We start from the raw sequence: 54636 nt of genomic DNA on the forward strand, positions 1-54636 counted from the left end.
GCCAGGAAATCCATCGGGTCAGAGGCGGATATGCCTTGTGGAAGCCTTCCACGCCCGGTGATTCATCCCGTTTCTTCCCATGATGCTGCGATCTACGTTGCGGACGTATAGACGTCCATCTCGCTCTCAATAGATCAGAGCATCCCTAACAACTCGTTCAAGGCGGACGGCTTCGCCGCCGCTTAACTCCAGCGTTATGCCTCCCTCAGCCAACACTCCGATCCCAGCTTTTGCTGGGATGACGGCTTGGCCGTTGCGGCGACGAAGGCCATGCGTTGCGCCGCCGCATGGATGCGGCGTGCGCTTTTCGGTATGTTGGCGCCTTCCCAACGTCAAGGCGCGCCGCATGACCGCATCGCTGGAACACCCGGATCACCTGAGGCGCAGCCTTTCCAATCGGCACCTGCAGCTGATCGCCATCGGCGGCGCGATCGGCACCGGCCTGTTCATGGGCTCGGGCAAGACGATCAGCCTGGCCGGACCGTCGATCCTGCTGGTCTACCTGATCATCGGCGTGATGCTGTTCTTCGTGATGCGGGCGATGGGCGAGCTGCTGCTGTCCAACCTCGAGTACAAATCCTTCATCGACTTCTCCACCGACCTGCTCGGGCCATGGGCCGGGTTCTTCTGCGGCTGGACCTACTGGTTCTGCTGGGTCATCACCGCGATCGCCGACGTGATCGCGATCGCCGCCTACGCGCAGTTCTGGTTTCCCGGGCTGGCGCCGTGGATTCCCGCAGTGCTGTGCGTGCTGCTGCTGCTCGGCCTGAACCTGGTCACGGTGAAGCTGTTCGGTGAGCTGGAGTTCTGGTTCGCGCTGATCAAGATCGTGGCGATCGTCGCGCTGATCGCGACCGGCTTCGCGCTGGTCGCCTGGGGCTTCACCTCGCCGAGCGGGCACAAGGCTTCGCTGGCCAACCTGTGGAGTGACGGCGGGTTCTTCCCGAAGGGCATCAGCGGTTTCTTCGCCGGCTTCCAGATCGCGGTGTTCGCCTTCGTCGGCATCGAGCTGGTCGGCACCACCGCCGCCGAGACGGCCGACCCGAAGCGCAACCTGCCGAAGGCGATCAACTCGATCCCGGTGCGCATCATCATCTTCTACGTGCTGGCCCTGGTCGCGATCATGATGGTGACGCCGTGGCGCCTGGTGGAAGCGGGCAAGAGCCCGTTCGTGGAGCTGTTCGTGCTGGCCGGCATCCCGGCCGCGGCCAGCCTGATCAACTTCGTGGTGCTGACCTCGGCCACCTCGTCGGCCAACAGCGGAATCTTCTCCACCAGTCGCATGCTGTACGGCCTGGCTGAGGAGCAGCACGCGCCGAAGGCGTTCGCGCGGCTGTCGCGCGCGGCGGTGCCGTCGCTGGGCCTGCTGTTCTCCTGCTTCTGCCTGCTGCTGGGCGCGGCGATGATCTACCTGATCCCCGACCTGATCACCGCGTTCACCCTGATCACCACGCTGTCGGCGGTGCTGTTCATGTTCGTGTGGTCGCTGATCCTGTTCGCCTACATGGCCTACCGGCGCAAGCGCCCGCAGTTGCATGAGGCGTCGATCTACAAGATGCCCGGCGGCGTGTTCATGTGCTGGGCCTGCCTGGCGTTCTTCGTGTTCGTGCTGGTGCTGCTGAGCCTGCAGCCGGATACCCGCGAGGCGCTGATCGCCAGCCCGGTGTGGTTCGTGCTGCTGGGCATCGGCTACCTGTGGAAGGGGCGCCAGGCGCGCCGCGCCGTGGCCCTGCCGGCCGAGTGACCCGTTGCCGCCGCCGCGGTGGGCGGCGCGGTCCGCTCCGGCGCCGTAGGGCGGGCACGGCCCGCCGCTCTTGATGGTCGCACCGTTGAAAAGCACGGCGGGCCGTGCCCGCCCTACGAAGCGGGGGCATGGCGAGCTCGATGCCGCGGCCGATGGCGCCCGCCTCAGTCGCGGTCGGGCGCGCCGAGCGGGAAGTACGAACGGTACGGCCGTGCCTCGTCCACCGCGCGGGCGAACGAGGGCCGCGCCAGCAGGCGCTGCCGGTAGGCGTGGACCTGGGTGCAACTCGCCGGGATGCGATGGGTCCAGTCGGCGTAGAACAACGCTGGCGCGGCGGCGCAGTCGGCGAGGCTGAAGTCGCCGCCGGTGGCCCAGTGGCGGCCGGCGAGTTTCCGGTCCAGCCAGGCGTAGGCGGTGTCGAGCATGGCGCGCGCCTCCTTTACGCCGTAGGGGTCGCGGTCGGCGGCGGGGCGCAGGCTGTCCCATACGATCTTCTGCTGGGGCGTGTGCACGTAGTTGTCGAAGAAGCGGTCCATCGCGCGCGCTTCGAGTGCGGTGTCGGCGTCGACGGGAATCAGCGCTGCGGTGCCAGGGTAATGCCGGTCGAGGTACTCGATGATGATGCTCGACTCGACCACCGTGCGTTCGCCGTCGCGCAGCAGGGGAAAGCGGCGGATCGGCCACAGCGCGGTGAATTCGCGGTCGGTGGCCGCGTCGTCCGGCGCGAGCAAGCGCCATTCGAACGGGATGCCGTTCTCGTACAGCGCGACCAGCACCTTCTGGCAGTAGGAAGAGAACGGGTGGGCGTAGAGCGCGAGGGACATGGCGGATCGCCTTCTGGTGGAGGTTGCCCATGCGACGAATGGCCGCCGGCCGGATCGACATGCCATGGCTCGCGCTTGACCGGGGTCAAGGCGGCCGCCAGCGACGCTGCCGAATATCGGTGTCAACGACACCCTGGCAGTGTCCATGAAACGAGGCAATTCGATGGAATTCCATATCGCCCTGACCGATGCGTCCCCCAGTCCTGCCGTCGTGCAGGATGCCCTGTTTGATATCGATCCGACCGCGGTGGCCGATCTCGACATGAGCGGTCTGGTGCTGCGGGTATCCGCCTCGGCGACGGCGGCGGACCTGATCGAGGTGTTGCGGCAGGTCGGCTGGCCGGTGGCGCCGAAGCAGGTGGTGCAGTTGCCGTCGATCTGCTGCGGCGGTTGCGGCGGCTGACGCGGTATCGGTCGAGCGTTTTCCTGACCGGGGTCAGCGCGGGCCGGCGTGGTGGCCCGTAGCTTGCCGGCGGTCATTACCTGGAGTGTCTCGCCCATGTCTTTCGATATCGTGGTCATCGGCGCCGGTCCGGCCGGGTTGTGCTTTGCCCGCTCGCTGGCCGGCAGCGGCCTGCGCATCGCGCTGGTCGAGCGGCAGGAGGAGGCGGCGCTGATGGCGCCGGCGGACGACGGGCGCGAGATCGCGATCACCCATCATTCGCAGCGGCTGCTGCGCGAGCTGGGCCTGTGGACGCGCCTGCGCGAAGACGAGATCGGCACCCTGCGCGACGCGCTGGTGCTCGATGGCGACGATCGCGACGGCCTGGTGTTCCGCCACGACGAGGCGGGCCAGTCGCGGCTGGGCTGGCTGGTGAGCAACCACGCGATCCGCCGCGCCGCGTATGCCGAAGTGATGACCCTACCTGAGGTCGAGCGCATCACCGGCGTGAGGGTCAGTTCGGTATGCACCGGCACCGATGGGGCCGAGGTCGGCCTGGACAACGGCGACACGCTGCGCGCGCAACTGGTGGTGGCCGCAGACAGTCGTTTCTCCGAGACCCGCCGCGCGATGGGCATCGGTGCTGGCATGCACGATTTCGGCAAGACCATGCTGGTGCTGCGCATGCGCCACCAGGTGCCGCACGGGCAGGTGGCGTGGGAGTGGTTTGGTCACGGCCAGACCCTGGCCCTGCTGCCGCTGCACGATGCGCACACTTCATCGGTGGTGGTGACCCTGCCGCCGCCGGCGATGCAGGCACTGCTGGCGCTGGACGACGCAGCGCTGGAGGCGGCGCTGGCTGAACGTTTCCAGCAGCGGTTGGGCGCGATGCGGGTGGCCGGCCCGCGCTGCGCCTACCCGCTGGTGGGCGTGTATGCGAAACGCTTCGTGGCCGAGCGCTTCGCGTTGATTGGCGATGCCGCGGTGGGCATGCACCCGCTCACCGCGCACGGCTTCAATTTCGGCCTGCTCGGGCAGGCCGCACTGGCGCGCGAGCTGCGCGCGGCGGTAGCCGTGGGGCAGCCGTTCTGGAATCCGGCGCTGCTGCAGCGTTACGAGCGGCAGCACCGGCTGGCCACGCGGCCGCTGTACCTGGCCACGCAGGTGCTGGCCGGCCTGTACACCGACGACCGCCGTCCGGCACGGGTATTGCGCAAACTCGCCTTGGGCGCCGGCGCGCGGCTGGGACCGTTCAGGCGGTTGGTGATGTCCGGCCTCACCGCTGGCGGCGGCACTCCGGCGATGCTGCAGCTGCTGCGCCGGCAACGGCCGGCTTGACGGTCAGCCCCGCTTGCTTCCCTGCACGACCAGGGTGGCGCTCATGCCGGCGGCGAGCATCGCCCCGCGCGGAATCGATGACTTGTCGATGCGCACGCGCACCGGCACACGCTGGGCCAGGCGGATCCAGTTGAAGGTGGGTTCGACCTTGGCGAGCAGGTTGTCGCTGGTGGGGCTGGCCGCGTCGGCGATGCCGATGGCGATGCTGTCGACGTGGCCGCGCAGGCGCACGCCGCCGGCCATCAGGCGGATGTCGACCGGATCGCCGACGTGCACCTTCGGCAACTTGGTTTCCTCGAAGTAGCCGTAGATCCAGATGTCGTCGTGCTCGACAAGGGCCATGCGCGGTTTGCCCGCGTCGGCGAAATCGCCGGCGCGCACGTCGAGATTGGTGATGGTGCCGCTGCTGGGCGCACGTACTTCGGTGCGGGCCAGATCCAGCCGCGCACGCTCCAGTGCGATGCGCGCCTGGCGTATGGCGACGGCGGCGCGTTGCTGGCTGGCGCTGGCGGCGCTGTGGCCGGCCTGGGCCTGGCGCAGGCCGGCCTGGGCGGCTTCGGCCGCGGCGGCGGCATCGTCACGCGCCTCGCGCGAAATCACGTCGCCAAGCCGGGCGCGGCGTTGTGCCTGCTGGCGGCGCATGGCGAATTCGGCCTGGCTGGCCTGCGTGCCCGCGGCGGCGGCCGAGGTGTTGGCGCCGGCTGCCCTGGCTACGGCTTCGGCGGCGGCCAGGTCGGCTTCGGCCTGGTCGGCGGCCAGCTGGTAGCGCTCGCGATCCACCACGAACAACAGGTCGCCTGCTTGCACCGGCTGGTTGTCCTTCACCGCGACCCGGGTGACCGGGCCGGAGACGTCCGGTGCGATGCGCACCACCTCGGCGCGGATGCGCGCATCGCGGGTCCACGGCGACAGCATGTAGTGCTGCCACGCGACGTAGGCGGCGGTGGCCGCCAGCAGCACCATGACGGCGGTGAAGCCGGCACGAATCAGGGTTGCACTTTTCACGGCACGAATACCTCAGGAAAACAGGGCGAGCGTCGCCACGCTGCAGACGCCGGCGAACAGCGCGATGCGCAGCAGCGAGGGATGCACGGCATGACGATAGAGACCGATGCGGCCGAGCCACTGGTCGAGCAGCCACAGCACGGGCAGCAGCAGCACGGCCAGCAACAGCACGCCGGGAAAGTAGATGCCGCCGAGGGAAACTTCATACGGCATGGGCGGCCTCCGGCAGCTGCCGCAGGCGACGGTGGCGGGTGACCTGGGTGGCCAGCACGGAATCGCCGTCCTCCAGTGCGCCCAGCAGCAGGTGCAGGTGTTCGCGCACGTCGCGCAGCGGCCGGCGGGCGGCGTCGATCCCGTGCAGCGCGTGGCGGATCTGCGCGGTGGCGGCGGCATGGTCGGCCGGGTTCGGCCGTTCGTAGGCGCGGGCCAGCGTATCCAGCGCGGTGCCGATATCCGCCTCCAGCGCGGGCGGCAGCGACAGTTCGGCGAGGTCGTGACGCAGCCCGATCAGGGCGTGGCCGGCCTGCTGCACCAGCAGCGCCCAGCCCAGCAGCTCGCGCGAGTGGCGGCTGCCCGGGCGGGTCTGCAGCACGATCTGCTGGAACAGATCGCGGGCGCGGCTTTCGAAGCGCGGCAGCAATCCCGGCAAAGGCGCGCTGGCGGCGAGCCGGACCAGCCTGCGCAGGCTGCGCAGCAGGCGGCGGCGCAGCCCCTTGCTGCCATGGACCGAGGGAATCAGCATGAAGATCGCCACCGCCAGGCAGGCGCCCACTGCAAACGACAGCCCACTGTTGAGATACATCTGCGCGTCGATGTGCGGCGCCTCGCCGATCGCCAGCGCGACCAGGACGCCCACGCTCATGGCGGTACCGATGATGGCCAGCTTCGGCCGGGTGACGAGGTACAGCGTCAGCATCAGCAGCGGAAGCGTGCCGAGCACCAGCAGTGGGTAAGTGGGCAGCAGCGGCAGCAGGCTGTAGGTGGGCAGCGCCACGATCGGCGCCAGCAGGTGGCCGATCGCGATGCGCTTGGAAACGAACACCGGGTCCGGCGCCGCCGACGCCATCGAAATCAGGGCGACCAGGCCGAACAGCGCCGTGGCACCGCCGGTCCAGCCGCTGCCGAGCCACAACAGCGACAGCACCAGGGTCACTGCTGCCGAACGCAGCACCGCCAGCATCACGGCATGGCTGTCGTTGGTGCGGGCAAAGTGGACGCGGCCTTTCGGTCGCGGCGAGGGACTGCCGGCGCGGCGCCCGAGGTCCAGGTGGACCTTGGTGCGCACGTAGTCGCGCAGTTCGTCGAGGAAGTGGCGGATCAGTGCGCTGCCGGTGTCGAAGTCCTCATGACGGGACGGGTCCAGCGCCGCGCGCTCGTGCGTCGCCTGGGTGGCGATCTGTCGGCGGCAGCCGGCGAGCCGGTCGGCCAGGTGTGCCAGGTCGTCGCGTGTTGCTCCGTCCTCCAGCGCGGTGCCCAGCGGGCGCAGCAGGCGCAGCAGTGCCTGCGCGACATCGGTCGAGCCCTGGCGCCGCAGGCGGTCGATCAGGTGGTGCAGCGACTGGAAGCGCGACACCGTGGTCATGAAGCGCTGGTTGAGCAGTTTCAGCAGGCTGTTGCGGGTGCGCAAGGAGGGGTCGTCGAAGAACGCGGCGGTGCGCAGGTCCTCGAAGCCGAGTGCGCCGCGCACCACGCGCATCTGCGTGCGCTCCATCGCCTCGTGGTCGACCGGCACGCCGCGGCTGCTGTCGCGGATGAAATCCAGGAAGCCGTTGAAGTTGCGGTCGGCGGTGCCGCGCAGGTCGCCACGCAGGCGGGTCGGGAACACCGTGTCGAACACCACGCTCGCTACCAGGAGGCCGAGCAGCACCTCGGCGGTACGCGCGAACGCGTTGTCGAACACGTTGACCGGGTGGCTCATGGCGGGCAGCACGATCATCGCCGCGGTATAGCCGGCCAGCACGAAGGCATAGGCGCGGAAGTGACGGAACAGCACGGCACCGCCAGCGCACAGCCCGGCCCACAGCGAGAGGAACAGCACCAGCGGCAGCGGCTGCTGCGGGAACAACGCCACCGCGACGATCGCACCGGTGCAGCCGAGCAGGGTGCCCAGACCGCGATAGAGACTCTTGGCCAGCACCATGCCCGACTGCCGGTTCATCACCACGACCACGGTGACCATCGCCACCGAGGGCGAGCCAAGTTGCAGCCGCATCGCCAGCCAGCCGGTGAGGTAGATCGCCAGCAAGGTCTTGAAGATGAACAGCCACGCGGCCTGCTCGCCGGCCATGGCCTGCGCGATCTGCTGGCGCCAGGGCAGTGGTGGCGCTGCCGGCAGGTCGGCGGTTACGGCACGGCTCATTCCAGCGACTCCACCCCGCCGAGTACTTTCTTCAGCAGGTGTTCCAGCTGGCCGCGCTGGGTGTCGGTGATGCCGGCGAAGAAGCCCTGCAACTGCTGGGTGATCGCCGGTACCAGCTGCGCGATGAGGGCTTCGCCTTCCGCGGTGAGCTGCACCACCAGCTTGCGGCGGTCCTCGTCGCTGGGCGAGCGGGTGACCAGGCCCTTGGCCAGCAGCTGGTCGATCAGGCGGGTGGTGTTCGACGCCTTCTCGCTGGTCGCTTCGCCGAGCTGCGACGGGCTCATGCCGCCCTCGCTGCCGTCGAGCATCATCAGCACGTTGTATTCGGGATGGGTCAGCTCGTGCGCGCGCAGCAGCAGGTTGGCATGGTCGCTGAACAGCTTGTGCAACAGCTTCACCATGCGCACCAGCAGCGCCTGGTCGCGCGGAAAACCGCGGTGCTTGCGGATGCTGACCGCCAGCTTCTGCTCGATGGCGAAGAAGCCGCTCATGTTTCCGGATTGGTTTTTATCCATAGCTGTATATTACAGTAATGTAGTAAACCGGGCAAGGGTCGACAGTCCGGAGCGGGACGGGCCGGTACGGTAGAATCCGGGGATGAGCTTCTCCCTGTCCCCCGCCGTGAAAATCGGGCTCTCGATCGCCGTGGCGACCGGGCTGTACGGCGTGTCGTTCGGCGCGCTGGGCGTCGCCTCCGGGCTGGGCGTGTGGCAGACGGTGGCGCTGAGCGCGCTGATGTTCACCGGCGGCTCGCAGTTCGCCTTCATCGGCGTGGTGGCCGGCGGCGGCGCCGGTTCGGCCGCATTCGGCGCGGCGACCCTGCTTGGCGTGCGCAACGCGGTCTACGGCATGCAGCTGAACCGGATGCTCAGGCCGCGCGGCTGGCGCCGGCTGCTTGCCGCCCAGCTCACCATCGACGAATCCGCCGCCACCGCCGCGGGCCAGCTCGATCCCGGCGAGCAGCGCCGCGGCTTCTGGAGCGCCGGGCTGGGCGTGTTCGTGCTGTGGAACCTGTTCACCCTGGCTGGCGCGCTGCTTGGCGACGCGCTGGGCGATCCCCGCCGTTGGGGCCTGGACGGCGCGGCGGTGGCTGCGTTCCTCGGTCTGCTGTGGCCGCGCCTGCGCGCCCGCGAGCCGGTGGCGCTGGCCGTGGTCTGCGCGCTGGTGACCGTGCTGGCGATGCCGCGGGTGCCGCCCGGCGTGCCGATCCTGCTCGCCGCGCTGGTCGCGGCGCTGTGGGGCTGGTTCAGCCGCGGGCCGGCGGACGAGGGGCTGGAGCCGGACGTCGATCCGGCCGATTTCGACGCCGCTGGCGGATCGCCGCAGGAGCGTCGCTGATGGCATTGTGGGGATGGCTGTTGCTGGCCAGCGCGGCGGCGTACGCGATCAAGCTGGCCGGTTACCTGGTGCCGGCGCGCTGGCTGGAGAACGAGCACGTGAGCCGCGTGGCCGGCACGCTGACGATCGGCCTGCTGGCTTCGCTGACCGCGATGAACACGTTCAGCGCCGGCCCGGCGCTGGCGCTCGACGCGCGGCTCGGTGCGCTGCTGGCTGCCGCCGTGGCGCTGTGGCTGCGCGCGCCGTTCCTGCTGGTGGTGGTCGCGGGCGCGCTCGTGGCGGCGCTGCTGCGGCTGGCAGGTATTGGCTGACGTCGTGCCGGTGGCCCTTCAGGTCGAGTCGAAGCGCCCCCACAACAGTTTGGCCAGGAAGCCGGCCAGGATCACGCTGCCGATCACCAGCATAGCTTCGCCCGCGCGCTGCTGGTCGTCGAGCAGGTAGTTGTTGCACAGGCGGATCGGCGAGACCAGGTACAGCCAGCCCAGCCGGAAGAACGTGGCGATCAGTTCGAGCAGGAACACGCCGCGCACCACGAAGCCCATGTGCGGCCAGCCCAGCCCCAGCGGCAGGCCGATCAGCAGCGGCACGCTGGCGAACTTCGCCACCGCCATCCACGGTTCGCCGACCGCCGCATCGAGCGAGCGCGGCAGCATCCAGAACATGCCGGCCAGGCTGGCCAGCAGCACGCTGCTGATGCCGTGCCGGTTCCAGCGTGCGATGCCCTCGCCAAGCCGTGGCGGCAACGCGGCGGACAGCAGCCAGCCGACCGCGATCAGCAGCGGGATCTGCACCAACATCTGCAAGCTCATGCTGCCCTCCAGCCACGCCCGCGCCGGCGGCAGCAGCAGGGCCACGAACAGCACGGCGGCGAAGGCCGGCGCCAGGCGCTGGCGCCCGGCGATGCTCATGGGAGCTTGCGCCGCATGACCTGCACGACGGCCTGCGGATTGCCCGAGTCCAGGATCAGCACCAGCCGTCCTTGCGGGTCGACCACCTGGATCGCGGCGTTGTGCACGTAGCCGCCCATCCCGTCCGGCACCGCGGTGACGCCGAAGGTGCGCAGCAGCTGCCGCAGGTCGTCCTCGCTCGTCGGCCGGGCGGCGATCCAGCCGGGGCCGCGGTCACGAAAGCGCTGCTGGTAGGCCGCCAGTTCGGCGGGCGTGTCGTGCACCGGGTCGAAACTGATGCTGAGCAGAACCAGCCGGCCGTCGGCCAGCGGCGCGGCGAGCTGATCCTGCAATTGCGCAAATTCGCCGCCCAGCGCCAGGCACCAGGTGAGGCAGCGGGTGTAGATGAAGTCGACCAGCACCCAGCGGCCGCGCAGTTCGCCCAGCTTGACGTGCGCGCCGGTCTGGGTCTCCAGCGTCACGGCCGGTACCGGCGGCGGGTCGCGCCGTACCGCGAGGCGGCGCGCGGTTTCGCTGGTGAACGCCTGGAAACCGTCGGTGGCGGCCGTCAGCACGGCGCCACCGAGCGCCAGCAGCAGGGCGCTAGCCAGCAGGGTGCGCAGCATCGGCGTCGACCGGCGCCTTGAGCAGGCCGACGATGATGCGCGTGGCGAACACCAGCATGCCCAGGATCAGCACCATGGCGGCGATGGAACCGGCCCGGTCGTACGGCAGCCATTCCGGCAGGTGCGCCGCGAAGCGCCGCGCCACGCTCATGTGGCCGGCGTACAGGAACACCATGCAGAAGCAGATGCCGCCCACGGCATACAGGAGCAGGCCGGCACGGTCGGCTCCGCTGTCGACCGGCGCCCGCCAGCGGCTGCCGACCACGTGATAGAGCAGGGTGAGGATCATCGGCAGTACGCCGAGCAGCAGGTAGAAGTGGAAATGTCCCGGCACCCATTGCGTGTTGTGCATCACCCGGTTGACGCTGATGGTGCCGTCGATGATCGCCGGCACGATGCCGGCGGCCCAGCCGAACAGCGCCAGCACGGCCAGCATCGAGGGCATCTTCCAGCGCAGGCCGGAGCGATGGATGTTGGTCAGCACGCCGTAGGCAGTGACCAGGAACACCGGGAAGCCGGCCGCATAGGAGATGATCTGGCCCATCACCAGCATCCAGCGCGGCTCGGCGTAATCCATCAGCAGGTGGTGCGGGAACACGACGATCACGAACACGGTGCTCACCGCCCACGACCACAGGAACGGGCGCGAGATCCCGTAGGGTTTGCCGGTGTAGCGCGGCAGCAGTTCGTAGACCGCGATCACGCCCATGTAGATGGTGGCGTTGATGAACATGTGGCCGAACCAGTAGATCAGGTTCTTCACCACCAGCGCGTTCAGCGCCACCTCCGGATCGTAGGCATTGATCAGGCACATCACCAGCACCACCGCGCCGGCCAGGATGCCGAGCGAGTTGGCGATGATCACCATGGTGCTGGCGACGATAGCCTTGGGATGGTTCGGATCGATCTCGCCGCCGAACAGCCATTGCAAGCCCAGCCCGCGGCCCAGGTTGCCGAAGCGGCGGATGATCGCCGCGGCGGCATCCAGGTAGAACAGCAGCATGCCGACGCCGATCAGCAGGTAGCCGACCATGAACACGGCGGCGGCGCCGTTGCTCCACAGGCCCATCGAGTGCACCGGCAGCGGGTACAGGAAGGTCCACGCACTGGCGAAGTTGCCGACGAACACCGCCCAGATGATGCACAGCGCACCCAGCATGAACAGCACGTAGTTGCTCACGAACGCCCACAGGTGCAGCGACACGTACTTGCGCAGGAAGAACCACATCACCGCGGTGCTGGCCAGGCCCATGGTGCCGACCATGCCCGCGCCGTGCATCGTCATGACCTTGTAGAACATCGCGGCCTGGATCGGCGTCCAGTCGGCCTGGGTCATGCGCATGGTCAGGCCCAGCAGCATCATCAGCACGAACAGCAGCAACGCGGTGATCATGTACAGGTTGAATGCCGCGTGTTCGCCACGCGGCAGTTTTTCATTCTGCGGGTAAAGTTCGAGCGAGCTCATGACTTGTCCCCCCGCGCAGCGACGTCGAGTTCGGCGGTCATCCCGTTGTGTGCGACGCCGCAGTATTCGAGACACATGATCCTGTAGGTGCCCGGCGTGCGGAACGTGTACAGGATCTTGTTGGTGAAGCCGGGCATCGCCTGGGTCTGGATGACGATGCGGCCATCCGGGGCGTAGATCGCGAAGCCGTGGTTGACGTCGCTGGCGGTCACCCGGAACTCCACCGGCTCGCCCGCGGTCAGGCGGGTCTGGCTGACATCCCAGGTCCACTGGTGGCCGACCACATCGACCACCTGCGCCGCCTGCAGCGGTGCATGCTGCGCCGGGATGGGAAAGGGTCGCAGGCTGGCCCAGGCAATCCCGATGCCCAACAGCAGGAGAACCGCGAACAAGATGCGGCGCAAGGTCATGGAAGTTCGATGTGCCCGCTCTGCCTCGGCGGTATCGGCTGGCCTGCCGGCCTGCGTAATGGCGTAGATGAAGCCCAGTGCCACCAGCCCCATGCCCATCAGTGTGATCGCCCAGATCACGTTCTGGAAAATCATGGCCGTGCCTCCCCTAAAAGCACCACGTATGCGCCATGTACCCCGTCTTGGTGGCGGTGTCAAGGTTGCATGAAGCATGACTGCGGGGCGGCCACGCCGGCCCCCAGCGCGCGCCGGCAGGAGGTGGTACGGGGGGAGGTTGCAGCGTGCCCTGCCCGCGCCGGTGACGCCGCCGTGGCCCGTCGCAAGGGCGAGGGCCACGCTGGCGGCGGATTACGGCTCCGTGCCGCCGAGCCGCGAGGCGATCCGCACCTCGCCGGTCAGCACCTTGTGGATCGGGCACTTGTTGGCGATCTGCAGCAGGCGTTCGCGCTGCTCGTCGTCCAGCTCGCCCTGCAGGGTGATCACGCGGGTGATGTCGTTGCCCGACTCGGGTGTGCCGTCGGGGTTGAACTTGAGCTCGACGTTGACGTGCTGCAGCGGCCACTGCTTGCGCGCGGCGTACATCTGCAGCGTGATCGCGGTGCAGGCGCCCAGCGCGGACAGCAGCAGCCGGTGCGGCGCCGGGCCGGTGTTGGCGCCACCTTCCTCGACCGGTTCGTCGGCATGCCAGGTGTTGCCCTGGTCGTCGGTGAAATCGACCGCGTACGGCGCGCCGCCGGTGCTGGCGTGGACGGTGGGGATGCTCATCGGGTTCTCCTTCTTCGCTGGTTTCGGTTGGGCAGGTTTCAGATCACGTCCCACATATAGCCGTCGTGCGCGAGCACCGCGCCGGCCAGCTGTTCGATGGCTTCGTCCTCGTTGCGTTCCAGCCCGCGCACGTTGCGCGCCATGCGCCGGCGCGCCTGGCGCGCGAATACTTCGGCGATGTTCACGGCTTCGTCCGCGGCGGCATGCGCCTGCTTCAGCAGGCTGTCGGCGCGCGACAGCACGCACAGGCCCACAAACAGGTCGATCGCGACGTCGGCCAGGCGCTTCTGCGCGTGCTGCATGTCGGCCGCCTTCTTGCCGTAGCGGCGCAGCAGCGCGTCGGAGGATCTGGACAGCTCCACCGTGTACTTCTCGTAGGTGGCGGCGACCTTGCGCAGCCGCGGCGACAGTTCGTGCGCGATGCGGTCGATGCCATAGCCGGTGGCCTCGCGCATGCGTCGGCCGGTGTAGCTGCCGAGCACGCCGAAGCCCTTGATCGGCTCGTTGAAGATGTCGCCCACGGCGGCCTTCAGTTCGGAGAGACCCGCGCCCACGCCCTTCAGGCCGGACAGCGCGATGTACAGCCGCAGGATCTCGTTGGTGCCCTCGAAGATCGACAGGATGCGCGTGTCGCGGGTGATCTGCTCGTACGGGAACTCGCGCATGAAGCCGTTGCCGGCGGCGATCTGCAGTGCCTCGTAGGATGCGCGCTGCACCGCCTCGCTGGCGAACACCTTGCTCATCGCCGCCTCGACCGAGTAGTCGCTGCCGCCGCCGTCGATCAGGTGCGCCACCATCCACACCGCACTCTCGGCGGCGAAGCAGTCCACCGCCATCTGCGCGATCTTCTCGCGCACCAGGCCGAACTCGGCGATTGGCTGGCCGAACTGCTTGCGCTCCTTCGCCTGTGCGCTGGCCAGCCGGATCAGCGTGCGCATGCCGCCCACCGCGCCGCCGCCCAGGCCGGTGCGGCCCGAGTTCAGGATGCTCATCGCCACCTTGAAGCCCTTGCCGACCGGGCCGAGTACGTTCTCCGCCGGCACGCGCACGTCGGCGAACGCCACCGTGGTGGTGGACGAGGCGCGGATGCCCATCTTGTCCTCGTGCGGGCCGTGGCTGACGCCGGGCCACTTCGCCTCGACCAGGAAGGCGGTGATCTTGCCCTCGGGCGTGTCGGTGCGCGCGAACACGGTGTAGAAATCGGCGATGCCGCCGTTGGTGATCCAGATCTTCTCGCCCGAAAGCGTCCAGCTGCCGTCGTCGTTGCGCACAGCCCTGGTGCGGATTGAGGCGGCGTCGGAGCCGGCGCCGGACTCGGTGAGGCAGAACGCGGCGATCATCTCGCCGGTGGCCAGCTTCGGCAGGTAGCGCTGCTTCTGCTCGTCGCTGCCGAACAGCAGCAGGCCCTTCATGCCGATCGAGCTGTGCGCGCCGATGGTCAGCGAGACCGAGCTGTCGTGGCTGCTGGTCTGGCCCAGCACGCGCGCGTAGGCGCCGTTGGACAGTTCCATGCCGCCGAACTGCTCGGGGATGATCAGGCCGAACAGGCCCATCTCGCGCAGCGCCTGGATGAACCCGACTGGCTGCTCGGCGTCGCGGTCATACTGCTTCAGCTCGGCGGTCTTGTCGGCGAGGAACTGGTCGATCGCGTCGGTCATCGCACCCAGCATTTCCCTGTCGCGGGCGCGGATCTCGGGATACGGGAACAGGTTCTCTTCCAGTATGTTGCCCAGGAACAGCTGCTTGGCGACGCTGTCGTCGCTGCGCAGCGCGACAGAAGCGGGAGTGGCGGGCGACGACGGGCTCATGACGCGATCTCCATGAAGGGCGAAGCGCCATTCTGGCACTTCCGCCACGCCCATCCATGTCGCCAATCGACGCACCCGGCGCGCTGCGCGGCCGTGCCCTCCGGCGGCGCTGCCGGGCCGCCAATGCTTGAAACGTTTACCCGGCGCGCCCAAATTACCGCTTGTGATGCGCCATGTCGGCGGGTTTTCGGAGGTAGGGCCATGGCCACCGGTTGGGCAGGCGACGGCGCCGTGCAGGAGCAGATCGACGCCACCATCGACGATGCGGTGCAGCGGGCGCGCCAGCAGTTGCGCAAGGGCCCGGGCCTCAAGCACTGCGAGGAATGCGACGCGCCGATTCCCGCGGCACGGCGCAAGGCCGTGCCCGGCGTGCGCCTGTGCGTGGCCTGTCAGGAAATGCGGGATGCGGAGCAGCGCAGTGCCGGCTTGTACAACCGCCGCGGCAGCAAGGACAGCCAGCTGCGCTGAGCGCCTGCGCCTGGATCGGCTGCTTGCCTCAGGCGACCGGTTCGGTGGCCGCCGCCGACAGCTGCCGGCGCTGGCGCGCCAGGCTGTGCTCGCGATGGGCGATGTACAGGCTGGCACCGATGATGATGGCCGCGCCTGTCGCGGTGTAGCGGTCCACGCCCTCGCCGAAGATCCACCACGCCAGCACCGCCACGATCAGCAGCTGCAGGTAGCTGAAAGGGGCGAGCAGCGAAGCGTCGGCCAGCCGCAGCGCGCGGGTCCAGCACCAGTGGCCGCCGGTGCCGAGCGCGCCGGACAGCACCAGCCACGGCCAGATCCCGGCGTGCGGCCATTGCCATACGGGCAGCGCGGCGGGCAGCGACAGCGGCACCCACAACAGGGTGGTGAGCAGCACGATGCGGTCGGCCGGCTCGCTGCCGGTCAGCGACTTGATGCTGATCGTGACCGCGCCGGTCAGCGCCGCCGCCAGCAGCGCGACCAGGCTGCCGGCGGCAAACGCGTCACTGCCCGGGCGCACGATCACCAGCACGCCGATGAAGCCGGCGACCACCGCGCTCCAGCGGCGCAGGCGCACCACCTCGCCGAGAAACAGCACCGCGCCAATGGTGACGAACAGCGGCGAGGAGTACGACAACGCCACCGCCTCGGCCAGCGGCAGGTTCACGATCGCCCAGAACCCGGCCAGCATGCCGCCCATGCCCAGCACGCAGCGCATTACGTAGAAGCCGAAACGCGGCGTGTGCAGCAGCGGCCAGCCGTGCACCCAGAGCAGCGGCAGGGCGAACAGCGTGCCGAACGCGCTGCGGAAGAAGGTGATCTGGAACGGGTGCAACTGGGCAGAGGCGAAGCGGATCGCCACCGCCATCAGCGCAAAGAAACTGGCGCTGCCCAGCATCAGCAGCACCGCGCGCGGCGGCAGCGGCGTGGAGACGGGCGACGATGCGCGGATCGGATCCAGGGCCATGCCAGGGGAAGCTTGGGAGGTGTGCATGGTATCCCACTTGCGCTGCGGCTTTCGCGTCGACGGCGTCCGCGCGTTGCCGCCGCCGGAGCTCATCGCGCGGGCGGCGCCTCGGTGTCGGTGGCGCCGTTCGACCATGCCTGCAGCCGCTCGCGCACCGCCGCCAGCGCCTCAGGCGGTCGCCGACTCGACGAAGGTGACCCTGTTGCCGTCCGGGTCGCACACCGGGGCGAAACGCAGATAGTGGGTCGCCAGCTGCGGCACGGGCACATCGATCTGCCGACCCTGCAGATCGTGCAGGATGCCGTCGAGGTCGTCGACGATGATGCCCAGCGAGGCGACACCGACTCGCCGGCCCGCCTCGGCCAGCCCGTCCCGCGACCGTACGCGGACCCGCGTGCAGTCGGCGAGCTGCCATTCCGCGCAGTCGGTGCCAGGGGTGCAGTCGGGCACGCGCCCGAACAGGCGGGCATACCAGGCGCTTGAGGCCGCGAAGTCACTCGCGGCAACCGTGGCGAGGCCCTGGTGGGCATTCATGGCGAGTCTCCGCAATGGCTCGCCTGCTTTATAGCCGCCGACCGATGTCGATCGTGTGAAGGGCGCTCGGCCCGTACAATCGCGTTTCGCTTGAACGATCGCCAGGATCCGCCGATGTCCGATTTTCCCGCTTGCCCCTCATGCGCGATGGAGAACACCTATCCCGACGGCGACAGCTGGATCTGCGCCGACTGCGGCCACGAATGGCCGGTGGCGGCTGCCGCGGACGAGGCCGATGCCGCGGCGGTGGTGCGCGATGTCAACGGCAACGTACTCGACAGCGGCGACACGGTGACGGTGATCAAGGACCTGAAAGTGAAGGGCTCGTCGATCCTGCTCAAGCAGGGCACGGTGATCCGCAACATCCGCCTGGTCGAGGGCGACGCCGGGCACATCGAGGGCAATTCGGACAAGATCAAGGGCCTGGTGTTGAAGACCTGCTTCCTGCGCAAGGCCTGACCGCGCCGGCTACGGCGGCGCCTCGCACATCAGCGCGCAGTTGCCGCCCCGCCGCTTGGCGGCATACATCGTGTCGTCGGCGCGCCGCAGCAGCGCACGATCGTCCTCGCCGTGCTCGGGATAGACCGCGATGCCGATGCTCACCGACAGCCGTACCTGCCGCCCACCCAGCTCGAACGGCTGCGCCAGCGCGGCGAGGATGTCGACGGCGATCGCGGCGGCATGTTCGGGCTGGCCGATGCCGACCAGCAGCACCACGAACTCGTCGCCGCCGATGCGGCCGACCGTATCCGACTCGCGCACGCACCGGCAGATGCGCGCGGCGGCTTGGCACAGCAGCAGGTCGCCGATGTCGTGGCCGTAGCTGTCGTTGACCGACTTGAACCGGTCCAGGTCCAGGTACAGCACGGCCGGCCGCCGGCCGTCGCGGTGCGGCTCCGCCAGCGCGGTGCGCAGGCGGTCGTGGAACAGCTCACGGTTGGGCAGGGCAGTGAGCTGGTCGTGTCGTGCTAGGTAGCGCAGCCGCGTTTCGGTCTGCTTGCGCTCGATCGCCGCGGCGACCTGGGTGGAGACGAACTGCAACAGCGCCTTGTCCTGTTCGGTGTAGCGCACCTCGCCGGAATAGCTCTGCACCACCAGCGCGCCGATCACGCCGTGCTGGCCAGCGAGCGGCACGCCCAGCCAGTCCAGCGGATTGCAGTCGGCGCGCGGCCGGCCCGGCTCGGCCGATGCCCACGTATCGGGCGTCAGCAGCAGGGCCTGGCCGCTGCGGATCACCTCGCCGCTGAGCGTGTCCGAGTTCAGCCGGCACGGCGCGGGCGCCTGGTCGTACTGGTCGATGAAGTAGGGGAAGCTCAGCTCGTCCTTCCTGGCGTCGTACAGCGCCACGAAGAAGTTGTTTGCCGGCAGCAGCTTGCCGACGATCAGGTGGATGTGCCGGAACAACGTCATCAGGTCCGCCGCCGAGTGTGCGGCCTCGGAGATCGCATGCAGCGCCACCTGCATCTGTTCGGCACGCTTGAGTTCGGTGATGTCGCGTGCCACCGCGATGCGCATCCCGTCCGCCTCCGACCAGCGCGCCGACCACATGATGTGGATCACCCGCCCGTCCTTGCGCACGTACCGGTTCTGGAAATGCGGCTTGGGCTGGCCGGCCATGATCTCGTTCGCCGCCTGCAGGGTGCGCTCGCGGTCGTCGGGATGCACCAGTTCGATCATCGGCCGGCCGATGACCTCTTCCGGCGCATAGCCGAAGATGCGTTCGAACGCGGCACTGACGAACACGTAGCGCCCCTCGACATCCACCACGCAGACGGCGTCGAGCAGGAGATCCATCACGTGGCCGATGGGAGGTGCGGCACCGGATGGGGGCGGAAAAAGCGGCTGGTTCATGCGTGCCCGGGCAACGGTCGAGGCGGCAGTGGTAGCGGCTTCGCAGCCTATCCCGATTTCACCCGAAAAATGTCTACGGAGGCGGCCCCGCGGTCACTCCAGCGGGGCGGTGACGATCAGCTGGTCGACCGGGTAGCCGCGCTGGCGTGCGCGTTCCTTGAGGGTTGCGAACAGCGTGCGGTCGAGCGCGGGGCGGCGCGAGAGTATCCACAGGTGTCGCCGGTTGGGGCTGCCCACCACCGCCCACTGGTAGTTCGCGTCCACCTCGATCACCCAGTAGTCGGCCCATGCCGCCGGCAGCCAGGTGAGCCAGGCCGGTGCGAAGCGCACTTCCAGCGCGGCCGGTTGCTGGTCATGGATCCGCCCCACGCCGTCGACCGCCATCACGCCCTTGTCGGTGCGGCAGGTGTTGTGGATGCCGACGGTGCCGTCGGGATTCGGCGTATAGGTGGCGGTGACGGCATCCAGGCAGCGGCGCTCGAAGTACATCGGCAGGTGCGCGATCTCGTGCCATTTGCCGCTGTAGCGGGCCAGGTCGAGCGTGGCCACCGGCCGGTTGGGCAAGGTGGCCGCGAGCAGCGGCAGGGCGGCCAGCCACATGGCGATCGTCGGCAATGGGCGGAACATGGACTCTCCCCGGCTGCCGGCTCAGCATGCCGGCGCATGCGTGGGCGGTTGGTGAACGCGGGGCGCGGCGTGCTCTCAGCGGTAGCGTGCTTCCTGCAGGTCGATCTCGCGCACCAGCCGGCGCGAGACCTCGTCGGAGATGCGGCGGTGGCGTGCCAGTTCGAAGATGGCCTCGCGCTGGCCCTGCAGCGCGGCCAGGCGCAGCTCGCGTTCGGCCACGTCGGCCTTGCGCAGCTGTCGCGCCTCCTCCTCGTTGGAGGAGTCCTCGTCCAGCCAGTGCTGGTACAGCGCGATCACCCGGGTGCCCGCGCTGGTGTAGATGTCGACGTCGCTGCCCGGGGCCTTTTCCAGCAGTTCGTGCTGGGCCTTCTCGACGGCGGCGATCGCCGCGGTGGCGGCGGCCCGGCGGGCCAGGTTCTCTTCCCGCAGGGCCGCCGGCTCCGGCGGCAATTCCAGGCCTTTGAGCAGCGGCGGCAGGCCGATGCTGGCGGCCAGCAGCGACAGCAGGATCACCGCGGTGGCGAGGAAGATCGCCAGCTCGCGCGCGGGGAAGGGCGTGCCGTCAGGCAGCAGCAGCGGCAGCGTCATCACGCCGGCCAGGGTGATCGCGCCGCGCACGCCGGCCAGCGAGGTGGCCAGCAGCAATCGCCAGTGCGGCCGGCTCACCGGGGCGCCGTGGTGGTGCGCCTTGAGTATGTTGATCCGCAGCGAGATCCAGACCCAGGCCAGGCGCAGCAACGCCAGGCCGATATTGATCGCCAGCGCGTACACCAGCAGCCACCAGGGGTTGCGATGGCCGCTCTGCGCCACCGACGCCATCGCGCCCTGCAGGCTGGCGGGCAGCTGTTCGCCCAGCAGCACGAACATGATGCCGTTCAGGGCGAACTGCACGGTGTTCCATACCGCCGCGCGCTGCACCCGCGTGGTGGCCAGCAGGCGGCCGCTGAGCTCGACGTAGCTCATGGTGATGCCGGCCGCGACCGCGGCGAGGATGCCCGAGGCGGCGACCTGCTCGGCCAGCAGGTAGGCACCGAACGGGATCAGCAGGCTGATCAGGATCGGCGAGCCCGCCTCCTGGCCGAAGTGCCGCGACAGCCAGCGCTGCGCGAAGCTCACCCCCAGGGTGAACAGCACGCCCACGCCGAGCCCGGCCAGCGCCACCCACAGGAAGGTCAGCGACGCCGACAGCAGCGAGAAGCCGCCGGTCACCGCCGCCGCCACGGCGAAGCGGAAACAGACCAGGCCGGTGGCGTCGTTGAGCAGCGACTCGCCCTCGAGGATGTGCATCAGCCGCTTCGGGATCGGCACGCGCGCGGTGATCGACGACACCGCCACCGGGTCGGTCGGCGACACGATCGCCGCCAGTGCGAACGCCACCGCCAGCGGCATCGCCGGGATCAGCCAGTGGATCAGGAAGCCGACGCCGACCACGGTGAACACCACCAGTCCCAGCGCCAGCGCCACGATCGAGCCGCGGTCGCGCAGCAGCCCGTCCTTGGGGATGCGCCAGCCGTCGAGGAACAGCAGCGGCGGCAGGAACAGCAGGAAGAAGATGTCCGGGTCGAGCGCCACGCCGTGCCGGAACACGCCGGCGATCACCGCGCCCAGCCCGATCTGCACCAGCGGCAGCGGCAGCGAGAACGGCAACAGCCGCACCAGGTAGCCGCTGCCCACCACGGCAAGCAGCATGGCCAGGGTGACTTCGATCGAGTTCATGCGGGTTCCGGCGACTGGCTTTCGACCTTAGCAAGAGCGCGGCGGCAACGTCGAGTGGCGGTACGGCGACATGCGCAAGGCGACATGGCATACCATCGACGCTCCCCGCGACCGATCCGTTCCCCAGGAGATCGCATGCAGCCGATCATCACCGTCAGGCAGCTCGGCAAGACCTACGCCTCCGGATTCCAGGCGCTCAGGCAGATCGACCTGGAGATCCGCCAGGGCGAGATCTTCGCCCTGCTGGGGCCGAATGGTGCCGGCAAGACCACCCTGATCAGCATCATCTGCGGCATCGTCAACCCCAGCGAGGGCACGGTGCTGGCCGACGGCCACGACGTGGTGCGCGACTACCGCGCGGCGCGCGCGAAGATCGGCCTGGTGCCGCAGGAGCTGACCACCGACGCGTTCGAGACGGTGTGGAACACGGTCAGGTTCAGCCGCGGCCTGTTCGGGCGCAGCGCCAACCCGGTGCACATCGAGAAGGTGCTGAAGGACCTCTCGCTGTGGAGCAAGAAGGACAGCAAGCTGATCACCCTGTCCGGCGGCATGAAGCGGCGCGTGATGATCGCCAAGGCGCTGTCGCACGAGCCGCAGATCCTGTTCCTCGACGAGCCCACCGCCGGCGTCGACGTGGAACTGCGCCGCGACATGTGGGCGATGGTGCGCGCTCTGCGCGCCACCGGCGTCACCATCATCCTGACCACCCACTACATCGAGGAGGCCGAGGAAATGGCCGACCGCATCGGGGTGATCCACAAGGGCGAACTGATCCTGGTCGAGGACAAGGCCGAGTTGATGAACAAGCTCGGCCGCAAGCAGCTGACCCTGCACCTGCAGGATCCGCTGGAAGCCATCCCCGCTTCGCTGGCCGGCTATCCGCTGGAGCTGTCGGCCGACCGCCGGCAACTGGTCTACACGTTCGACGCGCAGGGCGAGCACACCGGCATCGACCTGCTGCTGCGTCGGCTCGGCGAGGCGGGCATCGACTTCAAGGACCTCAAGACCCGCCAGAGTTCGCTGGAGGACATCTTCGTCAGCCTGGTGAGGGAACGCGCATGAACATCCATGCGATCCGTGCGATCTATCGCTTCGAGATGGCGCGCACCTGGCGCACCCTGCTGCAGAGCATCGTCTCGCCGGTGATCTCCACCTCGCTGTACTTCGTGGTGTTCGGAGCGGCGATCGGCTCGCACATGAACGGCATCGACGGGGTCAGCTACGGCGCCTTCATCGTGCCGGGACTGATCATGCTGTCGCTGCTGACGCAGAGCATTTCCAATGCTTCGTTCGGCATCTACTTCCCGAAATTCGTGGGCACCATCTACGAGATCCTGTCGGCGCCGGTGTCGCCGTTCGAGATCGTCGCCGGCTACGTGGGCGCGGCGGCGAGCAAGTCGGTCATCCTCGGCCTGATCATCCTGGTCACCGCGCGGCTGTTCGTACCGTTCCAGATCGAGCACCCGCTGTGGATGCTGGCGTTCCTGCTGCTCACAGCGCTCACCTTCAGCCTGTTCGGCTTCATCATCGGCATCTGGGCGGACAACTTCGAGAAGCTGCAGCTGGTGCCGCTGCTGGTGGTGACGCCGCTGGCCTTCCTCGGCGGCAGCTTCTACTCGATCCACATGCTGCCGCCGTTCTGGCAGAAGGTCACCCTGTTCAATCCGGTGGTGTACCTGATCAGCGGTTTTCGCTGGAGCTTCTACGGCGTGTCCGACGTCGGTGTGGGCGTCAGCGTGGGGATGACCGCGGTGTTCCTCGCGATCTGCCTCGCCGCGGTGTGGTGGATCTTCCGTACCGGCTACCGGCTGAAGGCCTGAGCCGGATGCGTGCCGAGGTGTTCAGGTCAGCGCGGTATGCGCGTGGAACGGCAGCGGCCGGGCGCCGGTGCGCACCATCGCCGGTTCGGCTGCATCGAGCTGTTCCCGGCTGGCGTCGATCACCACCAGGATGCGCCCCGCCGCGATCTCGTCCCTGAACTTGCGGCTCACCGTATCCGGCACTTCGAAGCCGACGATCTCGCCGATGCAGGTGCCGAATGCGGCGCCGGCGATGGTCATCGCCGCGGCGCCGGCCAGCGTCACGCCCAGCGGCGGCACGGCGACCGCGATCAGCCCCAGCAGCAGGCCGGTGCCGCCGCCGCAGACGCCGCCGCGCACGGCGGCGGGATAGAAGTCGTTGCGCCCCTGCATCAGGTGATCGGGGATCTTCTCCAGCTCGATGTCCTCGCGGGCGACCAGCGAGATATCGCGGTCCTCGACGCCGGCCTCGCGCGCCGCAGCCATCGCGGCACGCGCTGCCAGCAGGTCGGCGGTGCTGAATACACAGCGGGTTTTCATGGGACGGCCCTCCGCTTCCGGCATGGCGACTGCCGCGCGGATGCTCCGGTTGACCCGGGAGATCCACACGGGCAAGACGGGTTTGCGCAGTCGAACCTTTAGTCGCCACGACGTTGCCGGCGCGTGACCCGATTGTTATCGGACGAGGATGGGCGGCGGTCCGCGACGGGCCGGCGAGACAGCTGGTACGGTGCGTGATGAGGTTGCACGCGCGGTGAACGAATCGCGCCTGCACAAGTCCATAGCGGATATCCGACCGCAGAACGGGAGTGAACATGGGCAGGCAGGCATCGACAGGCAGCTGGATCGTGGCGGTGGTCGTGGTAGTGGGCATCGTGGCGGGGGGCGTATACCTCGCGCGCAAGGCCATGCATCCCGACACGCCGGTGCCGGCGGCGCCGACGCCTTCGGCGTCGACCGCCGCGGCTCACGCCGCATCATCGGTCCAGCATCCGATCGGACAGGTGCAGACCGGTCCGGCGGCGGCCTCGACCGCTGCGTTGCCCGCACTGGGCGACAGCGATGCCAGCGTGGCCGCAGCACTCCTCGCGCTGGCCGGCGACAGCAACCTGTCCTCGCTGCTGCTGAGCCAGCAACTGGTCGCGCGCATCGTCGCCACCGTCGACGCGCTGCCGCGCCACGACGGGCTGGCTGCGTTCACGCTGCCGGCGCGCACGCCCAAAGGCGCGTTCGCCGTCGACCAGGCGGGCGCCGCCACGCTCTCCGGCGCCGCGAACAGCGCGCGCTACGCGCCGTACATGCGCGTCGTGGATGCGGTCGATCCGCAGGCGCTGGTGGCCTGGTACGTCCACGCCTATCCGTTGTTCCAGCAGGCCTACCGGCAGTTGGGCTACCCCAAGGGGTATTTCAACGATCGCCTGATCGTCGCGATCGACGACATGCTGGCCGCGCCGGAACCCGCCCAGCCGCCGGCTGTGGTGCGCTCGAAGGCGTACTACGTCTATGCCGACCCGGCGCTGGAATCGCTGTCGACCGGGCAGAAGCTGCTGCTGCGCGCGGGTTCCGCCGATGCGGCGAGGATCAAGGCGAAGCTGCGCACGATCCGAAGCCTGCTGGCCGGACACCCCTGCGGGCGGCGCCCGCACCGGCGCACACCGCCGGCTAGGTCCGCGCGCCATGTCGGCAATCCAGCGATGACCCGGCGACTCCCGTCCTCCGGTCCGCCCCAGCTCGATCTGCTCGGAGGTGACGGCGCGCGGCCGGCCGAAGTGCATCGGCTGTTCCTGGGCCTGTTGCCGGATGCGGCGACGCGCAGCCGGCTGGCGCGGGCCGCGGACGTACTCCGGGCCAGCCGTCCCGGCCTGCACGCGCGCTGGATCAACCCGGTGCGCTATCACGCCACGCTGCATTTTCTGGGCGACCATCCATTGTTGCGGCAGGACGTGGTCGCCGCCGCCACAGCCGCCGCGGACCGGCTGCGCACGACCTCGTTCGAGTGGGTGTTGGACCAGGCCGCCGGCTTTCGCGGCCGGCAGCCGCCGTGCATCCTGCGTGGTACCGACGTACCCGAGCCGCTGCAGCAGCTGTGGCGCGAGCTGCGCCATGCCCTGACCCTGGCCGGGCAGGGCCGCCAGCTCGAACGCAGCTTCACGCCGCACGTCACGCTCGCCTACAGCCATGGCGCGCTGCTGGACCCCATGCCGGTCGAGCCGGTGGCATGGCAGGTCGATCGCGTCGCCCTGGTCCACAGCGTGGTCGGCCAGCCGGACTACCGGGTGCTGGCGGACTGGCCGCTGCCGGAGCCTGCGCCGGAATAGGGAATCCCGCGCCGGCGCCGGCAGTGGCGGGTCGCCGATCGCTTTCTGAACAACGGCGGAGGTACAGTGGCCGTGTCGTGGCTGATACCTTGCGGAGGTTGCCGTGATGATGCGTTGGCCGTGGCTGGCCGGGATGGCGATCCTGCTCGCGCTGCCGCTGCGCCTCGCGTTCGCTGCCGGGCCGGCGGCCGATGCCGGCCCGGCCGGCGCCGGCATGGTGGCGCAGATCACGCTGGCCGGACCGATCGGGCCGGCCGCCGCCGAGTACTTCGACGACGCGGCGAAACGCGCCGTGGCCGACGGTGCGGTGGCGATCGTGCTGCGGCTGGATACGCCCGGCGGGCTGTCCGATTCGATGCGGCAGATCATTGCCGGCATGCTGGCCAGCGAGGTGCCGGTGTTGGTGTACGTCGCCCCGGGCGGTGCCCGCGCGGCATCGGCCGGAACGTACATCCTGTACGCCGGGCAGATCGCTGCGATGGCGCCGGCCACCCACCTGGGGGCGGCGACGCCGGTGCAGCTGGGCGGCTCGCGGCCGATGCCGTTGCCGAAAGCGGGCGAGTCGCCGGCGTCGGCCGGTTCCGCCGCGGAAGACGAGGCAACGGCCGAGGACGCCGAAGCACAGAAGGCCATGAACGATGCGATCGCCTACATCCGTTCGCTGGCGCAGTTGCGCGGGCGCAACGCGCAATGGGCCGAGCAGGCGGTGCGCGGTGCGGCCACACTGACCGCCAGCGAGGCCGCGCAGCAGCACGTGATCGACTTCGTGGCGACGGATGTGAGCGACCTGCTGGCCAAGGCGAACGGGCGCAAGGTGCGGCTGGGCGACCGCGACGTCACGCTGCGTCTCAAGGGTGCATCCGTGCGCGAATATGCGCCCGGTGCGCGCACGCGCTTCCTGGCGATCATCACCAACCCCACCATCGCCTATCTGTTGCTGCTGGCCGGCATCTTCGGGCTGCTGCTGGAAGCGATGCATCCCGGCGCGATGCTGCCGGGCATCGCCGGCGGCATCTGCCTGCTGGTCGGCCTGTACGCATTGCAACTGCTGCCGGTGAACTATGCCGGGTTGGCGCTGATGGCACTGGGAGTCGGCCTGCTGGTGGCCGAGGCGGCCAATCCCAGCGTGGGCGCGTTCGGTGTCGGCGGGCTGCTGTCGTTCGTGGTGGGCTCGGTGATGCTGATGAATACCGGGGTGCCGGGCTATGGCGTCAATCTTGGCGTGATTGCCGGCATCGCCATGTGCGCGGCGGCCTTGCTGGCGCTGATCGTGTGGCTGGTGTTCCGTTCGCGCCGCGCCCATCAGGTTACCGGCGATGCGGCGATGCTGATGGACACCGGGGAACTGCTGGAGCCGGTGGAAGCCGGTGGCGAGGCGTGGATACTGGTGCGCGGCGAGCGTTGGCGCGTGCACAGCGATAGCGCGTTGCCGGCCGGTGCGCGGGTGCGCGTGGTGTCGCGGCAAGGGTTGCTGTTGCGGGTCGAGCCGCTGTGATTTTGTAGGGCGGGCAGTGCCCGCCGGCTTCTGCCTCCTGCACTGGTGCGAGGGGCATGGCGAGAGCGGCGGGCAGTGCCCGCCCTACTTTCGGCCCGCGCTGCCTTCGGATGTTCGGTTGGCGACGTGGTGGAGTGGAGCGGCGAAGGCGTCTTCAGGATTCGGTTCACGGGAGAGTGTCATGTTCGGATTCGTCGGTGTACTGATCATCCTCGGCGCGTTGCTGCTGTTCTCCGCGGTGAAGATCCTGCCGGAGTACCAGCGCGGGGTGGTCCTGACCCTGGGTCGTTACACCGGCACCAAGGGTCCCGGGCTGGTGCTGCTGGTGCCGTTCGTGCAGCGGATGATCCGGGTCGACCTGCGGGTGACCGTGATGGACGTGCCGCCGCAGGACGTGATCTCGCGCGACAACGTCTCGGTGCGGGTGAATGCGGTGGTCTACTTCCGCGTGGTGGAACCCGACAAATCCGTGCTGCAGGTGGAGAACTTCCTGCAGGCGACCAGCCAGCTGGCGCAGACCCGGCTGCGCTCGGTGCTGGGCCAGCACGAGCTGGACGAGATCCTGTCGCAGCGCGACTCGATCAACCATACCCTGCAGACGATCCTGGACGAGGCCACCGACCCGTGGGGCATCAAGGTCGCCAACGTGGAGATCAAGGATGTCGACCTCAACGAGACCATGGTGCGCGCGATCGCCCGCCAGGCCGAGGCCGAGCGCGAGCGTCGCGCCAAGGTGATCCACGCCGACGGCGAGCTGCAGGCCGCCGAGAAGCTGCGCGACGCCGCCGCGCTGCTGTCGCAGCAGCCGCAGGCGCTGCAGCTGCGCTACCTGCAGACGCTGGCCGACATGTCCAACAACGGCAAATCCTCCACCGTCGTGTTCCCGCTGCCGCTGGACCTGATCAGGCCGCTGCTGGAGGCGTTGCCGGCAAAGCCCGGTCCGGCGCCGGAGCGCTGAACTGGCGCCCCCGTCCGGGGCCGGTGAATAATGCCGTTCACCCTTGCCGAGACGAGCGACCGCCATGGATGCAGCACCTTCACCCGGAAGCCTGGTCTGCGTGGGCCTGGGCATGACCCTGGGTTCGCATCTCGGGCCGCTGGCGCGCAGCCATATCGAACAGGCGGACGTGGTGTTCGCCGGGCTCTCCGACGGCATCGTCGAGATGTGGCTGCACAAGATGCATCCGGATGTGCGCAGCCTGCAGCCGTACTACCGCGAAGGGAAGTCGCGCATGCGGACCTACCGCGAGATGGTCGAGGCGATCCTCACCGAGGTACGCGCGGGCAAGCGGGTGTGCGGGGTGTTCTACGGCCATCCCGGCGTGTTCGCCTGGGCGCCGCACAAGTCGATCGAGGTGGCTCGCAGCGAGGGCTACGCCGCGCACATGGAGCCGGGCATCTCGGCCGAGGACTGCCTCTATGCCGACCTCGGCATCGACCCTGGCCGCTACGGCTGCCAGCACTTCGAGGCCAGCCAGCTGCTGTTCTACCGGCGCCGGATCGACCCGACCGCCTACCTGGTGCTGTGGCAGGTGGGCCTGGTCGGCGACCAGTCGCTGGCACGCTTTTCCACCGGCCCGGCCTACCGCGAACTGCTGGTCGAGGTGCTGGCGCGCGACTACCCGGTCGACCACGAGATCACCATCTACCGCGGCGCTACCCTGCCGATCCAGCAGCCGCGGATCCGGTGCATCCGGCTGGGCGACCTGCCGCAGGCCGAGGTCGGCATGGAAGACACCGTGGTATTGCCGCCGGCCGGCCCGCTGCAGCCCGACATGGAAATGCGCGCGCGGCTGGACGCGCTGGACAAGGCGGAAATCAAGCCGGACACGGGTATTTTGTGAACAGGTAGGCAAGCTGCCATCGGCGCCGTCCCTAGGATGAATCGGCGCGATACGCGGCCAGTTGCCGGGAAAATGCATTGCACTCCCGGAGCCGGACGAATCGCGCCATTCCATCCATCGAACATCCGAGGAGACGCGCCATGTCGAATATCGTCGATTTTCTTGAAACCGTCGGGCAGAACGCCAGTTTGCGCTATGCCCCCGCTGGGGACATGCAGCGGATACTTGCAGGTATCCAGGTCGACCATGAAGTGCGTGATGCCGTACTGGCGAAGGACCAGGCACGGCTGACAGCACTGGTGGGTGCGACAAACGTGTGCTGCATGCTGGTCCCTGCGATGTTGCAACCGAGCCAGGATTCGGGCACGGATGAGGAATGTGGGGGTTACCACCAACGGCGTGCCTGAGACAGGACGGACTCGCTGGCGTACTGCGAATGAGGAATCTCGACTCTCCCGGGCGTGCTGTTCCAGCCGGCTTCAACCTGAGGGAGTTGCACGTGTCGGACGTCGAATTTCCCGATCGAGTTGGCCAGGATGCGCGGCTGGGCCGCGGAACAGGGGACGAATTCAAGCTTGCACTGGTTGCTGAAGGTTCTGATCCTCAAGTCCAGGAGGCCATTCGTTCCGGGAGTCAGACCCAACTGGAGGCCATGTTTGGCATGGCACCAGCCATCGGGTTTCTGGCGTTGGGCAAGGAGCGGTAGGATGATGCCGAGGGAGCTCCCGGGGCGTGACAACAACCAAGGTTCGGGGCTCTGGGGCCGCTGAGTCGTTGGGCGAGGGCAATGCATACACCCGGCAGGCGACATGGAATGCAGATTGCTGGACTTGTCCTGCTCGGGATGCTGTTTGCGGCGGGTACGGCCTTGGCTGCCGTACCCGTCGCCTCAGGCGACGTTTCGGTGTCGCTCAAGCATGCGGACAGCATCAAGTTGTCCGATCAGGGGGAGTTCCAGCGGATTCTTGATCGACTGGACCACGACAGCGCTGCGCTGACGCCGGATCAGGCCGATTACCTGCACTATCTCCAGGCATGGCAGGCCGCGTATCGCGGTGATTACCAGACCTCCGACGCCATGGTCGACCAGTTGCTGGAGAATTCCCGAGACGCCACCGTCCTTTTCCGGACCAAGGTATTGAAGGTCAATACACTGGCGGAGCGCTCGCGTTACGAAGAGGCATTCCAGCTGGAGAGCCGGCTGCTCGCCCGGTTGCCGGAAATTACCGACTCGGATGCCCGTGGGCAGGCCTTGGTCATCGCTGCTTACCTGTATGAAGAGGCGGGGCAGTACGACCTGGCGTTCGACTATGCCGACCAGGTATTCAAGGAAAGCCCCGGCCCGTACAGCTGCAAGGCCGAACACGCCAGGCTGGCCGCGCTCTACAACAGCGGCAGACTGGAAGGTATCGATGAGCAATTTCGCAAAGGCATCGAAATCTGCACGGAAGCGAAGGATCCCCTCTACAGCAACGGCATCAGGTTTTACATGGCCAGCCTGGCGCTCCAGCGCGGCCATGCCGAGGATGCCATCCGCTTGCTGGAGGGCAATTACGCCAGCGTTACCCGCAGCAATTACCAGGTGCTGATTTCCGAATTCGACGCCCTGCTGGCCGAGGCTTACATGAGTACCGGCCAGCTGGCGCAGGCGAAACGGTTCGCTCTCCAAGTCGTCGACCAGAGCACGCGCAACCAGTACGCCGAGTCGCTCAGCATCGCCTATCGCGTCCTGTACCTGATCGAAAAGCAGCAGGGCCATCTGGACCAGGCCCTCGTCTACCACGAGCAGTACATGCTGGCCAACAAAGGCTACCTGAATGCGGTGAATGCCCGGGCACTTGCCTACCAGACCGTGCAGCAACAGTTGGCTGCCAAGAAGCTGCAGATCGACACCCTGAGCAAGCAGAACGAAATCCTGCGGCTGCAGCAGAACCTCGACCGGAAAGCCACCGAGAACAGCCGGCTGTACATCATCCTGCTGGTCGCAGTGCTGGCCTTCATCGGCTTCTGGGCCTACCGCATCAAACGCTCCCAGCTGCGCTTCATGCGGCTGGCGCGGCGCGACGGCCTCACCGGCATCTTCAACCGGCAGCATTTCGTCAGTGAGGCCGAGCAGCAATTGCAGTGCTGCCGGAAGTCGGGTCGGGAGGCCTGCCTGGTGCTGATCGATCTGGATCACTTCAAGGCGGTCAACGACAACTACGGGCATGCGGTTGGCGATCGCGTTTTGAAACGCGCGGTGGCGGCTTGCCATGCGCATCTGCGTTCCACCGATATCTTCGGCCGCCTGGGTGGCGAGGAGTTCGGCATCGTGTTGCCGGAGTGCACGCTCGAGCAGGTGCTGAGCCGGGTTGAACGGATCCGGCTGGCGATCGTGGCGGTGGTCCGCGGTGATGCTGCCGACGACATTTGCGTCTCGGCCAGCTTCGGCGTGGCCAGCACCACACGTTCCGGCCACGACCTGCGCCAGTTGCTGATCCATGCCGACGATGCGCTGTACCAGGCCAAACGCGAGGGTCGCAACCGGGTCAGCGTGAGCGATGGTCGGGCAAAACCGCGTCTGGGTACCATCGGCGCGGCAACCGGGAGTGTGAAGTAATCGCTCTTCCGTTCGGCTGCCGGCATACACGCATCGGACGGCTATCGTTCTGCACGCTGCCAAAGGTCGACGCAGCCATGAAAGATACGAGGATGGCGCCACCAGCCTCACCCCAATCCAGATCGGCCACAAGGTTCGGTGCGGCTTTGCGTGCTGAAACGAGCCATTGTTGGCGCTATTTGAAAGGCCCGGTGTCGGAAGCTCCATCCGTCCGAAAGCGAGCTCGACAGAACGTTATTGCACTGGGGGGATAGTCTCCAGCGGAACGGGTGGCGATCCGGGCTTGCTGGCAACCGGCTATCCAAAACCGGTTCGTCATATGCGGCGCGAAGTGATGGTGTATTTTGGTTTGCTGGAGCAGGCCGATGTTACTGCTTGCAACGGACTAAGGGGCGGCGGCGGGGGCAAGGCTCACCGAAGCGAGTGACGGAGCGGCTCACCAGCGTGTTGCACGTGAACTTTGAAATCGCCCCGGCATTCGCTGGTTCCGTGCAAGGACTCAGGCAAGTGAAAGCTCCGGGTCTTTCATCAACGCCATCCGTCGTTCGTGACTCCAGCGGTACCGAATTATCAACAGGAAAGGGGGCAACCGATGTTCGACGTAATCGATTTTCTCCAAACTGTCGGTCAGGACGCACAGTGGCGTCGTGCTGACCCGGAGGCGCTGGCCGTCGCATTGACTGAGGCACAGATTGATCCGGAGTTGCGGGTGGCGATCCTTGCCGGGGATGAACAGGGATTGCAGGCATTGCTGGGGCGGGATCCGTTCTGCTGCCTGATCAACCCTGCCAAGCCAGATGAGGAACAGGAGGAATGTGACGGCAGCTGCGAAGAGAGTGAGGAGGAGAACGACAAGGACAAGGACAAGGAGAATGACAAGGGAAGAGGGGGAGATTAAAGGCCTGGTTCCACGATTTGTCGTTCCTGCACCTACGGCCACTGGCTGGCTCATGAACCAGGCTGGCAGATACAGACTGATGCTCCCATGTTCCGCACTTCTGTCTTGGTTTGTTTCAGGTGCGGTTGCTGCGCCTGCGCCTGTATCCAACGATCCTGCGCAATTGCTAAGACAAGCCGAAATCGCGCAGCCCTCCCGTCGCGCCGAGTTCAATGAACTCATGGGCCGACTTGATCAAATTGCGGCGCGACTCTCACCGCAACAGAGGTTGCATCAGCGTTACCTTATGGCACGGCAGGTCGCCTTTGCAGGCAACTACAAAGAAGCCCTGCCATCGTTGACAGCTGTTGCCGATCAAACCGCGGACCTTGTTCTGGCGTTTCGCGCCAGTGCCACGGTGATCGATCTTCTGGTGGCCGAGTCCCGATATGAGGAGGCTTTTGCCAGGCTCAATCCGTTGCTGGACCAGCTGCCGACCATGAAGGAAAGCAACGTCCGCATGCAGGGACTTGGTGTCGCGGCGCAGCTGAACAACGAGGCAGGCCAATACGATGTGTCCGTTCGCTATGCCGATCAAATAATCAAGGAAAGTACCGACGCCCAAGGTGCATGTCGGGGCTGGTTCTACAAGTCGGATGCGCTGTTTCAAAGTGGCGGTACACAGCTGCCCGCCGATCAGCTTCACGATGGCACGGAGGCATGCGGAAAGGCGGGCGATACACTGTTTTCACTCAGTTTCCAGCATTTGCTGGCGAGTTTTGACCTGAGGCAGGGGCGCCCCGAGTTGGCTATCCGTGTGTTGCAAGCGAGCTACCCCAGGGTGCAGCAAGCAGGCTTTCCACCTCAGCTTTCCCAGTTCGAGTCTACGTTGGCCACGGCTTACTGGAAGAGTGGCGATCTCGTCTCGGCAGCGAAATTTGCCAATGACGCCCTGGCGACGAACGCCAACAGGCAGTATTCGGAGTCGACGGCGAACGCCTATCAAGTGCTTTACGAGGTCGACAAGAAAATGGGCAACAGCAATGGCGCCCTGGCATACCTTGAAAAATACGCAGCTGCCCACGATGGCTACCAGAGCAGGCTCAGCGCGAAGGCACTCGCCTATCAGATCGTCAAGCAGCAGGTGCTGGCAAAGAAGCTGCAGATCGAGGGGCTCGACAAGAAGAACAGAATTCTCACCCTTCAGGGAGAACTGGATCGCAAGGCGGCGGAAACCAGTCGGCTGTATATCGCCCTGCTGCTATTGGTACTGGCATCGATCGTCGTATGGACCTACCGGATCAAGCGTTCGCAATTGCGCTTCATGCGGCTGGCGCGGAGGGACGGTCTCACCGGGATCTTCAACCGGCAGCACTTCGTCAACGAGGCCGAGCGGCAGTTGCGCTACTGCCGCAAATCGGCGCGCGATGTGTGCCTGGTACTGGTCGACCTGGACCACTTCAAGCTGGTCAACGACACGCACGGGCATGCGGTGGGTGATCGGGTGCTGAAGCGCGCGGTCGATGCCTGCCAGGCGCACCTGCGCTCCACTGACGTGTTCGGCCGCCTCGGCGGGGAAGAGTTCGGCATGTTGTTGTCCGAGTGCACGCGGGACAACGTGCTGGTGCGGGTCGAACAGATGCGCACGGCGATCGCCGCCGTTTCGAGCGGCAAGGGTGCGCCTGATATCCCGATCTCGGCCAGCTTCGGCGTGGCTGCCGCGGTCGACTCCGGTTATGGGTTACGACAACTGATGATCGATGCCGATCGTGCCCTGTACCGGGCCAAGCATGAGGGGCGCAACCGGGTCAGGCTTTTTGACGTGGACATGCGCAGCTGAATGTCGTGCGGGTGCACGATGCCCTGATGTCTGATGTCTGATGTCTGATGTCTGATGTCCGATGCCTGGTGATGGCGGTTGCATCATGATGGCGCCGGCCGGCCGTTGCATCTTGCGTTTGCCACTGCAGCCTGCCGCATGGACAGCGGCGCAGGTGCGCGCTACAAAGGTGGCCGATTTCATCGGTGGGAGCGTTTTGATGCGAGTGAGGAATTTTGCCCTGATGGTCGCCCTGGGCGTGGCCGCGGTTCCGCTGCAGGCGGCAACGACCGGGCCGGACACGGCGCGGGCGCCGTCGATCAACGCCGCCGATTTCGCCCGCTTCGACAGGACCCTCAGCTCCGATGCGTTCGGCGGGCGCAAACCCGGCACGATCGGCGCGCAACGCACCACCGATTTCCTGGTGGCCGAGTTCAAGCGGATGGGCCTGCAGCCGGGCAACCACGGCTCGTGGTTCCAGACCGTGCCGGCCGATTCCACGTTGCTGCTGAATACCGATGTCAGCCTGGACGTCACCGCGCGCGGCAAGCCGCTGAAGCTGGCGTACCGCACCGACATGGTGGCGCAGACCCTGCAGGCGAAAGCCGAGGTCGCGCTGAAGGATTCGCCGGTGGTGTTCCTCGGCTACGGTGCGGATGCACCCGCCTGGCACTGGAACGACTACCAGGATGTCGACGTGAAGGGCAAGACGGTGATCGTGCTGGTCAACGACCCCGGCTTTGCCAGCCGCGACCCCAAGCTGTTCAACGGCCGCGCGATGACCTGGTACGGCCGCTGGCCGTACAAGTATGCGGAGGCGGCGCTGCAGGGTGCTGCCGCCTGCTTCATCGTGCATACCAGCGACGCCGCGGCCGGTTATCCGTGGAGCGTGCTGCAGAACGGCGCGGTCGGGCCGCAGCTGAGCCTGCCGGCCAGCGTCGATCCGTCGCCGCGACTGCCGGTGGCCGGCTGGCTGACGCGCGATGCGGCGGTCCGGCTGTTCGCCGCCGCCGGCCTCGATTTCGCTGAACTCGAACAGGCCGCGGCGAAGCCGGGCTTCAAGCCGGTGCCGCTGGGCGCGACGGCCTCGATCACCCTGCGCAACAAGATCGGCCATATCGAATCGAAGAACGTGGTGGCGCTGGTCAAGGGCAGTTCCAGGCCCGACGAGGTGGTGGTCTACACCGCGCACTGGGATCATCTGGGCACCGACCCGACCCGCCAGGGCCACCAGGTCTACGCCGGCGCGATCGACAACGGCACCGGCCTGAGCATGCTGCTGCAGATCGCCGGCGCATTCGCGCACCAGGCAAAGCCGCCCGAGCGCAGCGTGCTGTTTTTCATGCCGACGCTGGAGGAATCGGGCCTGCTCGGTTCGCAGTACTACGTGGCGAAGCCGCTGTTCCCGCTGGACCGCACGGTGGCCGACATCGCCGTCGATGCATTGCCGGTCATCGGCCCCGCACGCGACATGACGGTGATCGGCAAGGGCCAGTCCGAGCTGGAGGACATGCTCGCCGGCGTGTTGCACAGGCAGGGCCGGGTGATCTCGCCGGAGAGCACGCCGGAGAACGGTTTCTACTTCCGTTCCGATCATTTCAACTTCGCGCGGGCCGGCGTGCCGGCGATGCTGGCCAGTTCGGGCCTCGACCTGCTCGAGGGCGGCAGGGCCGCCGGCCAGAAGGCGGCCGACGACTATACGGCGCACCGCTACCACACCACGAACGACGTGTTCGACCCGCACTGGAACCTGGAGGGCATCCTCGAGGATACCCAGGCGCTGTACGAACTGGGCCAGCACCTCAGCCATGCGGGCGTGTGGCCGCAGTGGTACGCCGGCAATCCGTTCAAGGCCGTGCGCGACGCCGCGATGAAGCCGGCCGCACCACCGTCAAAATGATCGGATGGGTGCGTGCATGGTGAGTTTTCCCCAGGAGTCGTGTGGCAGTCGAACGCCGCACTCTGCCAGAACGGGTGTGGGTGCGCGTAGCCCATCAGTGGGGCAGGGGTATCCGAACCGCTGGCCGTGCCGCCACGGCGACCGGCCACCACATGAGCGAGCCGTGACGACGCGCTCCTGCCGGAATCGGGCCGGAGCGCGTCTCTTCGGGTCGTGGGTCAGTGCACGGCTGCGGTATTGCTGGTGCCGCTGGTGCTTCGTGATCGAGCGTGACGCTGCGGGCTAGGACCGCTTGTCCAGCAGCGCCGTCAACTGGTCGAGCTGCGCACGGTAGCGGTCGAGCACCTCGGCGGTGAGCGCGGCGTAATGGTTGGCCTCGTCCCAGCGACGTGCCTCGATGGCCTCGCGCACGCCGGGCACGGTCTTGACGCCGTAGCCGGTGAGCATGCCCGGTGCATAGATGAAGTGCTTGAACCAGCTGCGCCCGGGCAGGCCGGCGGGATCGGTGAGGGCCTGCTCCATGCGCCCGATCAGCTGGTTCAGTTGCTGCTGCCGGGCTGCGGACAGGTCGGGGCCGGCGGCGTGTCTGGCGTAGGCCGCCTGATACGCCTGGGCGCTCTGCTGGAGCCGTTTCGCGGCCTGGTCCAGCGGAGCCAGGTCGATCGCCGGCATGTCCGAGTCGCGCGCGGGCGGAGCGACCGGGCGGGTGGGGTCGGCGTCGAGCGCGAACGCGTGGCTGTCCAGCAGCTTGTGTTGCTGCTCGGTGGCCTTGCGGGTGTCGTCGACCAGCTTGTGCAGCTCACCCACGTAGCGGTCGAACGTGTCGCTGAAGTCGCCGAAGCGCAGCGGCAGCACGCCGGCGTCGGCGGTGCGCAGCATGATGTGGCCGGCGATCTTGGCCAGCGCCACGCCGTAGCCGAAGTCAGGGTCGCCGAAGCGCGCGTAGTGGTCGAACGAGTCGTAGCGCGAGTGGTAGATGCCGGCGTCGTCGTCTTCGCCGCCGAAGCCGAGGTTCAGCGAGGCGATGCCGAGGTGTTCCAGGAAGGCGCTGTAATCGGAGCCGGAACCCAGCGCCTGGATCGGCACGTCGCCGCCTTCCGCCGCCAGCTTGGCGATGGCTTTCGTTTCGGGTTTTGCATCCTTGCTGCTGCCGTCGACCAGCATGCGCGCGCGCAGGCGCTCGCGCACGCTGACGCGGGTTTCCGGATCGGTCACACCATCGGCCACCTGGTTGACCAGATGCTGCAGCGAATGGCTGCCGCCGGCATCGAGGAAACCGCGGCCGTTGGTGTCGGAGTTGAGGTACAGCACGGCCTTCTGCTGCAGTTCCGCGGCATGCGCCTCGGCCCACTCGGTGGAACCGAGCAGGCCCGGTTCCTCGCCATCCCAGCTGGCATAGACGAGCGTGCGCTGGGGCCGCCAGCCCTGCTTGACGAGGCCGCCGATGGCCTTGGCCTCGGCCATCAGGGCGACGTTGCCGGAGAGTGGGTCCCACGCGCCGAAGGTCCAGCCGTCGTGGTGGTTGCCGCGCACGACCCACTGGTCCGGCGCGGTGGCGCCCTTGAGCATGGCGATCACGTCGTAAACCGGTTTCTGGCCCCAGTCCGACAGCACGGTCAGGTGGACCTTGCTCGCGCTCGGGCCGACGCGGTAGGTCAGCGGCAGCGCACCCCGCCAGTTGGCTGGCGCCGTCGGGCCACGCAGCGCCTGCAGCAGCGGCGTGGCGTCGGCATAGGAGATCGGCAGCACCGGAATCTTCAGGATGGTCTTCGCGTCTTTCAGTGCCAGCCGCTTCGCGCCGGGCGTGGAGCCGATGCCCGGGGTCAGCGGGTCGCCCGGATACAGCTGCATGTCGGCCACCGAGCCGCGCTGCACGCCTTGCGCCGGCCGCCAGCCGCCCTGCGGGTAGGTCTCGCCCTGTGCGTAACCGTCGTCGCGCGGGTCGGAATAGATCAGGCAGCCGATCGCGCCGTGCTCCTGCGCAAGCTTGGGCTTCAGCCCGCGCCAGCCGCCGCCGTAGCGGGTGATGACGATCTTGCCGCGCACGTCGACGCCGCGCCGCGCCAGCTCCTTGTAGTCGTCCGGCATGCCGTAGTTGACATAGACCAGCGGCGCGCTGACGTCGCCGTCGGCGCCGTAGACGTTGTACGGCGGCAGCACGCCGGCGAGGTCGGAGGTGGCATCGCCGGCGACGGCCGGTTCATGCAGCGCCGCGGTATAGGGGTTCGGCCCCAGCAGTTCCAGCGCCACTTTCTTCGGCGTGGGGTAGAGCACGCTGAACGTCTCGATGTGTGCATCCCAACCCCATTCGCGGAATTTCGCCAGCATGAATTCGGCGTTCGCCTTGTCGTGCGGAGAACCGACCTGGTTCGGCTGCGATGCCATCTGCTTGAGCCAGCCGCGCAATTCGGCCGGATCGAGCTGCGCGTCGAAGCGCTGTTCCAGGCTTTGCTGGGCAGTGGCGGCGCTGCGGCTGAAGCCGAGCATGGCGCCGTCGTCGCGATCGGCAGCAGCGGCGGTGGCGCTGGCGCTGGCGGCGGTGGCCAGCATGCAGGCCATCGCCAGCAGGGGGCGGATTCTGGGGTGTGTCATGGGTGATCTCTCGGTGGGACGATGGGGGCATGAGCAGCGGCATCGGCAGGATGACGCGGCGCATGCGTGGTGCGGGCCGTGCTAGGGCGAGGGGGCGGCGGGTGATTCCGGTACGTCGATGTTCTGCGAGAAGAGCGTCTGATCCTGCTCGTCGCTCATGGTCAGGCGATACCTGCCAGGCCGCAGATAGAGTTCGCCCGGTGTGGCTTCCATGCCGTTGAGCACGCGGTCACGTGGCGTGGCGTTCAACGGCACCGGATCGAGCACCATGCGGTCCGCCGGAATCGCGTCGTTGCCCTCGCCGGCATAGCGCGCCTCGATCAGGCACGGGTAATGGTGTTTGCAGCGCTCGCCGTTTACGAAATACGGCCGGCGCAGCTCGCCGAGAGTGAGCCAGGTTGGCCGTCCGCGCTTCATAGACTGAGGCGGGAACACCACGCTGACGTCATAGCCGGTGCGCAGCGTCCATGGCTTGCCTTCCTTGTTCACGAACACGATCGGCGCAGTCGGCTGCCATTTTTCGACGATCTGCGCGTAATAAGGATGGTCGTCATCGCCGTTCGGGTGCGGGATCAGCATGGTCTGCTCGACCGAGAGCCCGTCGATGCGGGAAAGCTTGTACAGGTGCTGGGCCATCGAGGAGCCGCCGAGGAAGAGGCCCGACTTCTGGATATGCGCGTAGCCCGCTTCGACGACCACCCGCGCCTGCGGATCCTTCGCGAACGTCGCCCGGTAGAGGTTGCGCGCCTGTTCGGTCTCGCGGGCGTCGCCGGTGGCGTCGGAGAGCGCTTCGTAGCCGATCACCTTGAAGCCGAGCTTGAGTGCGGTGCGTACCATTTCGGCGCTGATCGGTTCCTCGGTGTAGAAGCCGCTGTCGCTGGTCGGATAGCCGCGGGATTGCAGCTTGGTATCGGTCTGGTAGACGGTCTCGACGGCAAAATAATTGAACCCTTCCTGGCGCAGCCGGCTCAGCAGCTGCACCGTGAGGGTACGGGTGAGCGGGATGTTGTGTGCCTCGTTGAGATAGACCAGCCGGTAGTCGCGGGCCAGTGCCGGTATCGCTTCCAGCGCAGGTCTGGCTTGCCAGCCGCCGTCGGCCAGCGGCGCGGGGTGGTCGTCCTTCTCCAGCGGCTGCTTGATGGAAAAGCTGGCCGCTGCGTCGGGGTAGGCGCCGATGAAGGTCTGGTACCAGCTCAGGTACTGGTTGAATATCAGCCGGAACGCGGGGTTCCTGTCTGCGGCATAGGCATAGCGCATCACCTGGTAGCGGGCCAGCAGGCCCTTGCGCTGGTTGGCCTCCCGCATGATCTGCTCGGATTTCCCGGATGCGGCGAGCTGTTCCGCCTGCCACTGGCTGGTGGTCTGGGCGCGTATCGGCATGCCGCAGGGCAGCGTGGCCAGCGCCAGGCAAAACGCAAGCAGAGTCGAGCGGCTCGGCATCGGGTTCCCCGAATCGGATGTTCAGGCGGTTCGCGCCTGTTTTACCAGCGTGGGGCGGCGATGTCGCGCGACGGGGTATCGTGTCGCGTGGCAGGCGTCGCCCGGCGGCCAGCATGGATCCAGCGCCGGCCCGGCGTACCGTGCCGGACGTCACGGGGCCGGGCGTCCGATTCGGGAGCACAATGGGGTCTGGTCGGGTCTGCGGAGGAAGACGCCATGCGTCGGACGGTCCTTGCTGTACTGCTTGCTCTCGTACTCCCTGCAGCGGCGGCGGCTACGCCTCCGCACGGCGGCCCTGTTTCCGCCGCGGTGCGCAAGGCGCTCGACGACCCCGCGCGCCAGGCCGACAAGGCCGACGATGCCCGTCGCAAGGTCGCCGAAGTGATCACGTTCGCCGAGCTCGCGCCGGGCCGGAAGGTGCTGGAACTGGTGCCCGGCAGTGGCTACTGGACACGCGTGTTCAGCGCCGTCGTCGGCCCGCAGGGCCACGTCTACACCGTGTGGCCGCACGAGATGGACAAATATTCCGCAAAGAGCCTGGCGAACTGGCAGGGCCTGGTGGCCACGCCGCACTATGCGAACGTCAGCCTGCTGCAGCAGCCGGCGGCGCAATTGAGCGTGCCTGAACCGGTGGACGTGGTGTTCACCGCGCAGAACTATCACGATTACCACGACCCGTTCATGGGGCCGGTGGACATGGCCAGCTTCGACAGGCAGGTCTACGACGCGCTCAAGCCCGGAGGGGTGTTCGTGGTGATCGATCATGTGGCTCCGGCCGGCTCCGGCGTGGCCGATACCGACACGCTGCACCGCATCGATCCGGCCACGGTGAAGAAGGAAGTGGAGGCCGCCGGTTTCGTGTTCGACGGCGAGAGCCATGCCCTGCGCAACAGCGCCGACCCGCACGACGCCAAGGTGTTCGACAAGTCGATACGCGGCCATACCGACCAGTTCATCTACCGGTTCCGCAAGCCGGCGAAGTGACGCCGGCCCGCTTGAGCCGCGGAGGCTCCGGCGGCACCATCATGCAGCGGGCGGATCTGCCGCCTGCTGCATGAGACCCGGATGATCAACTCCACCGACTTCCCGGCACCCGCGGACGACCCGGCCGATCCGCTGCCGTTGCCTCCGACCGCACCGGACGCCGCCGACTGCTGCGGCGAGGGCTGCGTGCGCTGCGTCCACGATGTCTACGAAGAGGCGCTCGAACGCTACGAGGTCGCATTGGCGGCGTGGCGTGCGCGCCACCCCTGAGCCGGCCTTTTTTTGCGGGAGCAACCATGACCATCCGCTATCGCCTCGCCCGCCCGCAGGATGCACTCGCGATCGGTACGCTGGCGCGCCGGGTGACGCGACGCTGGATCCTGCCGTGGCAGCCGGCCAGCGCGGCGGGGCCGCTGCTGCGCGGCATGGGCGCCGGGATGATCCGGGGCAAGATCCTGGCCGGCCAGCGCTTTCACCTGGCGTGGCAGGACGACGGGAGCCTGGTCGGCGTGGCGGCGATGCGCGACGACTCCCACCTGTTCCAGTTCTTCGTCAGCACCCGCATGCACGGGCGCGGTATCGCGCGCCGGTTGTGGCAGCGCACGATGCGCGATGCGGTGCGTCGCGCCGGCACACGGCGCTTCACGCTGAAAGCCTCGGCCATGGCGGTGCCGGTGTACCTGCACTTTGGTTTCTTGCCCAGCGGGCCGCTGCTGGTCAGCGACACCGGCCTGGTCACCCAGCCGATGCACCTGGACCTGCGCTGACGCGGCTGTGCCGGCCGGGCCGGTTCACCCGCCCTCCCGCGTCGGGAAATGGCGGCGCAGGTCATGCTGGCAGCGCACCACGGATGCCGGGGCGAACCATTCGGGCCATGCCAGGCCAAGGTCGAGATCCTGCGCGATCCGGTCGTGCTCGCCCAGCAACTGCGCCATCGCCAGCTGGTCGGCCACGACCAGGGCCTTGCCCAGCGGCGATGCCGCGGGGCTTGCCCGGTTCCGGTATTCCGTGATGGCATCGATCACGCGCGGCGGCAATTCCCAGTGCTGCGCGGCTGTGCACGGTTCGCTGACGGCGTTGGCTTGCGGCTGCGAAAAATGCGCCGCCACATGTTCCCCATGTCCCGTGCCCCTCGTTCCGGCGCGCCGGCTCCCGGGCGCCCCGTGTCGAACTATCGGCGCCGGGCGGGAGAAGTTTAGCGAGGGGAAGAGGCCAGCGGCTTCCGTTCGCACGCGCGGCTCGCAGGCTGGCGCGCCGCGGGGCCGTATGTCATGTCCTGCGGCGGTCGCCGTGTCGTCGTGCGCAAGGCCCGGTTTACTTGTTCTTCTTCTTTTCCTGCTTGGCGGCCTTCTTTTCCTTCATGGTCTTGGCCGGCTTCTTTTTCTCGTTCTTCTTCGAGTCCATACCCTTGCTCATGCTGTTCTCCGCGGTGTGGTTGAACGGTGGCGATTCATGACACGCGGGCAAGTCTAAGCCGTTCCGGCGGCGGTTGGGCAACCTGGTGGTGCACCGGTTCAGATGCGTTCGTGCGCTGCGAGATAGCGCCATTGCCCCGGCGGCAGTTTCGCCAGCGAAATGCGGCCCACGCGCAGGCATTTCATCGCCAGCACTTCCAGGCCGACCGCGTTGCACATCGGCTCGATCCGGGTCGGCTGCAGGAGTTTGAACGCGAAGCGCAGGCGTCGTTCGCTCTGCCAGCTGACCTTGATCGGCGGCATCGCGTAGTGGTTGAAGCGCAGGCCGTGGTTGAGCAGGGCCAGCCCGTCCGGGATCGGCTCGCCGCTGACCTCGACCACGAACTCCTGCTCGACCCGCTCGATGTCCCCGGTGAGCTTGCGGACGACGCGCCAGTCCTGGGTGAGGACCAGCAGGCCGCTGGCGCTGGCCGGCAGCGGCAGCGGCATGGCGAGCCGGTGCAGGTGGCGTTTCAGCGGGCGCACGCCTGACGCGTCCTCGGCCCAGCGGGTCTGCGGCGTGACCAGTGCACGGTCGGGGTTCGGGCCGTCGCCGGCGTCGCAGCCCGGCGGCTTGTGCAGGATCAGGGTCATCGGTTCGACGGGCGCCAGTTCGGCCTGCGGGTCGAGTTCGACGTGCTGCACGTCGACCATGAACTGCGGCTCCTCCACCACGACGCCGTCCACCCGTACCCAGCCGCCCTCGATGTATTGCTCGGCTTCGCGCCGCGAGCACCCGGTCAGCGCGACGACGCGTTTGGCGAGGCGGACGGGTTCGGTCATCGGGATGCCGTGGGGCGGAGGTGGGTCATTGTAGGCGCAGGCATCGGTGGCAATTCGCCTGGCAGCCCCCACATCGTGGCGATCCATCCTGGCGAGAGTCCGACATGATCCCGTTTTCCATCCTCGACCTGGCGCCGGTCACCGAAGGCAGCGACGCCGGCCAGGCGTTCCGCAACACGCTCGACCTGGCCCGGCTGGCCGAGCGGCTCGGCTACCACCGCTACTGGCTGGCCGAGCACCACAACATGCCCGGCATCGCCAGCGCGGCGACGGCGGTGCTGATCGGCCACGTGGCCGGCGGCACCTCGACCATCCGCGTCGGTGCCGGCGGCATCATGCTGCCGAACCACGCGCCGCTGCAGGTGGCCGAAGCGTTCGGCACGCTGGCCTCGCTGTATCCGGGACGCATCGACCTGGGCCTGGGCCGCGCGCCCGGCACCGACCAGCCCACCGCGAAGGCGCTGCGTCGCTACTTCGACAGCGCCGATGCATTCCCGCAGGACGTGCTGGAACTGCTCGGCTATTTCGAGCCGGCCAGGCCCGGCCAGCCGGTGCGCGCCGTGCCCGGTGCCGGCATCGAGGTGCCGGTGTGGCTGCTCGGCTCGAGCCTGTTCAGCGCGAAGCTCTCCGCGCAGCTCGGCCTGCCGTTCGCGTTCGCCTCGCACTTCGCGCCGGATGCGATGGACGAGGCGCTCGCGCTGTACCGGCGCGATTTCCGCCCCTCGGCCAGGCTGCAGCAGCCGTATGCGATGCTGGGGCTCAACGTGGTCGCCGCCGGGAGCGACGCCGAGGCGCGGCGGCTGTTCACCACCCAGCAGCAGAGTTTCATCAACCTGCGCCGCGGCCGGCCGGGGCTGATCCCGCCGCCGATCGACGACATCGGGTCGTACTGGACGCCGCCCGAGCAGCTGATGGTGGAGCGCGCGCTGGCCTGCGCCGTGGTGGGCGACGCCGCCACCGTGCAGGAGGGCATCGCGGCCTTCGTCGCGCGGCACCGGCCGGATGAATTGCTGCTTACCGCCAACGTGTTCGAGCACGCGGCGCGACGGCATTCGTTCGAGATCGCGGCGGCGGTACGCGACCAGCTTGGCGCTCACCACGGGCCGGTCGCCAATCGGCGATAATGTAATGTTTCCCCAGACCGAAGCCCACGACGCATGAAAACCCCCAAGGGCCTGCAGGACCTGATCGACGAAGGCGTGATCGACCAGGTGCTCAGGCCGCTGAAGAGCGGCAAGGAAGCCTCCGTCTACGTCGTGCGCTCGGGCGAGGACATCCGCTGCGCCAAGGTCTACAAGGACATGGCGCAGCGCAGTTTCCAGCAGCGCGTGCAGTACCAGGAAGGCCGCAAGGTACGCGGCAGCCGCGAGATGCGTGCGATGGGCAAGGCCACCCGGTTCGGCCGCAAGGAGGCCGAGGCGGCGTGGAAGAATGCCGAGGTTGATGCGCTGTACCAGCTGACCGCCGCCGGCGTGCGCGTGCCGAAACCCTACGGCTATTTCAGCGGCGTGCTGGTGATGGAACTGGTCACCGACGCGGACGGCCATTCGGCGCCGCGGCTGGGCGAGGTGGAGCTGTCTGCCGATACGGCCCGCGCCTACCACCGCTTCCTGATGCAGCAGGTGGCGCGCATGCTGTGCGTGGGGCTGATCCACGGCGACCTGTCCGAATACAACGTGCTGGTCGGGCCGGCCGGCCCGGTGATCATCGACCTGCCGCAGGTGGTCAGCGCCGCCGGCAACAACGCGGCGCGCACGATGCTGCGCCGTGACGTGGGCAACATCACCATCAGCCTGTCGCGTTTCGCGCCGGAACTGCTGGACACCCACTACGGCGAGGAGATGTGGGCGCTGTACGAACTGGGCGAGCTGCACCCGGACAGCGAACTCAGCGGCCGATTCGAGTTCGATGAAAGCATCGCCGACGTCGACAGCGTGATGCAGTCGATCATCGATGCGCGGGAAGAGGCGCTGATCCGCCAGCAGGGGCGCGAGGCCGCGATGCAGGGGGACTGAACGGCGGCTTGCGAGGCAGGTTCAGTCGGCGAAATCCGGCTCGAAGAAGCTCCAGCGCACGTCGCCGAATTCGGCTTTCATCGCTGCCTCGACCGTGTTGATCGCCTCGATCATGCCGTGGTCGCCGGCGCCGGGCTGCATGCGTGCCTTGACCGCCACCATCACGTCCGGCCCCATCTGCAGGGTGATCAGGTTGAGTACCTCGGCGACCTCGGGGCGGGCGTTGAGGAAGGCCAGCAACTCGTCGCGGCGGCGCGGCTCGACGCCCTGGCCGATCAGCAGCGCCTTCACCTCGATCGCCACCAGTACGGCGACCACGATCAGCAGCACGCCGATGGCAATGGTGCCGGCGGCGTCGAACACCAGGTTGCCGGTGAGCATGGTGGCGCCCACGGCGAGCGCAGCCAGGCACAGGCCGAGCAGGGCGGCCAGGTCTTCGCCGAAGATCACCAGCAGCTCGCTGGAGCGGGTTTCGCGGAACCAGGTCCACAGGCCCTGGTCGCCGCGGGCCTTGTTCACTTCGTGCAGGCAGCCGCGCATCGAGATGCCTTCGACCACGATGCCGAACAGCAGCACCCCCAGCGCCAGCCACGGCCACTTCAGCGGCTCGGGGCTGGTCAGCTTGTGCACGCCTTCGTAGATCGAGAACATGCCGCCCACGCTGAACAGCAGGATCGCGACCAGGAACGACCAGAAGTACAGCGCGCGCCCCCAGCCCAGCGGGAACTCGTCGGAAGGCGGCCGTTTCGCCTGGCGGATGCCGAGCAACAACAGACCCTGGTTGCCGCAGTCGGCCAGCGAGTGCACCGCCTCGGCCATCATCGCGCCGGAGCCGGTGACGGCGGCAGCGACCAGCTTGGCCACGAAGATGGCGAAGTTGGCGCCCAGCGCGAGCAGGATCGCCTTGATGGGATTGGCGTGACTGGACATGCGGGGCTCGGTACGGGGCGGGCGAACATCATAGCGACGCACGCGATGCGCATAGCGTTGGGCTGGGCCGCTGGAATCGGGCTTTCATTCGGCTGCTGATAGATTGGTTGGGCACCGCAGCGGTGTCTGCTCCCGGCCACAACCCGTCAGTCGACGCTTCAATCAAGTCGCCCCAGAGCTGACGTTCGCCGTGCGTGTAACGGCGCCGATTCCGGCATGGGAATCTCGCTTACGCAGCGCTGCTCGTGATGTGCCAAGGCGTTCGAGGCACTTGTTTGGCCGAGTCCGCGTCGCTCACTGCTGGCTCGAACCGGCTGCCGCGGGAACCGTCGGCCCGGGAGTGGTAAACCGGCCCGCGTGCGCAAGGTTGCGAAGTGCGGGTCGTGCTGGCCGGCCCGCGTGATGAAGGGGGCCCTGAGCACAGATGGCTTCGCTTGAGTTCGGCAAGGAGGCAGGATCGGTATTATTGGCACGTGAATGCGTTCTCGCCTGCGCTTGGGGCCGGCCTGCAAAGGTCCGGCCAGCCGTTGCGCTTCCAGTAGTCGACCATGCCAAGCCGCTTGGCGAAGCCCTGGAAGGCGACATCCTGACGTGCCTTGCGCGACCACGGCTCCGGCTGCCACAACCAGTTGAGGTAGGCATCGGACAAGCCGCTATGGCCGTGCTCGTACAGGTCGAACGAGCGCCCCGCTGCGCCCAGTTGCAACAGCAAGGTGGGTGCCCACTCATCGTCCGTGTGCGCACCGACGATCTTCAGCGCCATTTGTTTTTGGCTGACGGTGCCAAACGTGCCGAGATAGATCACCACCAATTCCTGCTCAGGGATTTTTGAGCCCATGCGGGCGGCGGAACTTGCGAAGTTCCGCTTGGCTCCCTCTTTGTCACCGTGAGCCGCATCGTAATACCCGAGCATCAGTTCGCCGAATGGAGAGTCGGCCGTCCCGCTACGGTGGATGAAATCGAGTGCGCCCGCTTGATCGCCTTCGCGCCAGCGAAGCATGCTCTTGTAGAATAACAACAGGGGGTTAGCGGGGTCGTTGGCCAGCGCGGCATCAAGCCGTGTTTCGGCATCGCGGGTACGGCCCATTGCGGCCAGCTCGTTCGCCGCCCAGTAACTCACTGCGGAATTCTCTGGAGCCAGTTCCAGCGCGCGCTGCATCGGTTCCACCATGGAGCTGTAGTGCCGCTGCGAGAACTGGTTGTAGCTCAGGGCGGCGTAAGCATCCGCATCATTCGGATTGAGCGCGCGCGCGCGCTGTGCTGCTTGATCAGATGCCAGCCAGCTCGTCTGCCAGTCGGCGTTGCTGTATTGGGGAAGCACGGCGTAGGCCACGGCCAGCGTCGACCAGGCACGTGCGAAACGCGGGTCCAGCCCGGTCGCTTCATCCAGAAGGGCGATCGCTCGCGGCAGGCTGTCACCCACCCGTTTCGTCACCAGTTCTTGCGCCTCGATGAACTTCGCATAGGCCTGCGAATTGTGGGTCACCTTGTCGACCAGACGCCGGGCACCGGCATCGCTGAGGGTGATATCCAGCTGGCTGGCGACGTCGCGTGCGCAGGCGTCTTGGAGCTTGAACACGTCGGCCAGGCTGCCGTCGTACTGGTTCGACCACTGCTGCACGCCGTCACTGGTGCGCACCAACTCCACCGTGATGCGCAGTTCATTGCCCTGCTTGCGCACCGAGCCAGTCAACACGTGGGCCACGCCGAGTTGCTGGCCAACTGTTTGCGGTGGGATGTCCTTGCCCTGGAACTGGAATGACGAACTACGACCGAGCACGCGCAGGCTCTTGATCCGGGTAAGCGCGTTGAGGATTTCCTCGGCCATGCCTTCGGAGAACAGTGCCTGGTCCTGCGCTACGCTGAGGTCGGCAAACGGCATCACGGCGATCGAATTTTTTGCCAGGGGCTTAGTGGCAATGGCCTTGGCATCAACGGTATTTGCCGCGCTGCTGTCCACCGCCATGGCTTGCTGCGCAGGCGGCGCCAAGCGCCACAACAGCACACCACTCACGACAATCAACCCCACCAAAATCAACTTCTCCGAGCGCGGCATTTTCTGGGCCCTGCGCTCACCGTGATACCAGGCCAGCACCAGCACCACGAAGAAACCCATGATCAGCACCAGCGTAATACCGCGACGCAAACTCTCCGGCCAACCAAACTGCGCCGCAACGATATCCAGCACGGGTATCAAAGCTACTGCCACCGCCGCATAGCCCAGCAGCCATTGCACCAGCTTGTGTTCTTTCAGTCGTGCGAAGAATTCTTCCACCGCATGGCCCCGGTCCCCAGCCTCGGCGAGTATAGCGCCGGCCCGCCGCAGCACGGCGGGGCCGGTCGGCGGACGAGGCTGGCATGCGCGAGATCCGCTGGAGTCGCCCGTCATAGGCAGCCCGCCTAGCCGAAAGCAGCCGTTCGTCACCGTCAGCGACGGGTCGAAAGCGGCCACTACTGTAGTTAACCTGCCTAGGCCCTGCTGCTCGGCCATGGCCGATTGACTGTCAGCGGATGCCGACGCCCAAGCCCACGCCGAAATGGACGTTGTTGCGCCCCTTGTTCATCTCCTCGGTGGTCCACACGTGCGATTGCGCCACGCTGACCAGCGGGAACACGTAGTCGGCCTCGCCGACCTTGCCGGCGCGGCTGCCGCCGAGCTTGCCGTCGACGGTCATCAGCGCGCCGGAGGGGTAGTCCAGCGGTTCCACGTAGCCGGGCATCACCGCGATGAAGCGGCCGCTGCCGCTGTCGTTCGCCTTCGGCCGCTGCGAAGAATCCAGCGGATAGGCCAGCAACTCGATCTCGCTGTGGTCGGCGAGCACCTTGACCTGCACGATGCGGCCACCCCAGATCACCTGGCTGTTGCTGAACTTCTCCGGCGATTGCGCGACCTGGAACGGCGCGGCGGTGACCGCGGCGCCGCCGGCCTTGTAGATCGGCGCCGGAGCGCAGGCGGCCAGCATCAGCAGGACGACCGGCGCGGCGAGGCGGATCGACAGGAAGGCGAGGCGTGTGTGCATGGTCGTGCTCCTGGATAAAGCCTGGATGCGCCGAGCTTAGCGGCGCCCCGGCGTTCGCGGTAGCCGCGAGGCGGGCAGCGGGCTGGGCGTGTTCAGCTGGCTGCCGGCTTCATCCAGCAGCCAGTCCAGTTTCACCTCGGCCGGGCGCTCCTGCGACAGCAGGCTGGCCAGTACGTGCAGCGGTTCGCGCAAGGTGTCGTCCAGCTTCCACGGCGCGTTGAGGATCACCATGCCGGAGCCGTTGAGGCGCAGCGGCGAATCGTCCGGATGCACCAGCAGTTCAGCGCGCAGGATGCGCTTCACCCCGCTGTGCTGCAGCTTGCGCAGGAACGGCTGCACCTGGCTGCGCAGCTTGATCGGGTACCACACCGCGTAGACGCCGGTGGGCCAGCGCAGCAGGGCCGATTTCAGCGCCTGCTCGATCAGCTTGTACTCGGCCTCCTGTGCCTCGTACGGCGGGTCGATCAGCACCAGTCCGCGCTTCTCCTTCGGCGGCAGCAGCGCCTTCAGCGCCTCGTAGCCGTCGCGCAGGTGCACGTGCACCTGCGGGTTGCCGTGGAACAGCTCGCGCAGCTTCGCCGCTTCCTCGGCATGCAGTTCGCACAACTGGGCGCTGTCGCCCGGGCGCAGAAGGCGGGCGACCTGCAGCGGCGAGCCCGGGTAATGCTTCAGGCCCTGCTCGTTGCCTTCGCCCTTGAGGATGCCGGCGCGCCAGCGCTGCAGCAGCGGCGGCACCTTCTCGGCCGGGTGCAGGCGCGCGATGCCGTCCCGGTGCTCGCCGGTCTTCTTCGCCTCGAAGCCTTCCAGCGGGTAGCTGCCGCTGCCGGCGTGGGTGTCGATGTAGCAGAACGGCGTGGGCTTGGCCTGCATCGCCTCGATCAGCGCCAGCAGCACGGTGTGCTTCAGGACATCGGCGAAATTGCCGGCGTGATAGGCGTGGCGGTAATTCATGGCGGTCACGGCGGGCGGGGTGGACCAGTATAGAGGGGCTGGCGCCATGCTCCCTGGGGCGCGACGTAACCTTTCCTGCACGTTGGCCGGTGCAGGCTGCGCCTGTTGCAGCATTGCAACCGGCCGGGCGTAGGGCTCCGGCCGTCCACCTGCGCGGAGAATCATCATGACGTTCTCGCCAAGAATCATCGTTTCGACGGCCGCCTTCGGCCTTTGCCTGGCGTTCGGCACGGTCAGCGCCCAGGACACCGGAGGCATGGCGCCGGCATCGGGGTCGAGCAGCATGGGGCACATGGGCATGGGCGCGATGCATCAGAAGATGATGCACCACGACAAGAACGGCAGCATGCACATGATGCCGGCCACGGTGAGTTCGGTCGACACCAAGACCGGCATCGTCGAGGCGGATTCGGAAGGCATGTCGCTGCGCCTGCACTTCCCGCCGGTTTCGGTGGCGAACCTGAAGGCTGGCGACAAGATCACGCTGCACATAGGCTACACCAAGTAGTTCGTCGGGTGACGGACAAACCGCGGCGGGCGTCCGTCACGAGGCCGATGGACCCGCGTCCAGAGTTGAGGCTCGACGACACGGACCTTATGCTGTGCCGATGAGCCGCCCACTGCGCCATGCCGCACGCTTGCCGTCCTTCCGGGCGATGGCATGGTTGGCGTGGCTGATCCTCGCCTTGGCGCCGGTGCACGGGATGCCGCGCGGGGCGATGGGTGATGTGCTTCTGGGTACGCCCACGTCATCCGTCGCCCACGTCATCGATCACGGCCGGCACGCCATGCCGACCGCGACCGATTGCTGTGGCGACCAGGCGCATGGCCAGCACGGGTCGATGGGGTCGACCCATTGTGCGGCGATGTGCGGCAGCATCCTGCCGGTGCTCGCCATGGCCGGGTTGGTTCCGGTGGCGCCGGGACCTCTGCGCCTTTCTCCATCCTTCGCGCCCGCGCCCAGCATCGTGCATGCGGTGCCGCTGCGACCTCCGGTCGGCTGATTCCCGCTCGCTGCAATAGCGCCTTCAGGCGCGCCCGAAGGCGTGCGTGAACGACGGTCCGTGTCGGCATCGAACACCGATGCTCCCAGAAGGAGACAAACGTGCATCCATTTCCTCCGTTGCCCGCGACCGACCTGTCGCGGCGACGTTTCGTGCAGGGCCTGGCCCTGGGTGGGGCGGCAGCGGGCCTTGGCCTGTTGCGGCCGGCGAACGCCTGGGCGCTGGCCAGCCCGGGACAACCCACTGCACTCGGCGGCACCGACTTTGCGCTGGACATCGTCGAGACACCGGTCAACTACACCGGCAAGACGCGGCTGGCGACCACCGTCAACGGCGGCATTCCCGGCCCGCTGCTGCGCTGGAGGGAGGGCAGCACGGTGGCCCTGCGCGTGACCAACCGGCTGCGCACGACCACCTCGATCCACTGGCACGGCATCATCCTGCCGACCGGGATGGACGGGGTGCCCGGCCTCAGTTTCGACGGCATCGCGCCCGGCGAAACCTTCGTCTACCGGTTCGACGTGCGCCAGTCGGGCACGTACTGGTACCACTCGCACTCCGGTTACCAGGAACAGACCGGCGTGTACGGCCCGCTGGTGATCGAGCCGGCCGGCCCCGAGCGGCATCCGGTCGATCGCGACTACGTGGTGATGCTGAACGACTGGACCGACGAAAACCCCGCGCATATCTATGCGAAGCTGAAGAAGCAAAGCAACTACTACAATTTCGCGCAGCCCACGGTTCCGGACTTCTTCCGCGACGTCGGCGAAAAGGGCCTGCGTCAGGCCCTGGCGCAGCGCAAGATGTGGAACGAGATGCGGATGAGCCCGGCCGACCTCGCCGATGTCTCGGGCTATACCTATACCTACCTGATGAACGGCACGGCGCCGGCCGGCAACTGGACCGGCGTGTTCCGTCCCGGCGAGAAGATCCGCCTGCGCTTCATCAACGGCTCGGCCATGAGCATCTTCGACGTGCGCATCCCCGGCCTGAAAATGACCGTGATCGCCGCCGACGGCCAGGATGTCGAGCCGGTCGTGGTCGACGAGTTCCGCATCTCGATCGCTGAAGTCTACGACGTGATCGTCGAACCGCAGGACGAGCGCGCCTACACGCTGTTCGCACAGTCGATCGATCGCAGCGGCTACGCCTGCGGCACACTGGCGCCGCGCCAGGGCATGCGGGCCGACATTCCTGCGATGGACCCGCGCCGGCAGCTGGCCATGCGCGACATGATGGGCGCGATGACGATGGGCGGCATGGATCACGGCAGCGACCATGGTTCGATGCCATCGATGCCCGGTATGGATCACGGCGGCATGGCCGGCATGGATATGGGCAACAAGCCCGTCGGCGACGCGCCGGCGGTGCATCACGCCCGTACCGAGTACGGCCCGGGCACCGACATGCGCGTGGACATGCCGCGGACCAACCTGGACGACCCGGGCACCGGGCTGCGCGAGAACGGCCGCCGCGTGCTGACCTACGCCGACCTGCACACCATCGGCGGCCCGATCGACGCGCGCGAACCCGGCCGCGAGATCGAATTGCACCTGACCGGCAACATGGAGCGCTTCATGTGGTCGTTCGACGGCGTGAAGTTTTCCGACGCCAAGCCGGTGCATCTCAATACCGGCGAGCGCGTACGCATCGTGCTGGTCAACGACACCATGATGAACCACCCGATCCACCTGCACGGCATGTGGAGCGAGCTGGAGAATTCCGACGGGCAGTTCCAGGTGCGCAAGCACACCATCAACCTGCAGCCGGCGCAGCGCATCACCTACGCGGTATCCGCCGACAATCCGGGGCGATGGGCCTACCACTGCCACATGCTTTTCCACATGGAGGCGGGCATGTTCCGCGAGGTGGTGGTGTCATGAACGCGCTCCATCGCATCGTCGCCACCCGCCTGGCCTTGCTCGCCGCCTGCCTGTCGGCGGTTTCGCTGACGGCGGCGGCACAGAGCGTTCCGGACGCCATGCCCGGCATGGATTATGGCGGCATGACCATGCCGGCGCCTGCGGCCACGTCACCGGCGCCGGCCGGCATCGCCGTGACGCCAAGGAAGTCTGCGGCGAAACCGAGCCCGGCTCCGGAAGATTCGCACCCGATGCATCACGGAACGATGTCCGGCATGGACCCCCACGCCATGCCGGGCCAGGCTTCGATGGCGGGCATGACGATGGCGCCGATGCAGGGCGGCAGCCCGCCATCCGATGCACGCAGCCCGGATTACTCCGATGGGCTGGGCCACGTCTCCATGCATGGCACCGGCATGCACGACAGCGGCGCGCTGGGCATGCTGCTGATCGATCAGCTGGAAGCGTTCCACGGCCGCGACGGCAACGGCCAGGCGTGGGAAGCCGAAGGCTGGTACGGCAACGACGCGGACAAGCTGTGGCTGCGCAGCGAGGGCGAGCGCAGCGGCGGCCGGCTCGAGGACGGCGAGATCGAGGCGCTCTGGAACCATGCCGTCGCCACGTTCTGGGGCACGCAGCTGGGCGTGCGCCACGATTTCGGCGCCGGCCCGCGGCGCGACTGGGCCGCGTTCGGCGTGCAGGGCCTGGCGCCATACTGGTTCGAGGTCGAGGCAACCGCCTACGCTGGAACTTCCGGACGCACCGCGGCCCGGCTGCGTGCCGACTACGAGCTGCTGTTCACCCAGCGTCTGATCCTGCAGCCGGAACTGGAGGTCAACCTGTACGGCAAATCCGACCCGGCGCGTGGCATCGGCAGCGGCGTCTCGGATGCGAAGCTGGGGCTGCGCCTGCGCTATGAGATCCGGCGTGAATTCGCGCCGTACATCGGCGTAGTCTGGACACGCCGCTGCGGTGCCACGGCCGATTTCGCCCGCGCCGATCATCAAGCAGTCTTCGACCAGCAATGGGTCGCCGGCCTGCGCATCTGGTTCTGAGGAAATCCCATGAAGCGATTCATCATCACCCTCGTGGTTCTTTGCGTCGTCGCCATCGCCGGCATCGGCGTCTTCGTCGGGTCTGGCGTCTACGACATCGGCGCCGACGCCCATCACACGAAGCCCGTCTATGCGCTGATGCAGGTGCTGCGCGAGCGCTCGATCGAGCATCACGCGCAGGGCATCGTGGTGCCGAAGCTCGACGACCCGCAGCTAATCCTCAAGGGCGCCGGCCAGTACGCGGCGATGTGCACCGGCTGCCACCTGGCGCCGGGCATGGCCGAGAACGAAATGCGCCCGGGTCTGTACCCGAAGCCGCCGCAACTGTCGAAGTTCCGCCCCGACCCGCGCGAGGCGTTCTGGGTGATCAAGCACGGCATCAAGATGAGCGCGATGCCGGCGTGGGGCGCCAGCCACGACGACGCCACCATCTGGAGCATGGTGGCGTTCCTGCAGAAGCTGCCGGATCTGTCGCCGGCGCAATACAAGGACATCGTGGCAAAGGCGCCACCGGACGAGGACATGGAGATGGACATGCCCGGCGACGCCGGCCACCACCACGATGCGGCGGAGCATCAGCCATGATGCCGGCGGCAACCATCCGCAGCAGGAGCACGGCGGTGAAACGATGGCTTGGCCGCCGGGGCGTCGCCCTGCTGTTCGCCGCGCTGTTCGCGCCGGCGGCGCTGGCGGCGAATGCGTTCGACGTATATCGCGATCCATCCTGCGGCTGCTGCGGCGCGTGGGTCAGCTACATGCGTGCGCAGGGCTACGCCGTCACCGT

Annotated in this window: 55 protein-coding genes (1 of these 55 only partly in view); 30 read left to right on the forward strand and 25 right to left on the reverse strand. The window is 67.5% G+C overall.

What is annotated here, in order from left to right; translation table 11 throughout:
- Window positions 1–346 precede the first annotated feature (346 nt).
- A complete protein-coding gene (gene cycA, locus AC1Q5A_RS12435; RefSeq protein ID WP_492701014.1) occupies window positions 347–1744 on the forward strand; it encodes a D-serine/D-alanine/glycine transporter in 1398 nt (465 codons plus the stop codon).
- A 164-nt stretch (window positions 1745–1908) separates the two neighbouring features.
- Here cycA and AC1Q5A_RS12440 read toward each other — a convergent pair whose 3' ends face one another.
- Complete coding sequence (locus AC1Q5A_RS12440) at window positions 1909–2568, reverse strand: glutathione S-transferase family protein (protein WP_492701016.1); 660 nt, start codon at window positions 2566–2568, stop codon at window positions 1909–1911.
- Window positions 2569–2713: 145 nt separating this feature from the next.
- Here AC1Q5A_RS12440 and AC1Q5A_RS12445 point away from each other — a divergent pair, with 145 nt between their 5' ends.
- Both AC1Q5A_RS12445 and ubiM read left to right on the forward strand, forming a co-directional pair.
- Window positions 2714–2971 (forward strand): hypothetical protein, encoded by a 258-nt coding sequence (locus AC1Q5A_RS12445; protein ID WP_492701018.1) that lies wholly within the window; start codon window positions 2714–2716, stop codon window positions 2969–2971.
- 96 nt (window positions 2972–3067) lie between these two features.
- Window positions 3068–4288: a 5-demethoxyubiquinol-8 5-hydroxylase UbiM gene (gene ubiM / locus AC1Q5A_RS12450; RefSeq protein WP_492701020.1), complete on the forward strand. Its 1221-nt coding sequence runs from the start codon at window positions 3068–3070 to the stop codon at window positions 4286–4288.
- 3 nt (window positions 4289–4291) lie between these two features.
- On the opposite strand, the gene AC1Q5A_RS12455 is transcribed toward ubiM, so the two are convergent.
- Genes AC1Q5A_RS12455 through AC1Q5A_RS12470 form a run of 4 tightly spaced genes read right to left on the reverse strand, consistent with a single transcriptional unit; the run spans window position 4292 to window position 8143 of the window.
- Window positions 4292–5293 (reverse strand): HlyD family secretion protein, encoded by a 1002-nt coding sequence (locus AC1Q5A_RS12455; RefSeq protein ID WP_492701022.1) that lies wholly within the window; start codon window positions 5291–5293, stop codon window positions 4292–4294.
- 12 nt (window positions 5294–5305) lie between these two features.
- Window positions 5306–5506, reverse strand: a complete 201-nt coding sequence (locus AC1Q5A_RS12460) for a DUF1656 domain-containing protein (RefSeq protein ID WP_492701024.1) — start codon at window positions 5504–5506, stop codon at window positions 5306–5308.
- On the reverse strand, window positions 5496–7652 hold the full coding sequence (locus AC1Q5A_RS12465) for an FUSC family protein (protein WP_492701026.1): 2157 nt from the start codon (window positions 7650–7652) through the stop codon (window positions 5496–5498). Before AC1Q5A_RS12465 ends, AC1Q5A_RS12460 begins: the two co-directional genes overlap by 11 nt.
- Entirely contained in the window at window positions 7649–8143 is a 495-nt protein-coding gene (locus AC1Q5A_RS12470) for a MarR family winged helix-turn-helix transcriptional regulator (protein WP_492701028.1), read from the reverse strand. The genes AC1Q5A_RS12465 and AC1Q5A_RS12470 overlap by 4 nt, the downstream gene beginning before the upstream one ends.
- Before the next feature lie 106 nt (window positions 8144–8249).
- Between AC1Q5A_RS12470 and AC1Q5A_RS12475 the strand changes: the two genes are divergently transcribed.
- Window positions 8250–8990 carry an AzlC family ABC transporter permease gene (locus tag AC1Q5A_RS12475; protein ID WP_492701030.1) on the forward strand — a complete coding sequence of 247 codons (741 nt, stop codon included), beginning with the start codon at window positions 8250–8252 and terminating at the stop codon, window positions 8988–8990.
- Window positions 8990–9301, forward strand: coding sequence for an AzlD domain-containing protein (locus AC1Q5A_RS12480; protein ID WP_492701032.1), 312 nt, complete (start codon window positions 8990–8992; stop codon window positions 9299–9301). The genes AC1Q5A_RS12475 and AC1Q5A_RS12480 overlap by 1 nt, the downstream gene beginning before the upstream one ends.
- A gap of 18 nt (window positions 9302–9319) precedes the next feature.
- Here AC1Q5A_RS12480 and AC1Q5A_RS12485 read toward each other — a convergent pair whose 3' ends face one another.
- The 6 genes from AC1Q5A_RS12485 to AC1Q5A_RS12510 form a co-directional block, all read right to left on the reverse strand.
- Window positions 9320–9898: a hypothetical protein gene (locus AC1Q5A_RS12485; protein ID WP_492701034.1), complete on the reverse strand. Its 579-nt coding sequence runs from the start codon at window positions 9896–9898 to the stop codon at window positions 9320–9322.
- On the reverse strand, window positions 9895–10503 hold the full coding sequence (locus tag AC1Q5A_RS12490) for an SCO family protein (RefSeq protein ID WP_492701036.1): 609 nt from the start codon (window positions 10501–10503) through the stop codon (window positions 9895–9897). Before AC1Q5A_RS12490 ends, AC1Q5A_RS12485 begins: the two co-directional genes overlap by 4 nt.
- Window positions 10481–11968 carry a cbb3-type cytochrome c oxidase subunit I gene (locus AC1Q5A_RS12495; protein WP_492701038.1) on the reverse strand — a complete coding sequence of 496 codons (1488 nt, stop codon included), beginning with the start codon at window positions 11966–11968 and terminating at the stop codon, window positions 10481–10483. The genes AC1Q5A_RS12490 and AC1Q5A_RS12495 overlap by 23 nt, the downstream gene beginning before the upstream one ends.
- The gene (locus tag AC1Q5A_RS12500) at window positions 11965–12513 is read right to left on the reverse strand and encodes a cytochrome oxidase (protein WP_492701040.1); all 549 of its coding nucleotides are present in this window, start codon (window positions 12511–12513) and stop codon (window positions 11965–11967) included. Before AC1Q5A_RS12500 ends, AC1Q5A_RS12495 begins: the two co-directional genes overlap by 4 nt.
- Before the next feature lie 213 nt (window positions 12514–12726).
- Window positions 12727–13143, reverse strand: a complete 417-nt coding sequence (locus tag AC1Q5A_RS12505; protein ID WP_492701042.1) for an OsmC family protein — start codon at window positions 13141–13143, stop codon at window positions 12727–12729.
- Window positions 13144–13181: 38 nt separating this feature from the next.
- Window positions 13182–14951: an acyl-CoA dehydrogenase family protein gene (locus AC1Q5A_RS12510; protein WP_492701044.1), complete on the reverse strand. Its 1770-nt coding sequence runs from the start codon at window positions 14949–14951 to the stop codon at window positions 13182–13184.
- A gap of 201 nt (window positions 14952–15152) precedes the next feature.
- Between AC1Q5A_RS12510 and AC1Q5A_RS12515 the strand changes: the two genes are divergently transcribed.
- Window positions 15153–15419, forward strand: a complete 267-nt coding sequence (locus AC1Q5A_RS12515; protein ID WP_492701046.1) for a DksA/TraR family C4-type zinc finger protein — start codon at window positions 15153–15155, stop codon at window positions 15417–15419.
- A gap of 28 nt (window positions 15420–15447) precedes the next feature.
- On the opposite strand, the gene AC1Q5A_RS12520 is transcribed toward AC1Q5A_RS12515, so the two are convergent.
- Together AC1Q5A_RS12520 and AC1Q5A_RS12525 are read right to left on the reverse strand one after the other, a co-directional pair.
- On the reverse strand, window positions 15448–16410 hold the full coding sequence (locus tag AC1Q5A_RS12520) for a DMT family transporter (RefSeq protein WP_492701048.1): 963 nt from the start codon (window positions 16408–16410) through the stop codon (window positions 15448–15450).
- A gap of 141 nt (window positions 16411–16551) precedes the next feature.
- The gene (locus tag AC1Q5A_RS12525) at window positions 16552–16917 is read right to left on the reverse strand and encodes a VOC family protein (protein WP_492701050.1); all 366 of its coding nucleotides are present in this window, start codon (window positions 16915–16917) and stop codon (window positions 16552–16554) included.
- A 114-nt stretch (window positions 16918–17031) separates the two neighbouring features.
- Between AC1Q5A_RS12525 and AC1Q5A_RS12530 the strand changes: the two genes are divergently transcribed.
- A complete protein-coding gene (locus tag AC1Q5A_RS12530; RefSeq protein WP_492701052.1) occupies window positions 17032–17376 on the forward strand; it encodes a zinc ribbon domain-containing protein YjdM in 345 nt (114 codons plus the stop codon).
- 9 nt (window positions 17377–17385) lie between these two features.
- Here the strand turns inward: AC1Q5A_RS12530 and AC1Q5A_RS12535 are convergent, their stop codons facing one another.
- From AC1Q5A_RS12535 to AC1Q5A_RS12545, 3 genes are all read right to left on the reverse strand, one after another.
- Window positions 17386–18768, reverse strand: a complete 1383-nt coding sequence (locus tag AC1Q5A_RS12535; RefSeq protein ID WP_492701054.1) for a diguanylate cyclase domain-containing protein — start codon at window positions 18766–18768, stop codon at window positions 17386–17388.
- Window positions 18769–18861: 93 nt separating this feature from the next.
- Entirely contained in the window at window positions 18862–19395 is a 534-nt protein-coding gene (locus AC1Q5A_RS12540) for a lipocalin family protein (protein WP_492701056.1), read from the reverse strand.
- 75 nt (window positions 19396–19470) lie between these two features.
- Window positions 19471–21111 carry a Na+/H+ antiporter gene (locus AC1Q5A_RS12545; RefSeq protein WP_492701058.1) on the reverse strand — a complete coding sequence of 547 codons (1641 nt, stop codon included), beginning with the start codon at window positions 21109–21111 and terminating at the stop codon, window positions 19471–19473.
- Window positions 21112–21246: 135 nt separating this feature from the next.
- Here AC1Q5A_RS12545 and AC1Q5A_RS12550 point away from each other — a divergent pair, with 135 nt between their 5' ends.
- Window positions 21247–22173: an ABC transporter ATP-binding protein gene (locus tag AC1Q5A_RS12550; protein ID WP_492701060.1), complete on the forward strand. Its 927-nt coding sequence runs from the start codon at window positions 21247–21249 to the stop codon at window positions 22171–22173.
- Window positions 22170–22931, forward strand: a complete 762-nt coding sequence (locus tag AC1Q5A_RS12555) for an ABC transporter permease (protein WP_492701062.1) — start codon at window positions 22170–22172, stop codon at window positions 22929–22931. The genes AC1Q5A_RS12550 and AC1Q5A_RS12555 overlap by 4 nt, the downstream gene beginning before the upstream one ends.
- A gap of 21 nt (window positions 22932–22952) precedes the next feature.
- Here the strand turns inward: AC1Q5A_RS12555 and AC1Q5A_RS12560 are convergent, their stop codons facing one another.
- On the reverse strand, window positions 22953–23450 hold the full coding sequence (locus AC1Q5A_RS12560; RefSeq protein WP_492701064.1) for a hypothetical protein: 498 nt from the start codon (window positions 23448–23450) through the stop codon (window positions 22953–22955).
- Between the two features lie 275 nt (window positions 23451–23725).
- On the opposite strand from AC1Q5A_RS12560, the gene thpR reads away from it, so the two are divergent.
- From thpR to AC1Q5A_RS12610, 10 genes are all read left to right on the forward strand, one after another.
- Window positions 23726–25228, forward strand: a complete 1503-nt coding sequence (gene thpR / locus AC1Q5A_RS12565; RefSeq protein WP_492701066.1) for an RNA 2',3'-cyclic phosphodiesterase — start codon at window positions 23726–23728, stop codon at window positions 25226–25228.
- A gap of 106 nt (window positions 25229–25334) precedes the next feature.
- Complete coding sequence (locus AC1Q5A_RS12570) at window positions 25335–26723, forward strand: NfeD family protein (protein ID WP_492701338.1); 1389 nt, start codon at window positions 25335–25337, stop codon at window positions 26721–26723.
- A 181-nt stretch (window positions 26724–26904) separates the two neighbouring features.
- Complete coding sequence (locus tag AC1Q5A_RS12575; RefSeq protein ID WP_492701068.1) at window positions 26905–27681, forward strand: slipin family protein; 777 nt, start codon at window positions 26905–26907, stop codon at window positions 27679–27681.
- Between the two features lie 64 nt (window positions 27682–27745).
- The gene (locus tag AC1Q5A_RS12580; protein ID WP_492701070.1) at window positions 27746–28567 is read left to right on the forward strand and encodes an SAM-dependent methyltransferase; all 822 of its coding nucleotides are present in this window, start codon (window positions 27746–27748) and stop codon (window positions 28565–28567) included.
- A gap of 140 nt (window positions 28568–28707) precedes the next feature.
- The gene (locus tag AC1Q5A_RS12585) at window positions 28708–28974 is read left to right on the forward strand and encodes a hypothetical protein (protein WP_492701072.1); all 267 of its coding nucleotides are present in this window, start codon (window positions 28708–28710) and stop codon (window positions 28972–28974) included.
- A 92-nt stretch (window positions 28975–29066) separates the two neighbouring features.
- Window positions 29067–29273 carry a hypothetical protein gene (locus AC1Q5A_RS12590; protein WP_492701074.1) on the forward strand — a complete coding sequence of 69 codons (207 nt, stop codon included), beginning with the start codon at window positions 29067–29069 and terminating at the stop codon, window positions 29271–29273.
- A gap of 108 nt (window positions 29274–29381) precedes the next feature.
- On the forward strand, window positions 29382–31166 hold the full coding sequence (locus AC1Q5A_RS12595; RefSeq protein WP_492701076.1) for a tetratricopeptide repeat-containing diguanylate cyclase: 1785 nt from the start codon (window positions 29382–29384) through the stop codon (window positions 31164–31166).
- Window positions 31167–31758: 592 nt separating this feature from the next.
- On the forward strand, window positions 31759–32064 hold the full coding sequence (locus AC1Q5A_RS12600; protein ID WP_492701078.1) for a hypothetical protein: 306 nt from the start codon (window positions 31759–31761) through the stop codon (window positions 32062–32064).
- A 52-nt stretch (window positions 32065–32116) separates the two neighbouring features.
- Window positions 32117–33883, forward strand: a complete 1767-nt coding sequence (locus AC1Q5A_RS12605; RefSeq protein ID WP_492701080.1) for a GGDEF domain-containing protein — start codon at window positions 32117–32119, stop codon at window positions 33881–33883.
- 199 nt (window positions 33884–34082) lie between these two features.
- Window positions 34083–35762 carry a M28 family metallopeptidase gene (locus tag AC1Q5A_RS12610; RefSeq protein ID WP_492701082.1) on the forward strand — a complete coding sequence of 560 codons (1680 nt, stop codon included), beginning with the start codon at window positions 34083–34085 and terminating at the stop codon, window positions 35760–35762.
- Window positions 35763–36044: 282 nt separating this feature from the next.
- Here the strand turns inward: AC1Q5A_RS12610 and AC1Q5A_RS12615 are convergent, their stop codons facing one another.
- Together AC1Q5A_RS12615 and AC1Q5A_RS12620 are read right to left on the reverse strand one after the other, a co-directional pair.
- Window positions 36045–38354 carry a transferrin receptor-like dimerization domain-containing protein gene (locus AC1Q5A_RS12615; protein WP_492701084.1) on the reverse strand — a complete coding sequence of 770 codons (2310 nt, stop codon included), beginning with the start codon at window positions 38352–38354 and terminating at the stop codon, window positions 36045–36047.
- An 81-nt stretch (window positions 38355–38435) separates the two neighbouring features.
- Window positions 38436–39794 (reverse strand): hypothetical protein, encoded by a 1359-nt coding sequence (locus tag AC1Q5A_RS12620; protein WP_492701086.1) that lies wholly within the window; start codon window positions 39792–39794, stop codon window positions 38436–38438.
- A gap of 216 nt (window positions 39795–40010) precedes the next feature.
- On the opposite strand from AC1Q5A_RS12620, the gene AC1Q5A_RS12625 reads away from it, so the two are divergent.
- The 3 genes from AC1Q5A_RS12625 to AC1Q5A_RS12635 all read left to right on the forward strand — a co-directional run bounded on the left by AC1Q5A_RS12625 (window position 40011) and on the right by AC1Q5A_RS12635 (window position 41545).
- The gene (locus tag AC1Q5A_RS12625) at window positions 40011–40778 is read left to right on the forward strand and encodes a class I SAM-dependent methyltransferase (protein WP_492701087.1); all 768 of its coding nucleotides are present in this window, start codon (window positions 40011–40013) and stop codon (window positions 40776–40778) included.
- An 81-nt stretch (window positions 40779–40859) separates the two neighbouring features.
- The gene (locus AC1Q5A_RS12630; RefSeq protein WP_492701089.1) at window positions 40860–41048 is read left to right on the forward strand and encodes an oxidoreductase-like domain-containing protein; all 189 of its coding nucleotides are present in this window, start codon (window positions 40860–40862) and stop codon (window positions 41046–41048) included.
- A 26-nt stretch (window positions 41049–41074) separates the two neighbouring features.
- Window positions 41075–41545, forward strand: a complete 471-nt coding sequence (locus tag AC1Q5A_RS12635) for a GNAT family N-acetyltransferase (RefSeq protein ID WP_492701091.1) — start codon at window positions 41075–41077, stop codon at window positions 41543–41545.
- A 24-nt stretch (window positions 41546–41569) separates the two neighbouring features.
- Here AC1Q5A_RS12635 and AC1Q5A_RS12640 read toward each other — a convergent pair whose 3' ends face one another.
- Together AC1Q5A_RS12640 and AC1Q5A_RS12645 are read right to left on the reverse strand one after the other, a co-directional pair.
- Window positions 41570–41803: a hypothetical protein gene (locus AC1Q5A_RS12640; RefSeq protein WP_492701093.1), complete on the reverse strand. Its 234-nt coding sequence runs from the start codon at window positions 41801–41803 to the stop codon at window positions 41570–41572.
- Between the two features lie 489 nt (window positions 41804–42292).
- Window positions 42293–43015, reverse strand: coding sequence for an rRNA pseudouridine synthase (locus AC1Q5A_RS12645; protein WP_492701095.1), 723 nt, complete (start codon window positions 43013–43015; stop codon window positions 42293–42295).
- Window positions 43016–43119: 104 nt separating this feature from the next.
- Between AC1Q5A_RS12645 and AC1Q5A_RS12650 the strand changes: the two genes are divergently transcribed.
- Together AC1Q5A_RS12650 and AC1Q5A_RS12655 are read left to right on the forward strand one after the other, a co-directional pair.
- Complete coding sequence (locus tag AC1Q5A_RS12650; protein ID WP_492701097.1) at window positions 43120–44139, forward strand: LLM class flavin-dependent oxidoreductase; 1020 nt, start codon at window positions 43120–43122, stop codon at window positions 44137–44139.
- Between the two features lie 33 nt (window positions 44140–44172).
- The gene (locus tag AC1Q5A_RS12655) at window positions 44173–45030 is read left to right on the forward strand and encodes a PA4780 family RIO1-like protein kinase (protein WP_492701099.1); all 858 of its coding nucleotides are present in this window, start codon (window positions 44173–44175) and stop codon (window positions 45028–45030) included.
- 21 nt (window positions 45031–45051) lie between these two features.
- Here AC1Q5A_RS12655 and AC1Q5A_RS12660 read toward each other — a convergent pair whose 3' ends face one another.
- From AC1Q5A_RS12660 to AC1Q5A_RS12675, 4 genes are all read right to left on the reverse strand, one after another.
- Window positions 45052–45960 carry a cation diffusion facilitator family transporter gene (locus AC1Q5A_RS12660; RefSeq protein ID WP_492701101.1) on the reverse strand — a complete coding sequence of 303 codons (909 nt, stop codon included), beginning with the start codon at window positions 45958–45960 and terminating at the stop codon, window positions 45052–45054.
- A gap of 463 nt (window positions 45961–46423) precedes the next feature.
- A complete protein-coding gene (locus AC1Q5A_RS12665) occupies window positions 46424–48451 on the reverse strand; it encodes a tetratricopeptide repeat protein (RefSeq protein ID WP_492701103.1) in 2028 nt (675 codons plus the stop codon).
- A gap of 13 nt (window positions 48452–48464) precedes the next feature.
- Window positions 48465–48980, reverse strand: a complete 516-nt coding sequence (locus tag AC1Q5A_RS12670; RefSeq protein ID WP_492701105.1) for a Slp family lipoprotein — start codon at window positions 48978–48980, stop codon at window positions 48465–48467.
- 36 nt (window positions 48981–49016) lie between these two features.
- Window positions 49017–49931 (reverse strand): 23S rRNA (adenine(2030)-N(6))-methyltransferase RlmJ, encoded by a 915-nt coding sequence (locus AC1Q5A_RS12675; RefSeq protein ID WP_492701107.1) that lies wholly within the window; start codon window positions 49929–49931, stop codon window positions 49017–49019.
- 166 nt (window positions 49932–50097) lie between these two features.
- Here AC1Q5A_RS12675 and AC1Q5A_RS12680 point away from each other — a divergent pair, with 166 nt between their 5' ends.
- From AC1Q5A_RS12680 to AC1Q5A_RS12705, 6 genes are all read left to right on the forward strand, one after another.
- A complete protein-coding gene (locus AC1Q5A_RS12680; protein WP_492701109.1) occupies window positions 50098–50439 on the forward strand; it encodes a hypothetical protein in 342 nt (113 codons plus the stop codon).
- A 100-nt stretch (window positions 50440–50539) separates the two neighbouring features.
- The gene (locus AC1Q5A_RS12685; protein WP_492701111.1) at window positions 50540–50935 is read left to right on the forward strand and encodes a hypothetical protein; all 396 of its coding nucleotides are present in this window, start codon (window positions 50540–50542) and stop codon (window positions 50933–50935) included.
- A 101-nt stretch (window positions 50936–51036) separates the two neighbouring features.
- Window positions 51037–52818: a copper resistance system multicopper oxidase gene (locus AC1Q5A_RS12690; protein WP_492701113.1), complete on the forward strand. Its 1782-nt coding sequence runs from the start codon at window positions 51037–51039 to the stop codon at window positions 52816–52818.
- Window positions 52815–53852: a copper resistance protein B gene (locus AC1Q5A_RS12695; RefSeq protein ID WP_492701115.1), complete on the forward strand. Its 1038-nt coding sequence runs from the start codon at window positions 52815–52817 to the stop codon at window positions 53850–53852. Before AC1Q5A_RS12690 ends, AC1Q5A_RS12695 begins: the two co-directional genes overlap by 4 nt.
- A 9-nt stretch (window positions 53853–53861) precedes the next feature.
- Window positions 53862–54437, forward strand: a complete 576-nt coding sequence (locus tag AC1Q5A_RS12700; RefSeq protein WP_492701117.1) for a c-type cytochrome — start codon at window positions 53862–53864, stop codon at window positions 54435–54437.
- A gap of 35 nt (window positions 54438–54472) precedes the next feature.
- On the forward strand, window positions 54473–54636 hold the 5' portion of the coding sequence (locus AC1Q5A_RS12705; protein WP_492701119.1) for a DUF411 domain-containing protein. 289 nt of this gene lie beyond the right edge of the window; 164 of the gene's 453 nt are visible here — the first part of the coding sequence; the start codon lies at window positions 54473–54475; the stop codon falls past the right edge of the window.

It is taken from the genome of Rhodanobacter sp. GW835-FHT13D09, assembly GCF_058793995.1.

Excerpts from the sequence above, each read along its gene's own strand:
- cycA (WP_492701014.1), top strand. The coding sequence starts at position 347 with ATGACCGCATCGCTGGAACACCCGGATCACCTGAGGCGCAGCCTTTCC.
- AC1Q5A_RS12505 (WP_492701042.1), bottom strand. The coding sequence starts at position 13,143 with ATGAGCATCCCCACCGTCCACGCCAGCACCGGCGGCGCGCCGTACGCG.
- AC1Q5A_RS12440 (WP_492701016.1), bottom strand. The coding sequence starts at position 2,568 with ATGTCCCTCGCGCTCTACGCCCACCCGTTCTCTTCCTACTGCCAGAAG.
- AC1Q5A_RS12645 (WP_492701095.1), bottom strand. The coding sequence starts at position 43,015 with ATGACCGAACCCGTCCGCCTCGCCAAACGCGTCGTCGCGCTGACCGGG.
- ubiM (WP_492701020.1), top strand. The coding sequence starts at position 3,068 with ATGTCTTTCGATATCGTGGTCATCGGCGCCGGTCCGGCCGGGTTGTGC.
- AC1Q5A_RS12480 (WP_492701032.1), top strand. The coding sequence starts at position 8,990 with ATGGCATTGTGGGGATGGCTGTTGCTGGCCAGCGCGGCGGCGTACGCG.
- AC1Q5A_RS12575 (WP_492701068.1), top strand. The coding sequence starts at position 26,905 with ATGTTCGGATTCGTCGGTGTACTGATCATCCTCGGCGCGTTGCTGCTG.
- AC1Q5A_RS12535 (WP_492701054.1), bottom strand. The coding sequence starts at position 18,768 with ATGAACCAGCCGCTTTTTCCGCCCCCATCCGGTGCCGCACCTCCCATC.
- AC1Q5A_RS12570 (WP_492701338.1), top strand. The coding sequence starts at position 25,335 with ATGATGCGTTGGCCGTGGCTGGCCGGGATGGCGATCCTGCTCGCGCTG.
- AC1Q5A_RS12500 (WP_492701040.1), bottom strand. The coding sequence starts at position 12,513 with ATGATTTTCCAGAACGTGATCTGGGCGATCACACTGATGGGCATGGGG.
- AC1Q5A_RS12560 (WP_492701064.1), bottom strand. The coding sequence starts at position 23,450 with ATGAAAACCCGCTGTGTATTCAGCACCGCCGACCTGCTGGCAGCGCGT.
- AC1Q5A_RS12530 (WP_492701052.1), top strand. The coding sequence starts at position 17,032 with ATGTCCGATTTTCCCGCTTGCCCCTCATGCGCGATGGAGAACACCTAT.
- AC1Q5A_RS12665 (WP_492701103.1), bottom strand. The coding sequence starts at position 48,451 with ATGGCCGAGCAGCAGGGCCTAGGCAGGTTAACTACAGTAGTGGCCGCT.
- AC1Q5A_RS12555 (WP_492701062.1), top strand. The coding sequence starts at position 22,170 with ATGAACATCCATGCGATCCGTGCGATCTATCGCTTCGAGATGGCGCGC.
- AC1Q5A_RS12685 (WP_492701111.1), top strand. The coding sequence starts at position 50,540 with ATGAGCCGCCCACTGCGCCATGCCGCACGCTTGCCGTCCTTCCGGGCG.
- AC1Q5A_RS12460 (WP_492701024.1), bottom strand. The coding sequence starts at position 5,506 with ATGCCGTATGAAGTTTCCCTCGGCGGCATCTACTTTCCCGGCGTGCTG.
- AC1Q5A_RS12525 (WP_492701050.1), bottom strand. The coding sequence starts at position 16,917 with ATGAATGCCCACCAGGGCCTCGCCACGGTTGCCGCGAGTGACTTCGCG.
- AC1Q5A_RS12485 (WP_492701034.1), bottom strand. The coding sequence starts at position 9,898 with ATGAGCATCGCCGGGCGCCAGCGCCTGGCGCCGGCCTTCGCCGCCGTG.
- AC1Q5A_RS12675 (WP_492701107.1), bottom strand. The coding sequence starts at position 49,931 with ATGAATTACCGCCACGCCTATCACGCCGGCAATTTCGCCGATGTCCTG.
- AC1Q5A_RS12475 (WP_492701030.1), top strand. The coding sequence starts at position 8,250 with ATGAGCTTCTCCCTGTCCCCCGCCGTGAAAATCGGGCTCTCGATCGCC.
- AC1Q5A_RS12510 (WP_492701044.1), bottom strand. The coding sequence starts at position 14,951 with ATGAGCCCGTCGTCGCCCGCCACTCCCGCTTCTGTCGCGCTGCGCAGC.
- AC1Q5A_RS12580 (WP_492701070.1), top strand. The coding sequence starts at position 27,746 with ATGGATGCAGCACCTTCACCCGGAAGCCTGGTCTGCGTGGGCCTGGGC.
- AC1Q5A_RS12625 (WP_492701087.1), top strand. The coding sequence starts at position 40,011 with ATGCGTCGGACGGTCCTTGCTGTACTGCTTGCTCTCGTACTCCCTGCA.
- AC1Q5A_RS12620 (WP_492701086.1), bottom strand. The coding sequence starts at position 39,794 with ATGCCGAGCCGCTCGACTCTGCTTGCGTTTTGCCTGGCGCTGGCCACG.
- AC1Q5A_RS12585 (WP_492701072.1), top strand. The coding sequence starts at position 28,708 with ATGTCGAATATCGTCGATTTTCTTGAAACCGTCGGGCAGAACGCCAGT.
- AC1Q5A_RS12465 (WP_492701026.1), bottom strand. The coding sequence starts at position 7,652 with ATGAGCCGTGCCGTAACCGCCGACCTGCCGGCAGCGCCACCACTGCCC.
- AC1Q5A_RS12550 (WP_492701060.1), top strand. The coding sequence starts at position 21,247 with ATGCAGCCGATCATCACCGTCAGGCAGCTCGGCAAGACCTACGCCTCC.
- AC1Q5A_RS12680 (WP_492701109.1), top strand. The coding sequence starts at position 50,098 with ATGACGTTCTCGCCAAGAATCATCGTTTCGACGGCCGCCTTCGGCCTT.
- AC1Q5A_RS12515 (WP_492701046.1), top strand. The coding sequence starts at position 15,153 with ATGGCCACCGGTTGGGCAGGCGACGGCGCCGTGCAGGAGCAGATCGAC.
- AC1Q5A_RS12600 (WP_492701078.1), top strand. The coding sequence starts at position 31,759 with ATGTTCGACGTAATCGATTTTCTCCAAACTGTCGGTCAGGACGCACAG.
- AC1Q5A_RS12545 (WP_492701058.1), bottom strand. The coding sequence starts at position 21,111 with ATGAACTCGATCGAAGTCACCCTGGCCATGCTGCTTGCCGTGGTGGGC.
- AC1Q5A_RS12660 (WP_492701101.1), bottom strand. The coding sequence starts at position 45,960 with ATGTCCAGTCACGCCAATCCCATCAAGGCGATCCTGCTCGCGCTGGGC.
- AC1Q5A_RS12695 (WP_492701115.1), top strand. The coding sequence starts at position 52,815 with ATGAACGCGCTCCATCGCATCGTCGCCACCCGCCTGGCCTTGCTCGCC.
- AC1Q5A_RS12610 (WP_492701082.1), top strand. The coding sequence starts at position 34,083 with ATGCGAGTGAGGAATTTTGCCCTGATGGTCGCCCTGGGCGTGGCCGCG.
- AC1Q5A_RS12635 (WP_492701091.1), top strand. The coding sequence starts at position 41,075 with ATGACCATCCGCTATCGCCTCGCCCGCCCGCAGGATGCACTCGCGATC.
- AC1Q5A_RS12655 (WP_492701099.1), top strand. The coding sequence starts at position 44,173 with ATGAAAACCCCCAAGGGCCTGCAGGACCTGATCGACGAAGGCGTGATC.
- AC1Q5A_RS12520 (WP_492701048.1), bottom strand. The coding sequence starts at position 16,410 with ATGCACACCTCCCAAGCTTCCCCTGGCATGGCCCTGGATCCGATCCGC.
- AC1Q5A_RS12495 (WP_492701038.1), bottom strand. The coding sequence starts at position 11,968 with ATGAGCTCGCTCGAACTTTACCCGCAGAATGAAAAACTGCCGCGTGGC.
- AC1Q5A_RS12650 (WP_492701097.1), top strand. The coding sequence starts at position 43,120 with ATGATCCCGTTTTCCATCCTCGACCTGGCGCCGGTCACCGAAGGCAGC.
- AC1Q5A_RS12605 (WP_492701080.1), top strand. The coding sequence starts at position 32,117 with ATGAACCAGGCTGGCAGATACAGACTGATGCTCCCATGTTCCGCACTT.
- AC1Q5A_RS12670 (WP_492701105.1), bottom strand. The coding sequence starts at position 48,980 with ATGCACACACGCCTCGCCTTCCTGTCGATCCGCCTCGCCGCGCCGGTC.
- AC1Q5A_RS12700 (WP_492701117.1), top strand. The coding sequence starts at position 53,862 with ATGAAGCGATTCATCATCACCCTCGTGGTTCTTTGCGTCGTCGCCATC.
- AC1Q5A_RS12470 (WP_492701028.1), bottom strand. The coding sequence starts at position 8,143 with ATGAGCGGCTTCTTCGCCATCGAGCAGAAGCTGGCGGTCAGCATCCGC.
- AC1Q5A_RS12615 (WP_492701084.1), bottom strand. The coding sequence starts at position 38,354 with ATGACACACCCCAGAATCCGCCCCCTGCTGGCGATGGCCTGCATGCTG.
- AC1Q5A_RS12595 (WP_492701076.1), top strand. The coding sequence starts at position 29,382 with ATGCAGATTGCTGGACTTGTCCTGCTCGGGATGCTGTTTGCGGCGGGT.
- AC1Q5A_RS12490 (WP_492701036.1), bottom strand. The coding sequence starts at position 10,503 with ATGCTGCGCACCCTGCTGGCTAGCGCCCTGCTGCTGGCGCTCGGTGGC.
- AC1Q5A_RS12445 (WP_492701018.1), top strand. The coding sequence starts at position 2,714 with ATGAAACGAGGCAATTCGATGGAATTCCATATCGCCCTGACCGATGCG.
- thpR (WP_492701066.1), top strand. The coding sequence starts at position 23,726 with ATGGGCAGGCAGGCATCGACAGGCAGCTGGATCGTGGCGGTGGTCGTG.
- AC1Q5A_RS12540 (WP_492701056.1), bottom strand. The coding sequence starts at position 19,395 with ATGTTCCGCCCATTGCCGACGATCGCCATGTGGCTGGCCGCCCTGCCG.
- AC1Q5A_RS12630 (WP_492701089.1), top strand. The coding sequence starts at position 40,860 with ATGATCAACTCCACCGACTTCCCGGCACCCGCGGACGACCCGGCCGAT.